The sequence below is a fragment of the Nitratireductor sp. WH36-1 genome (genome assembly GCF_058725515.1).
Genome location: NZ_CM178970.1, coordinates 3,970,438 through 4,022,473 on the forward strand (window position 1 = coordinate 3,970,438; position 52,036 = coordinate 4,022,473).

Annotated in this window: 48 protein-coding genes and 1 other RNA gene; 27 read left to right on the forward strand and 22 right to left on the reverse strand. The window is 62.4% G+C overall.

The window, feature by feature from the left end; all coding sequences use genetic code 11:
* The first annotated feature begins 157 nt into the window (after window positions 1-157).
* From AC4PTT_RS18925 to AC4PTT_RS18945, 5 genes are all read left to right on the forward strand, one after another.
* A complete protein-coding gene (locus AC4PTT_RS18925; RefSeq protein ID WP_113153878.1) occupies window positions 158-1,150 on the forward strand; it encodes a BMP family lipoprotein in 993 nt (330 codons plus the stop codon).
* Between the two features lie 128 nt (window positions 1,151-1,278).
* Window positions 1,279-2,661 carry a dipeptidase gene (locus AC4PTT_RS18930; protein WP_113153877.1) on the forward strand — a complete coding sequence of 461 codons (1,383 nt, stop codon included), beginning with the start codon at window positions 1,279-1,281 and terminating at the stop codon, window positions 2,659-2,661.
* 17 nt (window positions 2,662-2,678) lie between these two features.
* The gene (locus AC4PTT_RS18935; RefSeq protein WP_297561444.1) at window positions 2,679-3,296 is read left to right on the forward strand and encodes a ribonuclease D; all 618 of its coding nucleotides are present in this window, start codon (window positions 2,679-2,681) and stop codon (window positions 3,294-3,296) included.
* Window positions 3,297-3,407: 111 nt separating this feature from the next.
* Window positions 3,408-5,711, forward strand: coding sequence for a transglycosylase domain-containing protein (locus tag AC4PTT_RS18940; protein WP_492161869.1), 2,304 nt, complete (start codon window positions 3,408-3,410; stop codon window positions 5,709-5,711).
* Window positions 5,712-5,785: 74 nt separating this feature from the next.
* Complete coding sequence (locus tag AC4PTT_RS18945) at window positions 5,786-6,529, forward strand: SDR family NAD(P)-dependent oxidoreductase (protein WP_206544400.1); 744 nt, start codon at window positions 5,786-5,788, stop codon at window positions 6,527-6,529.
* 88 nt (window positions 6,530-6,617) lie between these two features.
* Here AC4PTT_RS18945 and AC4PTT_RS18950 read toward each other — a convergent pair whose 3' ends face one another.
* On the reverse strand, window positions 6,618-7,064 hold the full coding sequence (locus tag AC4PTT_RS18950) for a baeRF12 domain-containing protein (protein WP_206544399.1): 447 nt from the start codon (window positions 7,062-7,064) through the stop codon (window positions 6,618-6,620).
* 229 nt (window positions 7,065-7,293) lie between these two features.
* On the opposite strand from AC4PTT_RS18950, the gene cysG reads away from it, so the two are divergent.
* The 6 genes from cysG to rpsU all read left to right on the forward strand — a co-directional run bounded on the left by cysG (window position 7,294) and on the right by rpsU (window position 12,512).
* On the forward strand, window positions 7,294-8,721 hold the full coding sequence (gene cysG, locus AC4PTT_RS18955) for a siroheme synthase CysG (RefSeq protein WP_206994446.1): 1,428 nt from the start codon (window positions 7,294-7,296) through the stop codon (window positions 8,719-8,721).
* Window positions 8,721-9,029, forward strand: coding sequence for a DUF2849 domain-containing protein (locus AC4PTT_RS18960; RefSeq protein ID WP_492161870.1), 309 nt, complete (start codon window positions 8,721-8,723; stop codon window positions 9,027-9,029). Before cysG ends, AC4PTT_RS18960 begins: the two co-directional genes overlap by 1 nt.
* A 16-nt stretch (window positions 9,030-9,045) precedes the next feature.
* The gene (locus AC4PTT_RS18965; protein ID WP_492161871.1) at window positions 9,046-10,716 is read left to right on the forward strand and encodes a nitrite/sulfite reductase; all 1,671 of its coding nucleotides are present in this window, start codon (window positions 9,046-9,048) and stop codon (window positions 10,714-10,716) included.
* Window positions 10,691-11,458, forward strand: coding sequence for a phosphoadenylyl-sulfate reductase (locus tag AC4PTT_RS18970; protein ID WP_492161872.1), 768 nt, complete (start codon window positions 10,691-10,693; stop codon window positions 11,456-11,458). Before AC4PTT_RS18965 ends, AC4PTT_RS18970 begins: the two co-directional genes overlap by 26 nt.
* A gap of 9 nt (window positions 11,459-11,467) precedes the next feature.
* A complete protein-coding gene (locus AC4PTT_RS18975; protein ID WP_492161873.1) occupies window positions 11,468-11,989 on the forward strand; it encodes a DUF934 domain-containing protein in 522 nt (173 codons plus the stop codon).
* 295 nt (window positions 11,990-12,284) lie between these two features.
* Window positions 12,285-12,512 carry a 30S ribosomal protein S21 gene (gene rpsU, locus AC4PTT_RS18980; protein ID WP_113153869.1) on the forward strand — a complete coding sequence of 76 codons (228 nt, stop codon included), beginning with the start codon at window positions 12,285-12,287 and terminating at the stop codon, window positions 12,510-12,512.
* A 656-nt stretch (window positions 12,513-13,168) separates the two neighbouring features.
* Here the strand turns inward: rpsU and AC4PTT_RS18985 are convergent.
* The 7 genes from AC4PTT_RS18985 to ffs form a co-directional block, all read right to left on the reverse strand.
* A complete protein-coding gene (locus AC4PTT_RS18985; protein ID WP_492161874.1) occupies window positions 13,169-14,626 on the reverse strand; it encodes an aldehyde dehydrogenase family protein in 1,458 nt (485 codons plus the stop codon).
* Window positions 14,627-14,894: 268 nt separating this feature from the next.
* Window positions 14,895-15,293, reverse strand: coding sequence for a Kazal-type serine protease inhibitor domain-containing protein (locus AC4PTT_RS18990; RefSeq protein WP_206544393.1), 399 nt, complete (start codon window positions 15,291-15,293; stop codon window positions 14,895-14,897).
* Between the two features lie 138 nt (window positions 15,294-15,431).
* Complete coding sequence (locus AC4PTT_RS18995; protein WP_206553439.1) at window positions 15,432-16,661, reverse strand: lytic murein transglycosylase; 1,230 nt, start codon at window positions 16,659-16,661, stop codon at window positions 15,432-15,434.
* A gap of 336 nt (window positions 16,662-16,997) precedes the next feature.
* Window positions 16,998-17,603: a recombination mediator RecR gene (recR, locus tag AC4PTT_RS19000; RefSeq protein ID WP_113153865.1), complete on the reverse strand. Its 606-nt coding sequence runs from the start codon at window positions 17,601-17,603 to the stop codon at window positions 16,998-17,000.
* Between the two features lie 158 nt (window positions 17,604-17,761).
* Window positions 17,762-18,085: a YbaB/EbfC family nucleoid-associated protein gene (locus AC4PTT_RS19005; protein ID WP_113153864.1), complete on the reverse strand. Its 324-nt coding sequence runs from the start codon at window positions 18,083-18,085 to the stop codon at window positions 17,762-17,764.
* 17 nt (window positions 18,086-18,102) lie between these two features.
* On the reverse strand, window positions 18,103-19,983 hold the full coding sequence (locus AC4PTT_RS19010; protein ID WP_492161875.1) for a DNA polymerase III subunit gamma/tau: 1,881 nt from the start codon (window positions 19,981-19,983) through the stop codon (window positions 18,103-18,105).
* A 128-nt stretch (window positions 19,984-20,111) separates the two neighbouring features.
* Window positions 20,112-20,208, reverse strand: an RNA gene (ffs, locus tag AC4PTT_RS19015) — signal recognition particle sRNA small type.
* Between the two features lie 219 nt (window positions 20,209-20,427).
* On the opposite strand from ffs, the gene AC4PTT_RS19020 reads away from it, so the two are divergent.
* Entirely contained in the window at window positions 20,428-20,847 is a 420-nt protein-coding gene (locus tag AC4PTT_RS19020) for an HIT family protein (protein WP_113153862.1), read from the forward strand.
* Between the two features lie 30 nt (window positions 20,848-20,877).
* Window positions 20,878-21,828: an NAD(+) diphosphatase gene (gene nudC / locus AC4PTT_RS19025; protein WP_475085146.1), complete on the forward strand. Its 951-nt coding sequence runs from the start codon at window positions 20,878-20,880 to the stop codon at window positions 21,826-21,828.
* Between the two features lie 25 nt (window positions 21,829-21,853).
* Here the strand turns inward: nudC and AC4PTT_RS19030 are convergent, their stop codons facing one another.
* The gene (locus AC4PTT_RS19030; protein ID WP_206548763.1) at window positions 21,854-22,723 is read right to left on the reverse strand and encodes a prephenate dehydratase; all 870 of its coding nucleotides are present in this window, start codon (window positions 22,721-22,723) and stop codon (window positions 21,854-21,856) included.
* Between the two features lie 2 nt (window positions 22,724-22,725).
* The gene (locus tag AC4PTT_RS19035; protein ID WP_206553437.1) at window positions 22,726-23,472 is read right to left on the reverse strand and encodes a 3-deoxy-manno-octulosonate cytidylyltransferase; all 747 of its coding nucleotides are present in this window, start codon (window positions 23,470-23,472) and stop codon (window positions 22,726-22,728) included.
* A gap of 197 nt (window positions 23,473-23,669) precedes the next feature.
* Here AC4PTT_RS19035 and AC4PTT_RS19040 point away from each other — a divergent pair, with 197 nt between their 5' ends.
* From AC4PTT_RS19040 to AC4PTT_RS19070, 7 genes are all read left to right on the forward strand, one after another.
* Window positions 23,670-24,386, forward strand: coding sequence for a c-type cytochrome (locus AC4PTT_RS19040; RefSeq protein WP_492161876.1), 717 nt, complete (start codon window positions 23,670-23,672; stop codon window positions 24,384-24,386).
* 156 nt (window positions 24,387-24,542) lie between these two features.
* A complete protein-coding gene (locus tag AC4PTT_RS19045; RefSeq protein WP_206544388.1) occupies window positions 24,543-26,423 on the forward strand; it encodes an extracellular solute-binding protein in 1,881 nt (626 codons plus the stop codon).
* The gene (locus AC4PTT_RS19050) at window positions 26,420-28,309 is read left to right on the forward strand and encodes an extracellular solute-binding protein (protein WP_492161877.1); all 1,890 of its coding nucleotides are present in this window, start codon (window positions 26,420-26,422) and stop codon (window positions 28,307-28,309) included. The genes AC4PTT_RS19045 and AC4PTT_RS19050 overlap by 4 nt, the downstream gene beginning before the upstream one ends.
* 54 nt (window positions 28,310-28,363) lie before the next feature.
* Window positions 28,364-29,476: a microcin C ABC transporter permease YejB gene (locus tag AC4PTT_RS19055; RefSeq protein ID WP_113153856.1), complete on the forward strand. Its 1,113-nt coding sequence runs from the start codon at window positions 28,364-28,366 to the stop codon at window positions 29,474-29,476.
* Window positions 29,476-30,627, forward strand: coding sequence for an ABC transporter permease (locus AC4PTT_RS19060; protein ID WP_113153855.1), 1,152 nt, complete (start codon window positions 29,476-29,478; stop codon window positions 30,625-30,627). The genes AC4PTT_RS19055 and AC4PTT_RS19060 overlap by 1 nt, the downstream gene beginning before the upstream one ends.
* A complete protein-coding gene (locus AC4PTT_RS19065; RefSeq protein WP_206544386.1) occupies window positions 30,624-32,255 on the forward strand; it encodes an ABC transporter ATP-binding protein in 1,632 nt (543 codons plus the stop codon). The genes AC4PTT_RS19060 and AC4PTT_RS19065 overlap by 4 nt, the downstream gene beginning before the upstream one ends.
* A 16-nt stretch (window positions 32,256-32,271) precedes the next feature.
* Entirely contained in the window at window positions 32,272-33,222 is a 951-nt protein-coding gene (locus AC4PTT_RS19070) for a 2-hydroxyacid dehydrogenase (protein WP_492161878.1), read from the forward strand.
* A 505-nt stretch (window positions 33,223-33,727) separates the two neighbouring features.
* Here AC4PTT_RS19070 and AC4PTT_RS19075 read toward each other — a convergent pair.
* The 3 genes from AC4PTT_RS19075 to AC4PTT_RS19085 all read right to left on the reverse strand — a co-directional run bounded on the left by AC4PTT_RS19075 (window position 33,728) and on the right by AC4PTT_RS19085 (window position 36,468).
* Window positions 33,728-34,597 (reverse strand): C40 family peptidase, encoded by an 870-nt coding sequence (locus AC4PTT_RS19075; protein WP_492161879.1) that lies wholly within the window; start codon window positions 34,595-34,597, stop codon window positions 33,728-33,730.
* Window positions 34,594-34,944, reverse strand: a complete 351-nt coding sequence (locus tag AC4PTT_RS19080) for a MarR family winged helix-turn-helix transcriptional regulator (RefSeq protein ID WP_492161880.1) — start codon at window positions 34,942-34,944, stop codon at window positions 34,594-34,596. Before AC4PTT_RS19080 ends, AC4PTT_RS19075 begins: the two co-directional genes overlap by 4 nt.
* A gap of 150 nt (window positions 34,945-35,094) precedes the next feature.
* Window positions 35,095-36,468 carry a leucyl aminopeptidase family protein gene (locus AC4PTT_RS19085; protein ID WP_492161881.1) on the reverse strand — a complete coding sequence of 458 codons (1,374 nt, stop codon included), beginning with the start codon at window positions 36,466-36,468 and terminating at the stop codon, window positions 35,095-35,097.
* Window positions 36,469-36,589: 121 nt separating this feature from the next.
* On the opposite strand from AC4PTT_RS19085, the gene AC4PTT_RS19090 reads away from it, so the two are divergent.
* Window positions 36,590-37,414: a tetratricopeptide repeat protein gene (locus AC4PTT_RS19090; RefSeq protein ID WP_206544382.1), complete on the forward strand. Its 825-nt coding sequence runs from the start codon at window positions 36,590-36,592 to the stop codon at window positions 37,412-37,414.
* Window positions 37,415-37,489: 75 nt separating this feature from the next.
* Here AC4PTT_RS19090 and AC4PTT_RS19095 read toward each other — a convergent pair whose 3' ends face one another.
* From AC4PTT_RS19095 to AC4PTT_RS19135, 9 genes are all read right to left on the reverse strand, one after another.
* A complete protein-coding gene (locus AC4PTT_RS19095; protein WP_206544381.1) occupies window positions 37,490-38,479 on the reverse strand; it encodes a type II secretion system F family protein in 990 nt (329 codons plus the stop codon).
* 3 nt (window positions 38,480-38,482) lie between these two features.
* Window positions 38,483-39,496, reverse strand: a complete 1,014-nt coding sequence (locus tag AC4PTT_RS19100) for a type II secretion system F family protein (protein ID WP_492161882.1) — start codon at window positions 39,494-39,496, stop codon at window positions 38,483-38,485.
* Between the two features lie 43 nt (window positions 39,497-39,539).
* Window positions 39,540-40,964 (reverse strand): TadA family conjugal transfer-associated ATPase, encoded by a 1,425-nt coding sequence (locus AC4PTT_RS19105; RefSeq protein ID WP_222474219.1) that lies wholly within the window; start codon window positions 40,962-40,964, stop codon window positions 39,540-39,542.
* 106 nt (window positions 40,965-41,070) lie between these two features.
* Window positions 41,071-42,348, reverse strand: coding sequence for a CpaE/TadZ family protein (locus tag AC4PTT_RS19110; protein ID WP_206553426.1), 1,278 nt, complete (start codon window positions 42,346-42,348; stop codon window positions 41,071-41,073).
* A 20-nt stretch (window positions 42,349-42,368) separates the two neighbouring features.
* A complete protein-coding gene (locus AC4PTT_RS19115) occupies window positions 42,369-43,097 on the reverse strand; it encodes a CpaD family pilus assembly protein (RefSeq protein ID WP_492161883.1) in 729 nt (242 codons plus the stop codon).
* 29 nt (window positions 43,098-43,126) lie between these two features.
* Window positions 43,127-44,656 carry a type II and III secretion system protein family protein gene (locus AC4PTT_RS19120; RefSeq protein ID WP_206994460.1) on the reverse strand — a complete coding sequence of 510 codons (1,530 nt, stop codon included), beginning with the start codon at window positions 44,654-44,656 and terminating at the stop codon, window positions 43,127-43,129.
* Window positions 44,657-44,718: 62 nt separating this feature from the next.
* A complete protein-coding gene (gene cpaB, locus AC4PTT_RS19125; RefSeq protein WP_206544375.1) occupies window positions 44,719-45,534 on the reverse strand; it encodes a Flp pilus assembly protein CpaB in 816 nt (271 codons plus the stop codon).
* Between the two features lie 201 nt (window positions 45,535-45,735).
* A complete protein-coding gene (locus AC4PTT_RS19130) occupies window positions 45,736-46,257 on the reverse strand; it encodes an A24 family peptidase (protein ID WP_492161884.1) in 522 nt (173 codons plus the stop codon).
* Window positions 46,258-46,414: 157 nt separating this feature from the next.
* Window positions 46,415-46,591: a Flp family type IVb pilin gene (locus AC4PTT_RS19135; RefSeq protein ID WP_206553421.1), complete on the reverse strand. Its 177-nt coding sequence runs from the start codon at window positions 46,589-46,591 to the stop codon at window positions 46,415-46,417.
* Between the two features lie 395 nt (window positions 46,592-46,986).
* Between AC4PTT_RS19135 and AC4PTT_RS19140 the strand changes: the two genes are divergently transcribed.
* The 6 genes from AC4PTT_RS19140 to rpsT all read left to right on the forward strand — a co-directional run bounded on the left by AC4PTT_RS19140 (window position 46,987) and on the right by rpsT (window position 51,181).
* Window positions 46,987-47,358, forward strand: a complete 372-nt coding sequence (locus AC4PTT_RS19140) for a pilus assembly protein N-terminal domain-containing protein (protein WP_224873353.1) — start codon at window positions 46,987-46,989, stop codon at window positions 47,356-47,358.
* 145 nt (window positions 47,359-47,503) lie between these two features.
* On the forward strand, window positions 47,504-48,052 hold the full coding sequence (locus AC4PTT_RS19145) for a TadE/TadG family type IV pilus assembly protein (RefSeq protein WP_492161885.1): 549 nt from the start codon (window positions 47,504-47,506) through the stop codon (window positions 48,050-48,052).
* Between the two features lie 38 nt (window positions 48,053-48,090).
* A complete protein-coding gene (locus tag AC4PTT_RS19150; RefSeq protein WP_432515789.1) occupies window positions 48,091-48,720 on the forward strand; it encodes a TadE/TadG family type IV pilus assembly protein in 630 nt (209 codons plus the stop codon).
* Between the two features lie 266 nt (window positions 48,721-48,986).
* Window positions 48,987-49,883 carry a bifunctional DNA-formamidopyrimidine glycosylase/DNA-(apurinic or apyrimidinic site) lyase gene (gene mutM / locus AC4PTT_RS19155; RefSeq protein ID WP_206544370.1) on the forward strand — a complete coding sequence of 299 codons (897 nt, stop codon included), beginning with the start codon at window positions 48,987-48,989 and terminating at the stop codon, window positions 49,881-49,883.
* A 33-nt stretch (window positions 49,884-49,916) separates the two neighbouring features.
* Window positions 49,917-50,690, forward strand: a complete 774-nt coding sequence (locus AC4PTT_RS19160) for an enoyl-CoA hydratase (protein WP_113153840.1) — start codon at window positions 49,917-49,919, stop codon at window positions 50,688-50,690.
* A gap of 224 nt (window positions 50,691-50,914) precedes the next feature.
* Window positions 50,915-51,181, forward strand: coding sequence for a 30S ribosomal protein S20 (rpsT, locus tag AC4PTT_RS19165; RefSeq protein WP_113153839.1), 267 nt, complete (start codon window positions 50,915-50,917; stop codon window positions 51,179-51,181).
* The last annotated feature ends 855 nt before the right edge of the window (window positions 51,182-52,036 follow it).

Here is a 52,036-nt window from a genome sequence, read left to right on the forward strand (position 1 = left end):
AAGAGGAGAGTAATTTGCTTTCCTCATGCCGTCCCCGCTGGTCCACGGCCGGTTACGGGATGCTCGCAAGGGCGCGGGAGCGAACGGGCCTTGGTTCCGGTATCCGCTTCTGCGGCACAGGCAAAAGAGACAGGATAACCGACAGGGTGTGGATCACATGAAGCGTATTGTCCTCGGCCTTCTGGCCGCAACCGCGATGTCCGCAAGCGCATTTGCGGATGAGATCGCTCCGGCTCTCATCTACGATCTGGGAGGCAAGTTCGACAAATCCTTCAACGAGGCAGCCTATAATGGCGCCGAGCGGTTCAAGGAAGAAACCGGCATCGAATATGTGGAGTTCGAAATCTCCAACGACGCCCAGCGCGAGCAGGCCCTGCGCCGCTTCGCCGAGAACGGCCGCAACCCGATCGTCATGGCCGGCTTCACCTGGGTGGACTACCTGAAAAAGGTCGCCGCCGAATATCCCGACACCGACTTCACCATCATCGATGATGCGGTGGATGCGCCCAATGTGCGCTCGGTGACCTTCAAGGAGCAGGAAGGCTCCTATCTGGTCGGCATGCTGGCAGCGCTCGCTTCCGAAACCGGCACGGTCGGCTTCGTCGGCGGCATGCAGGTTCCGCTGATCGGCAAGTTCGAATGCGGCTATGTGGGCGGCGCGAAGGCAGCCAACGCAGACGCCAAGGTCATTCGCAATTACACCGGCGACACGCCATCGGCGTGGAACGACCCGACAAAGGGCGGCGAGATCACCCGCACGCAGATCGACCAGGGCGCAGACGTGGTCTATCACGCCGCTGGCGGCACGGGCGTTGGCGTTCTCCAGGCTGCGGCGGATGCCGGCAAGCTCGGCATCGGCGTCGATTCCAACCAGAACGGCCTGCATCCGGGCAAGGTTCTCACCTCCATGGTCAAGCAGGTGGACGTCGCCGTCTACAATGCCTTCATGGACGCCAAGAACGGTGAGTTCAGCTACGGCCTTCAGGATCTCGGCCTTGCCGAGGACGGTGTCGGCTACGCCATGGACGACAACAACAAGGACCTCGTGACCGACGAGATGAAGGCCACCGTCGAGGCAGCCAAGCAGAAGATCATCGACGGCGAGATCGTGGTGCACAACTTCCTGAGCGACAACGCCTGCCCCTATTGAGGCAGCGCTTTCGCTCCGGCGACACATTCCAAAGGGCCGCCCGTGCGGCCCTTTTTCCTTTCCTCTCCGCGGCCGGAATGTGTTAGGCCGCTTCCATATTTTCTCCGTACAGTCTTCAGGAGCTTTCCATGTCCGATCTCGCCCCGGTTCTCGATCAGCTCGATCGTTCCATCGATCAGAGTCTGGAGCGGCTTTTCCACCTTCTGAAGATCAAGTCGATCTCGACCGATCCGGCCTTCACCGCCGACTGCCGCAAGGCTGCCGAATGGCTGGTGGACGATCTGAACTCCATCGGTTTCGACGCCAGCGTGCGCGACACTGAAGGTCACCCCATGGTGGTGGCGCATCATGATGGCGAAGGCCCGCACGTGCTGTTCTACGGCCATTACGATGTGCAGCCGGTCGATCCGCTGGAGCTGTGGGACGAAGACCCGTTCTCCCCGTCGATCAAGGAGATCGAGCCGGGCCGCAAGGCGATCCTCGGTCGCGGTTCTTCCGACGACAAGGGCCAGCTCATGACCTTCGTGGAAGCCTGCCGCGCCTATAAGGCGGTTCACGGCAAGCTGCCCTGCAAAATCACCATCCTGTTCGAGGGTGAGGAGGAATCCGGTTCCCCGTCGCTGCGCCCATTCCTGGAAGCAAACCGCGAAGAGCTTTCCGCAGAGTTTGCGCTGGTCTGCGACACCGCCATGTGGGACCGCGATACGCCGGCGGTCTGCGTTGGCCTGCGTGGCCTGGTCGGTGAGGAGATCACCATCAAGGCCGCCGACCGCGATCTGCATTCGGGCTTCTTCGGCGGCGCCGCCGCCAACCCGATCACGGTTCTGGCGCGCATCCTCGGCGACCTGCACGACGAGAATGGCCGCGTCACCGTGCCCGGTTTCTATGAAGGCGTGGAAGAAACGCCGGCAGAGATCCTGAAAACCTGGGAAGGTCTCGGCGAGACCACCGAGGATTTCCTCGGCCCCATCGGCCTTTCCAAACTGTTCGGCGAGAAGGACCGTTCCGCGCTGGAGCTGGTCTGGGCGCGCCCGACGGCAGAGGTGAACGGCATCACCGGCGGCTACACCGGCGAAGGCTTCAAGACGGTCATCCCGGCGGAAGCCTCGACGAAGGTTTCCTTCCGTCTCGTGCACAAGCAGGATCCTGAAAAGATCCGCGCCGCCTTCCGCGCCTTTGTCGAAGAGCGGCTGCCCGACGACTGCCGGGTGGAGTTCCATCCGCATGGCGGCTCGCCCGCCTTCCAGCTCGACTATGACATGCCGCTTGTCACCAGGGCGCAGGCCGCGCTGACCGACGAGTGGTCCAAGCCGGCGGTGGCCATCGCCATGGGCGGCTCCATTCCGATTGCCGGCGAATTCCGCCGCATGCTCGACATGGAGACGCTGCTTGTGGGCTTTGGCCTGCAGGATGACCGCATCCACTCGCCCAACGAGAAATACGACCTCAACTCGTTCCACCGCGGCCAGCGCTCCTGGGCCCGCATTCTTGATGCCCTGAGCAAGCAGTAAGCCGGGAAGAAGAAGACATGACCATCCGCTTTCACAAGAACGATCTGCCGGATCTCAGCAATTACGATGTCGACGCCGTGGCCATCGACACCGAGACGCTGGGCCTGAAACCGCATCGCGACCGGCTTTGCGTCGTCCAGCTTTCGCCGGGCGACGGCACCGCCGATGTGGTGCAGATCGATGCCGGGCAGAAGAAGGCGCCGAACCTCGTCGCCCTTCTGAAGAACCGCAAGATCACCAAGCTGTTCCACTATGCGCGCTTCGATCTGGCCGTGCTCTATCACAGCTTCGGCGTCATGCCGGAGCCGGTGTTCTGCTCCAAGATCGCCTCGCGCCTCACCCGCACCTATACCGACCGTCACGGCCTGAAGGATTTGTGCAACGAGCTGCTCGGCGTCAGCCTGTCCAAGGCGCAGCAATCGTCCGACTGGGCCGCCGAGACGCTTTCGCCCGAACAGCTCGAATATGCGGCATCCGACGTGCTCTACCTGCACCAGCTGCGCGAAAAGCTGATCGTGCGTCTGGAGCGCGAGAAGCGCACACGCGAGGCCGAGGCCTGCTTCCGCTTCCTGCCCACCCGCGCCAAGCTGGACCTGATGGGCTGGGAAGAAGCCGACATTTTTGCCCACAGCTGAGCGCAACCCGGTCGATTTCGTTTAATTTGACTTAACTGCGCCTTAAACCGCTGCCCTTTACTGTGCCCGCACTTGGCAATGCGGGCACAGGATCACGGGGCAACAGGCTGTATGGCGCGTAAGACGAAAAACCGAAGGATCGAACCGACATTCGACGCGCCCGCCGCGCGCCGTGGCGGCGATGATCTCAAGCTCGGTGACGCCGATCGCGTCGTGCCCTCGCGCCAGCGGCGCAAGCCCGCAAAGGGCAAGAGCACCAAAGGCGGGAAAAGCGCCCGCCGCGCAAGCCCGCGCCGCAAGAGCGGTGCCGGTGGCAGCGGTGGCGGTGGTAGTGGTGGCGGTGGTTTCTTCGGCTTCCTGCGCACCGCCGTCTACTGGTCATTCGTGCTGGCGCTGTGGGGCGGCATCGCCGCCGTGGGCATCACCGCCTATTACGGCGCCAAGATGCCCTCCGCCACCACCTGGGAAATCCCCGACCGGCCACCCAATGTGAAGATCGTCTCCGCCGATGGCGGGCTGATCGCCAATCGCGGCATGACCGGCGGCGAGGCCGTTGGCCTGCACGAAATGTCGCCCTTCATCCCGCAGGCCGTGATCGCCATCGAGGACCGCCGTTTCTATTCGCATTTCGGCGTCGACCCCATCGGCCTTGCGCGCGCCATGTCGGAAAACCTTCTGGCCGGGCGGCTGACCCAGGGCGGCTCCACGCTCACCCAGCAGCTTGCCAAGAACCTGTTCCTGAAGCCCGACCGCACCATTGAGCGCAAGGTGCAGGAAGTGCTGCTCGCCTTATGGCTGGAGCAGAAGCACTCCAAGGATCAGATCCTCGAAATGTATCTGAACCGGGTCTATTTCGGCTCCGGCTCCTATGGCGTCGAGGCAGCCTCGCGGCGCTATTTCAACAAGTCCGCGCGCGACGTCACCCTGTCGGAAGCCGCCCTCCTCGCGGGCCTTCTGAAAGCGCCCTCGCGCCTTTCGCCGGCGCGCGATCCGCAGGCCGCCGAAACCCGCGCGCAGGTGGTGCTGACCGCCATGCGCGACCAGGGCATGATCGGCGACAGCGAGATGACCACCGCCATGAGCCGGCCCGCCACCCGCGCCGCCGCCTACTGGACCGGGTCCGAACACTATTTCGCCGACCGTGTGATGGAAGAACTCCCCGGCCTCATCGGCGATGTGAAGAACGACATCATCGTCGAGGCGACGGTGGACTTCCGGCTTCAGAAACAGGCCGAAAAGACCATCCGCAGCCTGATCGACGAGAAGGGCGGCAAGCTGGCGGTCAGCCAGGGCGCGCTCGTCTCCATCGACACCACAGGCGCAGTGCGTGCCATGGTCGGCGGTTACGACTACGCCAACAGCCAGTTCGACCGCGCCTCCGAGGCACGCCGGCAGCCGGGCTCCGCCTTCAAGCCCTTCGTCTACATGGCCGCGCTGGAACAGGGCCGCCGCCCCGACAGCGTGCGCAATGACGCGCCGATCAGGATCGGCAAATGGAAGCCGGAAAACTACAAGGGCAAGTATTACGGCCCCGTCACCCTGTCGGAAGCGCTGGCCCGCTCGCTCAACTCCGTTGCAGCGCAGCTTGCCATGGAAGCCGGTCCCAAATCCGTGGTGGAGCTGGCGCAACGCATGGGCATCGAATCCGACCTCAAGGCCAACGCCTCCATCGCGCTCGGCACCTCCGAGGTCACGCCGCTGGAATTGACGGCGGCCTACCTTCCCTTCGCCACCGGCGGACTGCGCCCGGAGGTCCATTTCGTCACCCGCGTGACCACCTCCTCCGGCAAGGTGCTCTATCAGCATGACCGGCCACGCATGACGCGCGTGGCAAGCGCGGAAGTGATCGGCATGATGAATTCGATGATGCAGGGCGTGGTGGAAAACGGCAGCGCCCGCGCAGCCGCCATCGGTCGCCCCGCCGCTGGCAAGACCGGCACCACGCAGCAGTCGCGCGATGCGTGGTTCGTGGGTTACACCGCCGATCTGGTGACCGGCGTGTGGTTCGGCAACGACACGTCCAAATCCACCAGGGCGACGGGCAGCTCCCTGCCCGTTCCGGCATGGAAGGCTTTCATGGAAGAGGCCGAAAAGGGCCGCCCCGTAAAGCGCCTGCCCGGCTCCTGGTCGCCCGGCGCATCCTTCGGCGGCGGCGTCGCCGCGCAGCCTCAGGAGCGCCCCGTCCCGCAAGCCGCTGTTGGCTCTGGCGGCAATGGCGGCGGCAACACACAAGCGTCGCAGGCCTCTGAGGCCCGGCCTACACCGCCCGCCCCGGTGCCAGCCCCAGTGCCCGCACCCGGCGGCGGAAACCCCGACCACACGGCCTCCGTGCGCCGCCCCGTGCCACCGGCGGATGTCGGCGGTGCGCCGCAGCGCAGCCAGACCTCCATCCTCGACATCATTCTGGGAAATTAGAGTGCCGCCATCCGCTTTGCCTATCGCTTTCCCCTGCGCTGTCGCCTACATAGGAACGGAACAGGGAGAAGGGCATGGCGGACGAGCGGAAGACACTGGTTTTAACCGGCGCAAGCCGGGGCATTGGCCACGCGACGGTGAAGCGTTTTTCCCGCGAGGGCTGGCGCGTCATCACCTGCTCGCGGCAGGCGTTCGCCGATGACTGTCCATGGCCAGCCGGCCCGGAAGATCACATCAAGGTAGACCTTTCCGACCAGGAAGACGTGGGCATCGCGGTCGCCGAGATCCGGCATCGTCTGGAGGCCAATGGCGGCCGGCTCGACGCGCTGGTGAACAATGCGGCCATCTCGCCCAAGCTTGAGGGCGGCAAGCGCATGAACTCCATCGACACGCCCATGCATGTGTGGCGCGATGTGTTTCAGGTGAATTTCTTCGCCCCCATCATGCTGGCGCGCGGCCTCTTCCGCGAGCTTGGCAATGCGAAGGGCTCCATCGTGAATGTCACGTCCATCGTCGGCAGCCGCGTCCACCCCTTTGCCGGAACCGCCTACGCCACGTCCAAGGCCGCTCTCGTGGCGCTGACCCGCGAAATGGCAGCCGATTTCGGCCCCCATGGCGTCCGCGTCAACGCCATTGCGCCGGGCGAGATCGAAACCTCGATCCTTTCTCCCGGCACCGACAAGATTGTTGAAGGCATTCCGCTGCGCCGCCTCGGCCAGACCTCGGAAGTCGCCGACACGATCTTCTTCCTGTGCTCGGATCAGTCGTCCTACGTGTCCGGCTCGGAAATCCACATCAATGGCGGCCAGCACGTCTAAAACATCCCACGCGGCGTGAGGTGTAACAAACGTTGCAGCGTTTCCGGGAAACGCTGCAACGGCGCACGCCTGTCCGGCGCACAAGCTGCTATTGAAGCAGCACTTTCTCGATGTCGCTCACCGTGTGATTGGTCAGCGTCTTGGCGATCTCGCCGATGACCTTGTCTTCCACTTCCTTGTGCATTTCCTTGCGCAGCTCGCCCAGCACCAATGGCGGGGCGACCAGCACGAGCTTGCTGTACTTGCCCTTGTGCGCAAGCTTGTAGAGGCGCTCGGCGACATCGCCGGCAAAGCGCTCTTTCTCGATGCGGTGCCAGTCGGTCTCGTCCACGGCGCTGCGGTGCCCGCCATTGCCGTCATTGAGACGTCCCGGCCTGTCGGTGCCCTGCTCCCGGCTTGGCGGGTTCTCTTCCTGCATCAAACGCACGACCTGAAGGTTGGGATAGGTGGCGTCGCCTTCATTGCGAAGGAACAGCGCCTTCTCACCATCAGCGACCACAACCCATGTATCGTGTACAAGCCGGAACTCAGCCATTTCGATCTCCATTGCTCAAGTCGGTCTCCGGGAAACGCGGGCTGGCGCTTCCCGTTCCCACAAAACTGATATGGGTATCGCAGCGAAGCCGGGGAAGGATTTCCTGCGGAAAAGCGACGCTGCGGAAAAGCAATCTTGTCGCACCCCTGTGCCACGGTGAGTGTATTTCTTCTCAGGAACCCATGCAAACCGCCATTATTCCGGGCATCTTTCAACAAGGCTCGCGATCATGGCGACAGACACTCAAAAGCTTGCGGCTTTTCCCGTGTTCATGCGGGTGGAGAACCGCGCCGTCGTCATCGTCGGCAATGGAGAAGAGGCGCTTGCCAAGGCCCGCCTTCTTGGCCAGTCGCGCGCAGCACTCACGCTTGTCGCCGATGCGCCCGAAGACGCCCTCGTTTCCTGGGCGAAGGCCAACGGAGCGCATCTCATTCGCGCGCCCTACGCGCCGCGTTATCTCGACAATGCAGCACTGGTGTTCGCCGCCACCGATGATGAGGCGCAGGACCGCGCCATCATTGCCGATGCACGGGCGCGCTCCATCCCCGCCAATGCGGTGGACCGGCCCGAACTTTGCGATTTCTACACACCGGCTCTGGTGAACCGTGCGCCGCTCGCCGTCGCCATCGGCACAGAGGGAGCCGGCCCCGTGTTGGCGCAGATGGTGCGGGCGCGCGTGGATCAGATGCTCTCCCCGTCGCTGGGCGCGCTCGCCCATCTCGCCACGCAATACCGCGACGCCGTCGACCGGCTGGTGCCGCGCGGGCTCGCCCGCCGCCGCTTCTGGAAAGCGTTCTTCACCGGCGACACGGCGCATGCCATGGCCCGGGGCGACACGGCGGCAGCCCGCCGCAGCGCCTCCAGCCTGCTGGCCGCCGGCAGCGACATACCCGGCCACATCGCGCTTGTGGGCGCAGGCCCCGGCGCGGAAGATCTGCTGACGCTGCGCGCCCAGCGCCTGCTCATGGAAGCAGATGTCATTGTCTACGACGCGCTCGTGCCCGAGGCCGTGGTTGCCATGGGCCGCCGCGATGCGGAACGCATTTCCGTCGGCAAGCGAAAGGGCTGCCACTCCAAGAGCCAGGAACAGATCAACGATCTTCTGGTCACGCTTGGCCGCGAGGGCAAGCGCGTGGTCCGGTTGAAGTCCGGCGACCCGCTGATCTTCGGTCGTGCGGGCGAGGAAATGGCGGCACTGCGTGAAGCAGGCGTGTCCTACGAGGTCGTGCCCGGCGTCACCGCCGCCTTTGCGGCCGCCGCCGATTTCGAGCTGCCGCTGACGCTTCGCGGCATCGCCTCCTCCATCGTGTTCACCACCGGCCACGACCTGAAGGGCCGCACCCTGCCGGACTGGGCGAGCCTTGCCGTCTCCGGTGCGACCATCGCCGTCTATATGGGGCGCTCCGTGGCTGCCGATGTGGCTGGGCGTCTCGTCGAGGCCGGCCTCTCGCCGGACACCGCCGTGGCCGTGATCGAGAACGCCAGCCGCGACGACAAACGCCTGCTGCATGGAACGCTGAGCGACCTGCCTTCGCTTGCCGACCGCAGCGAACTGACCGGCCCCGTGATGACGCTGATCGGCGATGCCGTGGCTGGCGCAAATTTCGAGCGCTCCGAAGCGCTCGCAACCTATAAGCACCAGCTGGAGCGCGCGTGATGAAGATAGTAGCCGCCAATCGCCTGACCGATGGCGAAACCGTATGGCTGGGCGCAGGCGACCGCTGGGTCGATATGATCGACGCCGCCCATGTGGCGCGCGACGCCGAAGACGAAGCGCGCATCGCCGCTGCCGGCAGCGCCGCGCTCGCCGCCAACATCGTGATCGACGTCACACTGGTCGACGTGGACATCGCCGAAGGCCGCATCCTCCCCAAGCGCCTGCGCGAACGCATCCGCGCCGGCGGGCCTTCCATTCACCCCGAGATCGGCAAGCAGGCGCGCAACGCCGCGCAGCACGCCGCCTAACGTCAGGCCACGTCCCATGTACCGTTACGACGAATTCGATCATGCCTTCGTGCAGGCCCGCGTTGCAGAGTTTCGCGACCAGGTGGAGCGCCGCCTTTCCGGCGAGCTGACGGAAGACCAGTTCAAGCCGTTAAGGCTTATGAACGGAGTCTATCTTCAGCTTCATGCCTACATGCTGCGCATCGCCATTCCCTATGGCTCGCTGACCGCGCGCCAGATGCGCAGGCTGGCCCATATCGCGCGCACCTATGACAAGGGCTACGGCCATTTCACCACGCGCCAGAACCTGCAGTTCCACTGGCCGAAGCTGACCGACATTCCGCGTGTGCTTGAAGAGCTGGCGGAGGTGGAAATGCACGCCATCCAGACCTCCGGCAACTGCATTCGCAATGTGACGGCAGACCATTTTGCAGGCGCCGCCGCAGACGAGGTGGCGGACCCGCGCCCCTATGCGGAGATCCTGCGGCAATGGTCGTCGCTCCATCCGGAGTTCTCCTATCTGCCGCGCAAGTTCAAGATTGCCGTTACGGGCGCAGAGCGCGACCGCGCCGCCATCGAGGTGCACGACATCGGCCTGCACCTGAAAAAGAACGAGGAAGGCGCGCTGGGCTTTGCCGTGTTCGTCGGCGGTGGCCTTGGCCGCACGCCCATGGTCGCCAAGAAGATCCGCGACTTCCTGCCAGAGCAGGACCTGCTCTCCTATGTGACGGCGATCCTGCGCGTCTACAATCTGAACGGACGCCGCGACAACAAGTACAAGGCGCGCATCAAGATTCTGGTCCACGAGACCGGCACCGGGGAACTGACAGCGCAGGTGGAAAAGGAATTCGCCGCGCTGAAGGAAAGCGAGCTGAAGCTCCCTGATGCAGACATTCGCGCCATCGAAACCTATTTCGCGCCCCCGAAGCTCAAACCCCGCCCGGAAGGCGACGCAGCAGTGAGCAAGGTGGTCAAGGCCGATCCCGGCTTTGCCGACTGGCTGCGCCGCAATGCGCACACGCACCGCAACCCCGACTATGCCTCCGTGACCGTGTCGCTCAAGGGCATTGGCGAGGTGCCGGGCGACGCCACCGATGTACAGATGGACGCCATTGCGGATCTGGCGGAGCGGTACGGCAATGACGAAATCCGCGTGAGCCATGAGCAGAACCTGATCCTGCCCCATGTGGCGCGCGCCGATCTTCCTGCGGTTCATGCGAGGCTTGTCGAGATCGGTCTTGCGACCTCCAATGCCGGTCTCATCACCGACATCATCGCCTGCCCCGGTCTCGATTACTGCGCGCTCGCCAATGCCCGCTCCATTCCGGTGGCGCAGGAGATTTCGCAGCGTTTCGCAACCCAGGCCCGGCAGGACGAGATCGGCGATCTGCAAATCAAGATTTCCGGCTGCATCAATGCCTGCGGCCATCACCATGTCGGCCATATCGGCATTCTGGGCGTCGAGAAGAAGGGCACGGAGCTCTATCAGGTGACGCTTGGCGGCTCCGCGCGCGAGGGTTCGACCATCGGCGAGATCATCGGGCGCGGCTTTGCGCCGGAGGAAATCACCGACGCGGTGGAAACCATTGTCGAGACCTATCTCGCAAAGCGCGAAAACCGCGACGAGACCTTCCTCGAAGCCTATCGCCGGCTCGGACCGGCACCGTTCAAGGAGGCGCTTTATGGCCACGAAGCCAAGGCAGCTTGACCGCGACTTTGCCGCCAGTGGCGACACGGGCGACCTCGCGGCTGCGCTGAACCTGCGCTACGGACACCTGCCCGCCGAGGAGATCATTGCCGTGGCAATCGATCTCTTCGCGGATGCGGGCGGCATTGCCGCCACATCCTCCTTCGGTGCCGATTCCGCAGCGCTGCTTCACCTGATCGCAGAGGCAGAACCTGGCCTGCCGATCACCTTCCTCGACACCGGCCAGCACTTTGGCGAAACGCTTGAATACCGCGATCAGCTCGCGGACGATCTGGGCCTGACCAATATCGAGATCATCAGGCCGCTTGAGGATGCTCTTGCCGCTGACGACCCCGATGGCATCCTGCACCAGAGTGACACCGACCGCTGCTGCGCGATCCGCAAGGTGGAGCCCCTGGCCCGCGCCATCGCGCCCTATCGCGCCTGGTTCACCGGCCGCAAGCGCGGTCAGGCGTCGACCCGCGCCGAAATGCCGGTGTTCGAGGCCGTTGGTCCGCGCATCCGCGTCAACCCGCTGGCGCGCTGGTCGACCGAAGATCAGGCCGCCTATATGCGCCGGCACGGACTGCGCCAGAACCCGCTGGTGGCGTTCGGCTATCTGTCGATCGGCTGCTTTCCCTGCACGAGCCCCGTGAAGCCCGGCGAAGACCCGCGTTCGGGCCGCTGGGCAGCTCAGCCCAAGACCGAATGCGGCATCCATCTGCCCGGCCTCGAAGACACGCTCTCGACGGCATCGGGATAGGAGTTTTTAATGAACACGACCGATATTCGCCTCTGGACCGCAGACGGCTTTCAGGACGACCGCTGGCAGAAGGCCGAAGACAGTTCGGCACTTGATGCCAGCGCGCATGTGATCCTGCCGCTTGCAGCCTTTCTCGATCTTGACGACGAGACACGCACAAAGGCGGCCGACCGCATCGGCGTTGAGCTTCAACCCGGCGATGCGCTGGATGCGCTCCTGCCGCATCTTGCGCGTCTGCCGCTGGTGGCGCTCGCCTTTCCCGCTTTCAATGACGGGCGCAGCTATTCCAAGGCCGAACTCCTGCGCACGCGCCATGGCTATCGCGGTGAAATCCGCGCCACGGGCGATGTGTTGATTGATCAGGTCGCGCATATGCTTCGGGTCGGCTTCTCCAGCCTCGAAATCGCCAATCCGCGCACGCTGGAGCAGCTCCAGTCCGGCCGGGAAGCGGGCATTCCGCTTTACTACCAGCCGGCGGCGAAAGCGGCCGCAGCACCCGGCTCCTATGCATGGCGGCGGGTTTCGGCCTGAATCACCCGGAATCAGGGCTGCAAATCACGGTTATCGCGCTGTTTTGCGGGATTTCGGCTCGCTTTTCAGGGGATTATCCCTATATTAAGACCTCAGGGGTGCATTCGGCAGAACTTCTGTTATGGTGCGCCCCATCTTGAGTCGCCCCTTTGATGGGCGCTTTTGCATCTCTGCGCCGGCTGATGCCAGGCTCCCGCACCGATGTGGAATAAGATTGAACGTGAGTTGCCCTTCGCGCTTTCGAGCGCCCTGGCCAGGCTCAATCACTGAAACGCCAACTGAAGAAGGAAGTCCATTGCAGGTTATCGTTCGCGACAACAATGTCGATCAGGCCCTCAAAGTGCTCAAGAAAAAGCTCCAGCGCGAGGGTGTTTTCCGGGAAATGAAAGCCCGTCGTTCTTATGAAAAGCCGTCGGAGAAGCGCGCACGCCAGCGTGCCGAAGCTGTCCGCCGCGCTCGCAAGCTGGCCCGCAAGCAGGCTCAGCGCGAAGGCCTTCTGCCGAAGAAGCGCCGCGCAGCCTAAGGGCTGATGCCAGGCAAGCCTGGTTTTTGTGAATTTACGAGACAGGGACGGTGCGGCTTTGGCCCCGTCCCTGTTTTGTTTTTTGGATTATGGGATTGCCCTGCGACCACCCGGATGCATTGCAATCGGTCCAAGCCATTGATGGCGCATCGAAATAATCGGATTACACGTTTCGTCCCGATGCCCGGGCCGGCGGTTCAGCCTGCGCGGCTTTCGGCTTCGTCCAGCTTTCCCAAAAGATCCTGAAATTCGTCCGGAATTTCCGAATCCAGCGAAAAATGCGGCAATTTGTTCAGAAACCGCGTGTTTTCGGGCTGCCCAAGACGCTGTCTGACACTGCGCGCAGTGTCAGCGCGATATGCGTCGCTCCGGCGCTCCTGTCGTTTGTCCTGTTGCGTCATTGTCCTTGCTCGATGTTGCAAATCGCACTCGTGAGATAAAATCCCGAGTTGTGGATTTGTTCCGAGAAATGAGGCGCTTCAGCCACATTCAGGCAACAGGGTAAACTTTTCCTAAAATTGTAAATATCGCCCGAAACACCGGGAATCCGGCATCTTTGGGACGTGACAGCATGATGGATAAAGCGATACGGACGCCGCGCCGGGGATGCCGCCACCAAAGATGGCGACATCGGTATTCTGTCAGCGTCCTGGCGATCAGGGCTGCGTGTAGGCGGTCTTCACCGTGGTGTAGAACTCGACAGCGTAACGCCCCTGCTCACGCGAGCCGAAGCTCGAGCCCTTGGTGCCGCCGAACGGCGCATTGTAGTCGACGCCGGCGGTCGGCAGATTGACCATGACCATGCCGGCCTGGGACTTCTGCTTGAAGTCGCTCGCATATTTCAGCGAGGTCGTGCAGATGCCCGAGGAAAGGCCGAAGCTGGTGTCATTGGCGACATGCAGCGCTTCCTCGTAATCCTTCACGCGGACGACGCTGGCGACCGGGCCGAAGACCTCTTCACGGTTGATGCGCATATCGTTGCGGGTTTCGGTGAAGAGCGCCGGCGCCATGTAGAAGCCGGGCTTGTCGAGCGTCAGGCGCTCGCCGCCAAAGGCAAGCCTGCCGCCTTCCTGGCCGGCGATCTCCACATAGGAAAGATCCTGCTCAAGCTGCTTCTCATCGACCACCGGCCCCATCTGGGTCCTGGGGTCGAGCGCATCACCAACCACAAGCGCCTTGAGCTTGTCGGTGAGCGCGGAGACGAACCGGTCGTGAATGCCATCGGCCACGACAAGGCGGCTGGAAGCGGTACAGCGCTGGCCGGTGGAGAAGAACGCGCCGTTGAGCGCGGCCGCGACCGCCACATCCAGATCGGCATCGTCGAGAACCACCAGCGGGTTCTTGCCGCCCATTTCGAGCTGCACCTTCTTGAGATGCTGTCCGCAGGCAGCGGCGATGCCACGGCCGGTGGGCACGGAGCCGGTGAAGGAGATGGCGCGAACCTTGGGGTTCTCGATCATGCGCGGGCCAAGCTCGGAACCGCGACCGGCAACCATGTTGAACACGCCTTCCGGCAGACCGGCGCGGGACAGGATCTCCGCCAGCGCCCATGCCGAACCCGGCACCAGCTCGGCCGGCTTGAGCACGATCGTGTTGCCATAGGCAAGCGCGGGCGCGATCTTCCAGGCGGGAATGGCGATGGGGAAGTTCCACGGGGTGATGAGACCGATCACGCCCATCGGCTCGCGGCGCATGTCCACCTCAACGCCCGGACGGATGGAATCGAGGCGTTCACCCGGCAGTCGAAGGGCTTCGCCGGCAAAGAACTTGAACACCTGACCGGCGCGCACAACCTCGCCAACGCCTTCCGGCAGGATCTTGCCTTCCTCACGCGAAAGCAGGTGGCCGAGCTCGTCCTTGCGGGCGATGATCTCATTGCCGACAGCGTCGAGAATGTCGAAGCGCTGCTGCGGCGTGGAACGCCCCCAGCCTGGCGCGGCATCATGTGCGGCATCGATGGCGCGGTCGAGATCCGCAGCGCCGGAGCGCGCCGCCAGGCCCACCACATCGCGCGTGTCCGACGGATTGATGTTCTCGACCTGGCTGTCGCCGTCAATCCATTCGCCGGCAATGTAGTTTTTGAAATCCATGCTGCCCGTTTCGGTTAGCGCCATTGGTGGAATACCCCCGCTTATCTCAGTTTGGTTGGCCCGGAGCCTAACCCAGGCGGGGCAGGCCAGTCATGCGATGCTTCGTTATGCCAGCCTGCCATTTGCGCATGAAACCTGAGCGGAAATGCCGGAAGCACCGAATGCGGTCCAAGGCCCGCACAAAAGAAAACGCGGGTGAAGCTGCCCGCCTCACCCGCGCCTGCATTTTCAGTGCTGTTTTGAGTGCCGGCAGCCCCTCTGGAAAGGCGGCGCAGCTGAACTTCCCGTCAGATCAGCACTGGCCGGGGCGAACGATCCGGTAGCCGGCGGCCTGTGCCGAGCAGGCATTGCCGAAGGTGCGACGCTGGCCGTTCTTGCGTGCGCATACCGGGCGGTATTCGCGGGTGCAGATCTGCGGACGCTCGGGCCGGTTGGACTGTGCCCGGCATTCGCCCGGCCGAACGATGCGATAGCCGGCGGCGCGCGCCGTGCAGGCATTGGCAAAGGTGCGCTGACGATCACCCCGCCGCGCACAGACCGGCTGGAATTCCATCGTGCAGACCTGCGGGCGATCCGGACGCGGTGGACGCGGACGGTTCGGCCCCTCTTCAACAACCACCGTACAGCTCGCCAGAATGACGGCTGCGCCCGCAAGCGCGCCGACACGGGACAGAATTTTTGCAACAGACACCGCGAGACCCTCTCTCTTTCAAATATTGACGCCGGCTCCCGGCGCAATCCCCGTGCGCAGATTAGACGATTTTGAAGAAGTCACCAGTGTATCGAGAGGTGCTATGCTTCCGGCCCGCAGCCGAAGACGGTTCTACTGCTATTGCAGGCGGCGCACGGTCTGGCTTTCCGGGAAACAGGTCGGAGAGACCCCGTTTTTCTGCTGCCACTCGCCGATGGAGCGGCGCGTCTTGAAGCCGACCAGACCATCGGCCCCGCCGACATCGTAGCCAAGCCTTTCAAGCCCGCGCTGCATGCCCGCCACATCGCTGCGATTGAAGCCGCCGACACGGCCCCACGAGGTGGCGAATTCATTGTTGCCATACATGATGCGGTCGCCCGCATGGCCCACGAAAAGCGCGTAGAGGTCGCTCTCGTTGTAGTCCTTGAGGCGGTAGAAATTGGGCGTGACGATGAAGGCCGGACCAAAGCGGCCGGCAGGCATCATCAGATAGCCCTCGCCGCGCAGCTCATGCTCGGGAAACGCCTTGCCACCAACCCGGCGGATGCCGAGCGCCTGCCAGTCTGCAATGCTCTTGCCGCGATCCGGGCCCTCGAGCGCGCAGGAAACGCCCTGCGGAACGGTCACTTCAAAGCCCCAGTCGCGCCCGCGCACCCAGCCATGCTGCGCCAGGTAATTGGCGATGGAGGCAAGCGTGTCGGCCTGCGAATTCCAGATGTCGGCGCTGCCATTGCCATCGCCATCGACGGCATATTTCAGGTAGGAGGTGGGCATGAACTGCGGCTGGCCCATGGCGCCGGCCCAGGATGAGCGCATGGCGCGGGGCGAGACGCCGCGACGCTCCACCATTTCGAGCGCTGCCAGAACCTCTTCACGGAACATCGCCTTGCGGGTGGCGAGAAAGGCCTTGGTGCCGAGAACCTCGAACGCGTCATAGGGAATTTTTGCCCCGCCAAAACCGGATTCCCGCCCCCAGACGGCGAGCACGACGCCGCGCGGAACACCATAGCGCTTTTCGATGGCCGACAGCACGCCATTGAGCTTTCCAGCCCGCGCGCGCCCGCCGGAGACGACGCCCCCGATATGCTTGAAATAGGCCGATGGCGCACGGAACTCCGCCTGATGCTGCCTGTCGCTGCGCGGTTTGCTCTCGCCCGGCAGAACGAGGTCCGGCAGTTTCAGATTGGGCGACACATTTGCGAAGGCGGCGTTGAAAGTGGTGGCCGAAATGCCCCGGCGCTGCGCCTCCGGCCACAGATCGCTGGCGAGCCAGTTGCGGAACTGCGCCTCAACGGACTGCGCCGCAGCCGCGCCCGCGGCAAGCGAAACGCTCAGAATGACAAGAAGGCGGATCATGCGCTGGAACATCAAGGCGTCTCTCCCGTCGCCGCAATGGGCGTTTGATCGTCTGATAGCATGGTAGCGGCACAACCGCCGCGCTGGCTAGATCGCGTCCACTTCTCGTTGAATCGTGCAAACGCTCTCATTCATTGGTCTTGTGCAATTCCGGGCGCCGACTTCGAGGCCCCCTTCTGCCCGCACGCAGAGAGAAGGTGAGGATGAGGGCAAGCGCAAAGTTCTGCGAACCCACAATGCGGCTAGATTTTCACGCACGGCGTCAGCCCCTCATCCCCCCTGCCGGGACCTTCTCCCCGCTCGCGGGGAGAAGGAAGCCGTCATCCGGCCAGAGCGCTTCCGCTTTTCCTAGAAACTGGTACGCGATTTGAGCGCCGCCGACAGCGTTCCCTCGTCCAGATAGTCGAGTTCGCCACCCACCGGCACGCCGTGCGCAAGGCGCGTGACCTTGATTTCCATCCCGGCCACCTGATCGGTGATGTAATGGGCGGTGGTCTGCCCCTCGACCGTCGCATTGACGGCAAGGATGAGCTCGGACACCCCGCCTTCGGAAACCCGGCTGACGAGCCCCGCAATATTGAGATCGCCCGGCCCGACGCCATCAAGCGGCGACAGCGTGCCGCCAAGCACGTGATAGCGTGCGCTCATCGCGCCGGCGCGCTCAAGCGCCCAGAGATCCGACACATCCTCGACAACGATGATGGTGCTGCCATCGCGGCGCGGATCGGTGCAGATGGTGCAGGGATCGTGCGTATCGACATTGCCGCAGGTGGAGCAGATGCGGACTTTGTCCAGCGCATCCGACATGGCGGCAGTGAGCGGCGCGAAGAGCTGATCCTTTTTCTTGATCAGATGCAGCGCCGCACGCCGGGCCGAGCGCGGCCCGAGCCCCGGCACACGCGCCAGAAGCTGGATAAGACGCTCGATTTCAGGCCCGGCGATGGATTTTGACATGCAAGGATACCATTGAGGGGCTGATCCGATTGCGGATCAACGCCCGTTCTCCTGTCCTGGAGCGCCGTGCGTCCATTCGGACGCACAAAGGACGCTCCAACCTATTGAATCCACGCATCGTGCTTTCCGAAAATCAATCCCGATTTTCGGGGCGATGCCTAGAAAGGCAGCTTCATGCCCGGAGGAATGGGCAGGCCAGCCGTCATTTCCTGGGTCTTTTCCTGCATGGTGGCTTCGAGCTTGGTCTTCGCATCGTTGTGCGCCGCCAGAATCAGGTCCTCGAGGATCTCCACATCGTCTTCCTTGAAGAGCGACGGGTCGATCTTGAGCGCCTTCATCTCGGACTTGCCGCTAAGCGTTACCGTGACGGAGCCGCCGGCAGCCTGGCCCTGGACTTCCATCTGGGCCATTTCTTCCTGCATGGCCTGAAACTTGGCCTGCATCTCCTTGGCCTTGCCCATAAGGCCCATCAGATCGCGCATTTTGGTCTCCAATTCATTCAGAAATCGTCGTCGTCATCATCATCCAGATCGACCGCCTCGACGGGACCGGATGCATCGTCGATCGCATCCGGGTCGGTCGCGTCGGGGATGCGGATATCGATGATCTTAGAGCCGGGAAACTTGTCCAGTATGGCTGCGACGGCGGGGTCCGCCTTCGCGTCGGCCATGGCGCTTTCGCGCCGCCCCTCTTCCACCTCGGAAAGCGTGGGGCCGCCGGCCTCGCTGGAAAGCATGACGATCCAGCGCCGCCCGGTCCACTCCTTGAGCCGGTTGGTCAGGTCGCCCATCAGCGTTTTGGGCGCATCGGCGGCGAGATTGACCTCAAGCCGGCCGGGCTCGATCGAGACGAGGCGCACATAGCTCTTGAAGCGAACCTTGAACGCCATGTCGCGATTGGCGTCGGCAAGCTTTGCGATGTCTTCAAGCGAGCGCAGCGGCACGGCGTCCGCCTCGGCCTCTTCATGCACGGCCTGCTGCTGCATGGGCGCAGGCGCGCTTTCGGGCGCGGACTGGACGAGGCGCATGGTCTGGCCGCCGCCACCGCCACCGCCAGACACGGAAACATGCTGCGTGGCGACCGCCGAACCCATTGCGCCGCCGCCGCCAGCGCCCCCACCAGCGCCCCCACCAGCACCATTGCCCGAAGGCGCAGGCGCGCCATGGCCGGAGGGCTGGCCCTGACCATTGCCGGCAGGCATGTCGTCGAGCCGCTTCATTGCCTCATCGAGCGTCGGCAGATTGGCTGCATGGGCGATGCGGATCAGCACCATCTCGCCGGCGGCCACTGGCCGGCCGGAAGACTGCACTTCCTGAATGCCCTTGAGCAGCATCTGCCAGGCGCGCGAGAGAACACGCACGGAAAGCGTTTTGGAAAATTCGAGGCCGCGGGCGCGCTCGTCTTCCGACAATGAGGCGTCTTCAGCCGCCTCGGGCACGAAGCGCAGCCGCGTGACCAGATGATTGAATTCGGCGAGATCGTTCAGCACGGTCGCCGGGTCTGCGCCGACATCGTATTGCGCGCGGAACTCGGCCAGCGCGGCGGCGACATCGCCCTTCATCAGGTTTTCGAACAGGCCGATGATGCGGCTGCGATCCGCCAGTCCCAGCATGTCACGCACGGTTTCCGCCGTGACCTGGCCGGAGGAATGGGCAATCGCCTGATCGAAGATCGACTGGGCGTCACGCATCGAGCCTTCGGACGCGCGCGCGATCATCGCCAGCGCCTCGTCTTCCGCCTCCACGCCCTCCAGCCCGCCGATGCGGGCGAGGTCTGCCTTGATCATGGCTGCATCGATGCGGCGCAGATCAAAGCGCTGGCAGCGCGACAGGATGGTGATCGGAACCTTGCGGATTTCCGTCGTCGCGAAGATGAACTTCACATGCGGCGGCGGCTCTTCAAGCGTCTTCAACAGGCCGTTGAAGGCCTGATTGGAGAGCATGTGGACCTCATCGATGATGAAGACCTTGTAGCGCGCGGAGACCGGCGCGTAGCGCACCTGATCGATGATGTCGCGAATATCGTCGATGCCGGTGTGCGAGGCCGCGTCCATCTCCACCACGTCGACGTGGCGGCCTTCGAGAATGGCGCGGCAATGCTCGCCCTCAACGGTCAGATCGACCGTTGGCGCATCGATGGTGTCTGTCTTGTAGTTGAGCGCACGCGCCAGAATGCGCGCCGTCGTGGTCTTGCCCACACCGCGCACGCCGGTCAGCATCCACGCCTGCGCGATGCGCCCCGCGCCAAATGCATTGGTGAGCGTGCGGACCATCGGCTCCTGGCCGATCAGTCCCGTGAAATCGCTTGGACGGTACTTGCGGGCCAGAACCCTGTAGGCGCTGCCGGCCTTGTCGCTTGCGTTCGTGCCGGCGTCGGTCATTGCCCTGTCGCGCTCCGTGTTTTGCCCTGACGCTTCCAGTGTCCCCTTGGACGAGGTTGTGCGTCAATGGACAATCTGGACGGCAAGGCTGGATTCCGGTGAATGCGGCTTAGAAAAGCAAGAAGAAGGTGGGAGGCTGGCACGGCGACCCGTGCCTGGCTCGTTAGGGCTGCTTCCTTCCGGACCTGACCCGGTTGGCGAGTGGCTCGTCCACCACCAACCTCCCGGCCCCCATATCGGAAATTGTGAAGCCAAATGCAAGGGAGGAGTTTCGCTTTCCTGTCGATGACCGGCCGATTGCCTGCAACCGCCGCGCCCGCATCCGGGCCGGCCTACGGGTTAACCGAAACGGCGAACTGCCTGATATGCGCAATTATGCGGTATGAGGTGATTTCGCCCGGCCACAAAATAATCTAGCCTTGATTGTCATCATGAGGAAAAGCGATGCTGCCGGACGCCAAGCAGGGTTTCGAGCTCAATCCACGGCTGGAGGCTGAAAGCCTTCACGTTACATGGCTCGGCCTTTGCGAGCTGCGCCTTTGCGACGACCGTCGCTGGCCCTGGCTCATGCTGATTCCGCAGCGCCCCGGCGCGGAAGAGATTCACGAGCTGACCCCGCTCGATCAGGCCATGGTGAGCTTCGAGACCAATCTCGTCGCCCAGGCGCTCAAGGACATGACGGGCTGCACCAAGATCAACACCGCCGCCCTCGGCAATGTCGTCCGGCAACTGCACATCCATGTGGTTGCCCGCAATGAAGGCGACCCCGGCTGGCCCGGCCCCATCTGGGGCCATGGTGTGCGTGAGCCCTATCGCCGCGAAGACCTGCATCAGCTCGCCGAAACGATTCGCGGCAAACTCTGACCTTTTCCTGAAAACGGACTTCCCTCTTCCATGACCTTCCCATTTTTCGACGAACGGCGCGACGAAGCCAGCCAGCGCGTCGCCTTTTCCGGAAACAGCATCGACCGGCAATCCGAGGCGCGCACCGACGATGATGCGCTGAAGGCGCTCAGGGACGAACGGGCGCGAGTGATGCTTTTCGGCGAGGGACGGCTTTTCCTGCGGGTCGCGGGGGAAGACGCATTCGACCCTTATCTATCGCCGGCGGATCGTGCGGCCTGCGCACCCGATCTGGAGCGCGCGGTGCTTCTGGGGCATCAGGAAAGCGTGCCGGTTCTGGCCGTGCCAGCGACGGCGGACCCCGAGACATTGCCCGACCACCTCAAGGCCATCGACTATCGCTCGATTTACATGCAGGGACTGCTGGACGCCGATGCGCTCGGCGCTATGGCGCAGGGCGCATCGCTTTTGGCGTGGCACGCCAATCATCGTTTTTGCGGGCGCTGCGGCAGCGAGAGCGAAATGCGCGACGGCGGCTACAAGCGGCACTGCCCGGCCTGCGGACGCGACCACTTTCCGCGCACCGACCCGGTGGTGATCATGCTGGCGGTCCGCGGCGAGCGCTGCCTCATGGGCCGCAGCCCCCATTTCGCTCCGGGGGTCGTGTCGTGCCTTGCCGGCTTCGTGGAGCCGGGCGAGACCATAGAAGCCGCAGTGCGCCGCGAAACACGCGAAGAATCAAACATCGAAGTCGGCACGGTCGCCTATCATGCGAGCCAGCCCTGGCCGTTTCCCTATTCGCTGATGATCGGCTGCTACGGCGAGGCCATGAGCGAGGAGATCGCCATGGACGAGAACGAGCTGGAGGAATGCCGCTGGTTTTCGCGCGCCGAAGTGCGCCAGATGCTCGAAGGCGCGCATCCCGGGGGCTACCGTGTGCCCCCGAAAGGCGCCATCGCCAACACGCTCATCCGCGACTGGGCGCTTGCGACGGGGAGCTAGAGCGCTTCCGCTTTTCCTGGAATTGCTAGTCCTCGTCTTCGCTCTGCATGGCGCGGAACGGGTGCCCTTCATAGACGCCCAGAATGCGCACTTCGCGTGAGAAGAAGCCAAGCTCTTCCAGCGCCAGCGCCACATTGCGGTCGTCCGGATGGCCCTGAACGTCTGCGTAAAACAGCGTCGAGAAGAACTTGCCGCCGAGCTGATAGCTCTCCAGCTTGGTCATGTTGACGCCATTGGTGGCGAAACCGCCCATCGCCTTGTAGAGCGCTGCTGGCACGTTGCGCACGCGGAACACAAACGTGGTGACCATGGTCTGGTCGGGCGAGGAACGCGCGGCCCATTTCTGCTCCTTGGAGAGCACGACGAAACGGGTGACGTTGTTGTCCGTGTCCTCGACATTCTCCATGGCGATGTCGAGACCGTAGAGATCGGCCGCCAGAAGCGGTGCGAGCGCAGCGTTGGAACGCTCGCCCATCTCGGCCACAAGGCGCGCGGCGCCCGCCGTATCGCCGGCAACCATGCCCTTCCAGCGCTTCTGGCGAATGATCTCGCGGCACTGCCCCAGCGCGTGGATATGGCTGTAGACCGTCTTGATCTCCTCCGTTTTCACGCCCGGAAGAACCATGAGCTGAAAATGGATCGGCAGGAAATATTCGCCGACAATGTGCAGCTTGGAGCGCGGCAGGAGGTGGTGAATATCGGCAACGCGGCCGGCAATCGTGTTCTCGATCGGGATCATCGCCAGATCGGCAGCGCCCGTTTCGACCGCGTTGAAGCAGTCCTCGAATGTGGGACAGGGCAGCGGCTCCATGTCCGGAAACATGTTGCGGCAGGCCGTGTCTGAATTTGCACCGGGTTCGCCCTGGAAGGCGATCTTGTTGGTCTTGGCTGCCATCTTCACATGTCCGTTTCTGCTAAAAGTCTGGTCCTGGCTTTTTCCAGGTCTTCGGGCGTGTCCACGCCCAGCGGCACCGAGGCCACGATCTGCGCATCGATGCGCATGCCGGCCTCAAGTGCGCGCAACTGCTCAAGGCGTTCGCGCCGCTCCAGCACCGAAGGCGGAAGCGAAACGAAGCGCTCGAGTGCGGCGCGACGATACGCATAAATGCCCACATGATGGTAGAGCGGCCCTTCGCCCCATGGCGCGGTGGCGCGCGTAAAATAGAGTGCGCGAAGCCGGCTGGCGTCTGCCGGGAGCGGCGCGCCAACGATCTTCACAACATTCGGATTGGTCTTTTCCGCCTCATCGGTGATCTCGACGCCAAGCGTCGCGATGTCGATCCCGGGATCATCCAGCGGACCGGCAACAGCGCGGATATCTTCCGGCGCGATGGTCGGCAGATCACCCTGCAGGTTGATGACGCGTTCGCACGTGCCCTGCGGATCGAGCTTGCCCAGCGCCTCAAAAATGCGGTCAGAGCCGGATTCATGGTCGGAACGGGTCATCACCGCCTCGAAACCGGCCTTCTCCACCGCATCGGCCACTTCCTGCGTGTCGGTGGCGACCGCCACCCGGCCAATGCCGCTTTCACGCGCCCGTTCGGCCACGTGCACGATCATCGGACGCCCCGCAATATCGGCCAGAGGCTTGCCCGGAAGACGGGTAGACGCCATGCGCGCGGGGATTATGATGAGGCTGGACATTGGGGCGCGAACTCTTTTGAAATGATAAAGTGGCAAAAAGTCTCACAGGGAAGTGCCTTATATGTGTTGCATGCGCGGAGCAAAAGCCCTAGTTTCCGCGCGATTTTACCGGCATCGGTCGAACGCGGGGGACACCGGCGCGGAAGTTTGGATCTTCACGCCGCCGCGAGCGTCCGGAATAGGGAGCCTCAGGGCGTATGAACTCTTTCGAACTCAACAAAATCCTCGGCGCGCTGCTTGCCGCCGTTTTCGTGGTCTTCTCGGTCAGCCTTCTCTCGGATGCGATCTTCGCTTCGCCGCCGCCTGCCACACCGGGCTACGCGATCGAGGTTGCTGAGGACGACGGATCGGGCGCGCCTGCAGAACCGGCAGCACCGGAATCCATCGCGCCGCTGCTCGCCTCTGCCGATGTCGCCAAGGGCGAGAACATCTTCAAGCGCTGCCAGGCCTGTCACACCGTTGATGACGGTGGCGCCAACAAGGTCGGCCCGAACCTCTGGGAAATCGTTGACCGCCCGATCGCCAGCCACGAAGGCTTTGGCTACTCGGCGGCCATGGAAGAATTCTCTCAGGGCGGCACCGTGACCTGGACCTACGAGAATCTTGACCACTTCCTGACCAACCCGAAGGGTTTCGTCTCCGGCACGGCGATGGCTTTCGCCGGTCTGAAGAAGATCGAGGACCGCGCCAACCTGATCGCCTATCTGCGTGAGAACGCTGCGACCCCGGTTGCCCTGCCCGATCCGGAGCCCGAGGACGAGGCTTCTTTCGAAGAGCCGCTTTCGCCGGATGAGCGCACGGACCTGACCGTGGAAGACGAAGATGCTTCGCTTCCCGCAGGCGTCAGCGACGACCCGGCCACGGGCGAGGAAGCTTCGGCCGACGAGACCGAAGGCGAAGCAACCGCCAACTAACGAAAATTTAATTTCGTGGAACTTGAAAAAGCCGGTTTCGACCGGCTTTTTTGTTGTCCGAACATATAGTTTCCGGAAAACCACATGGCCCTTGCCATGTGCGGGCGATGGTCTACCTTTCGGCTGGGAACGAAAAACAATTATGAGGAGAATGCCATGCGGGTAATCGGTGCAACAGCAACAAGGGCGGCCTGCATGGCCGTGGCACTCTTGTTCGCCGGCACACCCGCAAGCGCCGAAGACGAATGGCTCACCAGTTCGTCCCTGATCGAGCCCGAAGGCCAGACAGGTGACTTTGAGCGATACGACTATGTGAACCCGGACGCCCCCAAGGGCGGCACGCTCAATTCCGTGGCGCTGGGCACGTTTGACAGTTTCAACCCGTTCATCGTGCGCGGCACGCAGGCTGCCGGACTGAACTATTTCGGCGGGCTGCTCTGGGACACGCTCATGCAGCAGTCGCTGACCGAGCCGAGCACCAGCTATCCGCTGATCGCCGAGGCGTTCAAGCATCCCGAAGACAATTCATCCGCGACCTACCGCATCGATCCGCGCGCACGCTGGCATGACGGCAAGCCGATCACCGCCGAAGATGTGGTCTGGACGCTGAACATGCTCAAAAAGCACAGCCCGCAGCACACCCGCTATTTCTCCAGCGTGGTGGAGGCCGTGGCCCTTTCCGAGCGCGAGGTGGAGTTCCGCTTCGACCAGAAGGGCAACAAGGAGCTGCCACACATCATGGGCGACCTGCCGGTTCTGCCCAAGCACTGGTGGGAAGGTACGGACGCCGACGGCAAGAAGCGCAATTTCACCCAGCCGACCCTGGAAAAGCCGCTGGGCAGCGGGCCATACCAGATCGAGAGCTTCAAGCCGGGCTCGGAAGTCGTCTGGAAACGCGTGGAAGATTACTGGGCCGCCGACCTGCCGGTGAATGTCGGGCGCTACAATATGGATCGCCGCCGATACACCTATATTCAGGACGAGAACGCCGCCTGGCTGGCCTTCACCAAGGGCGGGCTTCAGGACATCCGCATAGAAAACCGCTCCCGGCGGTGGGCGACCGAATACAATTTCCCGGCCTTCAAGGATGGCGATGTCATCAAGCGCGAATTCCCGACGGGCGGTGCGGAACCGATGCAGGGCTTCGTGCTCAACACCCGGCGTCCTAAATTCCAGGATCGGCGCATTCGCGAGGCGCTGACGCTCGCCTTCAACTTCGAAGACATGAACCGCACGCTGTTCTTCGACAGCTACACCCGAACCGACAGCTATTTCGAAGGTTCGGAACTGGCGGCGACCGGCCTGCCGGAAGGGCGCGAACTGGAAATCCTCGAAGAGTTCAAGGACAAGCTGCCGGCAGAACTCTTCACCGAGGAATTCAGGCTCCCGGTCTACGACAATCCGCAGGCCGAGCGCACTTATCTGCGTGAAGCCATCAAACTCTTCTCCGAGGCTGGCTGGAGCATCAAGGGCGGCAAGATGACGAACAATGGCACCGGCCAGCAGTTCACCATCGAGTTCCTCGGCAACAGCCCCACCGACGAGATCACCACCGGTCCCTACATGGCCGCGCTGCGCAAGATCGGCATCGACGTGTCGCTGCGCATCATCGATCCCTCGCAATATGTGAACCGCATCCGCAATTTCGACTTCGACGCCGTGGCGAGCATTTTCGTCAACTCGCTTTCGCCGGGCAATGAACAACGCGAATACTGGGGCGCCAAGGCGGCCGACATTCCCGGTTCGCGTAATCTGGCGGGTGTGAAGGATCCGACCGTTGATGCGCTGGTCGAGAAGATCATCTACGCGCAGGACCGCGAGGAGCTGGTTGCGGCCAGCCGCGCGCTCGACCGCGTGCTCCTGTGGAACTACTACTGGGTGCCGCAGTGGCATGCGCCCTATATTCGCATCGCCTACTGGAACAAGTTCGGCATTCCGGAGAAACAGCCGGAATATACCGGTGTGGATCTGGAATCCTGGTGGATCGATCCCAAGCTTGAAGAGGCGCTGGCCGCCAAGTATCGGAGCCAGAATTGAGCCGCCCTGCGGCCCGACAGTGCGGCGCATCGCGCCGCACTTTTCTGGCCCTTGCCGGGGCAGCGGCGGCGGCCCCCCTCCTGCCGCGCGAAGTGTTCGCCACCGTCGAGACCGGCAAACCGCTTCATGGCCTGTCGGCCTTCGGCGATCTCAAATACGCTCCCGGTTTCAGCCATTTCGACTATGCCAGTCCGGATGCCCCGAAGGGCGGAACGTTCAATTTCCAGCCCGGCTACTGGTACTACAATCAGAACGTTTTGACCTTCAACACGCTGAACGCTTTCGTGCGCACGGGCGACGCCCCGCCGCGCATGGAGATGTGCTTCGCCTCGCTGATGACGCGCGCCTATGACGAGCCGGACGCGATCTACGGCTTTCTCGCCGAAAGCGTGACGCTTTCCGAAGACCGGAATGGCTTCACTTTCGCGCTGCGGCCGGAAGCGCGGTTTCATGACGGTTCGCCGATCACCGCCGAGGACGTCGCGTTCACCTACACGCTGCTCAAGGAGAAGGGGCACCCCCAGCTTCTGCTGCCGCTCGCCGAGTTGACCGAAGCGCGGGCGGATGGGCCGCACAGCGTGCACCTGCGGTTTTCCGGCCAGCAGTCGCGCCGCAACATCCTGACCGTCGCCACCTTCCCCATTTTCTCAAAGGCCTTTGTCGGGGAGAATGGCTTCGACAGTTCCCGCATCGTGCCGCTGCTCGGCTCGGGGCCCTACAGGGTGGGGAATTTCTCCGCCGGGCGTTTTGTTGAATACAAGCGGGTGGAGGACTACTGGGCGCGTGATCTGGGGCCGCTCAAGGGTTTCAACCATTTCGACACGGTCCGCATCGATTTCTATCGCGACCGCAATGCCGGTTTCGAAGCCTTCAAGAAGGGCGACGTCAACTGGCGACAGGAATTCACCTCCCGCATCTGGGCGACGGGCTATGATTTTCCGGCCATGCGCGAAGGGCGCGTTCTGAAGACGGAGATTCCCGGCGAGAAGCGCGGGCAGCTTTATGGCCTGGTGCTGAACCAGCGGCGTGAGCAGTTTCGCGATGTGCGGGTGCGCGAGGCCATCAGCCTGTGTTTCGACTTCGAATGGACCAACCGCAACCTCTTCTACGACGCCTATACGCGTTCGCATTCCTTCTTCGAGCGAGCGCCCTTCATGGCCGAGGGCGCACCTTCACCGGAAGAAGAGGCGCTTCTTGCCCGCTTCCGTGGCGAAGCGCCGGAGGCGGCCTTTGGCGAAGCGGTGATGCAGCCCGTTTCGGACGGATCGGGCCGCGACCGCAACAATCTGCGGCGCGCCCGGCAGCTTTTGACAGAGGCCGGCTGGACGCCGCGCGATGGCGTTCTCCACAACGAAAGAGGCACCCGTCTCACGCTTGAATATCTGGTGCGGGACGAGATCTTTCTGCGGCAGGATGCGAGCTTCGGCGAGAATCTGCGCGCCATCGGCATTGACGCTTCGACGCGGCTTGTCGACGCATCGCAATATCAAAGCCGGCAGAGCGCCTTCGATTTCGACATGATCTCCGCGGCGATCGGCATGGACGCCACCCCCGACGAGGAAGGGCTGGAACAGCTTTTCCATTCGCGAACGGCGGCTCTGGAAGGCTCCTACAACTTTGCGGGCATCACCGACCCGGTGGTCGACGAACTGATCGAGATCGCCGGCAAGGCCGAGAACCGTGACGACCTGAACGTAACGCTAAAGGTGCTGGACAGGGTCTTGCGCGCGCGGCGCGACTGGATTCCAAATTGGCACCTGACGAATCACCGTGTGGCCCACTGGGACATGTTCGGCTACAGCGACAACAAGCCGGACTACTTCTTCCCTGCGGAGGCTCTGTGGTGGTTCGATAAAGAAAAGGCGAAAGCGATTGGCAAGGCGTAAGGACGGCGTGGCAAAACTCCCAGCACTCCTGAACACGAAGAAAGCAGCAGACTGATGGGCGCGTATATTCTCCGTCGCCTGTTGCTGATGATCCCGACCCTGCTCGGCATCATGGCCATCTCCTTCATTGTCGTGCAGTTCGCGCCCGGCGGCCCGGTGGAACAGGTCATCGCGCAGATCACCGGTCAGGCCGGGGGCGCCGATGCGCGCATCTCCGGCGGTGGCGGCGATTTCGGCAATCAGGGCTTTGACGGCAGCTCGGTCGAAAGCAGCGGCGCGACCTCGAAATATCGCGGCGCACAGGGCCTCGACCCGGAATTCATCGCCTCGCTCGAAAAGCAGTTCGGCTTCGACAAGCCGCCGCTCGAACGCTTTGGCCTGATGATCTGGAACTATGCCCGCTTCGACTTCGGCGAGAGCTATTTCCGCGACATCTCCGTGATCGACCTTATCCTTGAAAAGATGCCCGTCTCCATCTCGCTGGGGCTATGGATCACGCTGATCTCCTACGGCATTTCCATTCCGCTCGGCATCCGCAAGGCGGTGAAGGACGGCTCGCCCTTCGACGTGTGGACCAGCGGCGTGGTGATTGTCGCCTACGCCATTCCCGGCTTTCTGTTCGCCATCCTGCTGATGGTGCTGTTTGCCGGTGGCTCCTTCTTCGACTGGTTCCCGCTGCGCGGCCTGACCTCCGACAATTGGGAAAGCCTTTCCTGGCCGGCGCGCATTCTCGACTATTTCTGGCACCTTGCCCTGCCACTCACGGCCATGGTGCTGTCGGCCTTCGCCACGACGACGCTTCTCACCAAGAACTCGTTCCTTGACGAAATCCGGAAGCAATACGTGACCACCGCGCGCTCCAAGGGGCTTTCGGAACGGCAGGTGCTTTACGGGCATGTGTTCCGCAACGCCATGCTGATCATCATCGCCGGTTTTCCGGGCGCGTTCATCTCGGCCTTCTTCACCGGCTCGCTTCTGATCGAGAGCATCTTCTCGCTGGACGGGCTTGGCCTGCTCGGTTTCCGCTCGGTCATTGACCGCGATTACCCCGTGGTGTTCGCCAACCTCTACATCTTCTCGCTCATGGGCCTTCTCATCAGCCTGATTTCCGACGTGACCTACACGCTGATCGATCCGCGCATCGACTTCGAGCGGAGGGATGTGTGATGTCGGACGTGCAGGTGCAAAGCGAGGTGGCGACGGCGCGCCGCCCGCAGTCGCGGCCATGGCTTTCGCCGATCAACAAGCGCCGCTGGCAGAATTTCTGCGCCAACCGGCGTGGCTACTGGTCGCTGTGGATCTTCCTGATCCTCTTCGTGCTGTCGCTGTTTGCGGAATTTCTCGCCAACGACAAGCCGATCCTCGCCTATTACAAGGGCGAGGTGCTCTACCCGGTTCTGGTCGATTATCCCGAGGAGAAGTTCGGCGGTTTCCTCGCCGTGACGGACTATCGTGATCCGATCATCTCCGAGGAGATCGATGCGAATGGCTGGATGGTCTGGCCGCCGATCCGCTACTCCTATCGCACGGTGAACAACGAGATTCCCGAGGCGGCTCCGGCCAAACCCTCCTGGATGTACACGAAGGAAGTGCGCTGCGAGCGGTATCCGCTGGGCGTGGATGACCCCGCCTGCACACCCGGAAACTGGAACTGGCTCGGCACCGACGATCAGGCGCGCGACGTGCTTGCGCGGGTGATCTACGGTTTCCGCATCTCGGTTCTGTTCGGTCTCATCCTGACCGCCGCCTCGGCGCTCATCGGCGTCAGCGCCGGTGCGATCCAGGGCTATTTCGGCGGCTGGACGGACCTTCTGTTCCAGCGCTTCATCGAGATCTGGTCGTCCATTCCGGTTCTCTACCTGATCCTGATCATCGCCGCCGTGCTGCCGCCGGGATTCTTCATCCTGCTCGGCATCATGCTTCTGTTTTCCTGGGTGGCCTTCGTCGGCGTGGTGCGTGCCGAGTTCCTGCGCGCGCGCAATTTCGAATATGTCAGCGCGGCCCGCGCGCTCGGCGTTTCCAACCGGACGATCATCTTCCGGCATCTTCTGCCGAACGCCATGGTCGCCACGCTCACATTCCTGCCCTTCATCCTGAACGGTTCAATCACAACCTTGACTTCGCTCGACTTCCTCGGCTTCGGCCTGCCGCCGGGCTCTCCCTCGCTGGGTGAGCTTCTGCGTCAGGGCCAGCGCAATCTGAACGCCCCGTGGCTCGGCATTGCCGGCTTCCTGAGCCTCTCCATCATGCTGTCGCTGCTGATCTTCATCGGCGAAGCGGTGCGCGACGCCTTCGACCCGCGGAAGACGTTCAAATGAGCGAGCAGCCTCTTCTTTCGATCCGCGATCTCTCCGTTTCCTTCACGCAAGGGGCGCAGGAGACGCTTGCCGTCGACCATATCTCGTTCGATATCGGCCGCGGCGAGACCGTTGCGCTGGTGGGCGAATCCGGCTCGGGCAAATCGGTCTCGGCGCTGTCGGTTCTGCGGCTTCTGCCCTACCCGGCTGCCAGCCACCCTTCCGGCCAGATTTTCTACAATGGCGTCGACATTCTGGCCGCCGACGAGGCGACACAGCGCAAGGTGCGCGGCAACGAGATCTCCATGATCTTTCAGGAGCCGATGACCTCGCTCAACCCGCTGCACACGATCGAGCGGCAGATCGGCGAGACGCTGAAGCTCCATCGCGGCATGGGCGACAAGGCCGCGCGCGACCGCACGCTTGAGCTTCTCACCCAGGTCGGCATCCGCGATCCTGAAAAGCGGCTCGATTCCTTCCCGCATCAGCTTTCCGGCGGCCAGCGCCAGCGCGTGATGATCGCCATGGCGCTCGCCAACGAGCCCGACCTCCTGATCGCCGACGAACCGACCACCGCGCTCGACGTGACGGTGCAGGCGCAGATCCTCGAGCTTCTGGCCGACCTGCGGCGCAAGAAGTCCATGTCGATGCTGTTCATCACCCATGATCTCGGCATCGTGCGGAAGGTGGCCGACCGCGTCTGCGTGATGACCGACGGCAAGATCGTGGAAAGCGGGCCGACGGAGCAGATCTTCACCAACCCGCAGCACGAATACACGCGCCATCTCATCGCCGCCGAGCCCAAGGGCCGCCCGCCAAAGGCCGATCCGAACGCGGAAACGGTGATGCAGGGCGACGACATCAAGGTCTGGTTCCCCGTGAAAAAGGGGCTCATGCGCCGCACGGTCGATTACATCAAGGGCGTCGACGGGGTCGACGTCACGGTGCGCGCCGGCCAGACGCTTGGCGTGGTGGGCGAGTCCGGTTCCGGCAAGACGACGCTCGGTCTGGCGCTTGCCCGCATGATCGCCTCGAAGGGCGAAATCCGCTTTGACGGACAGGAAATCGACAGGCTGAGCTTCCGCCAGATGCGCCCGCACCGGCATGCGCTGCAGGTGGTTTTCCAGGACCCGTATGGCTCGCTCAGCCCGCGCATGTCTGTCGCTGAAATCATTCAGGAAGGCCTGCGCATCCACCAGCCCGGCCTTTCGGCGGAAGAGCGCGACGCGATGGTCGTCGACGTCTTGAAGGAAGTGGACCTCGATCCCGAATCCCGCTTCCGTTATCCGCATGAATTCTCCGGTGGCCAGCGCCAGCGCATCGCCATCGCCCGCGCCATGGTTCTGAAGCCGCGCTTCGTGATGCTGGACGAGCCCACCTCCGCGCTCGACATGAGCGTTCAGGCGCAGGTGGTCGATCTCCTGCGCGATTTGCAGAAGCGGCACAATCTGGCCTATCTCTTTATCAGTCACGACCTGAAAGTGGTGCGCGCGCTCGCCAATGAGGTGATCGTCATGCGCGCCGGCAAGGTGGTGGAGGCCGGTCCGGCGGAGCAGATTTTTGATGCCCCGCAGACCGACTACACACGCGCGCTGATCGCAGCCGCGTTCAACATCGAAGCCACGCCCGGAGGCGTGGTCAGCGAATAAATCCAAGGGGCACGCCATGAGCACACCGCAGCGCGGTCGCGTCTTACTGTCTGTTACCGGCTTCAATCCGCAGCGCTGGTATGATCTTCTTTCGCAGGAGCGGGACGTCGTTCTCGAACCCGACGGCGCGGAGGATCCGTCCATCGACTATGCGGTGGTCTGGAAACAGCAGCCCGGCGTGCTCGCCAAACTGCCGAACCTGAAGGTGATCTTCTCCATCGGCGCAGGCGTGGACCACATTTTCAATGACGATCAGGTGCCGGATGTGCCGATCGTTCGCGTGGTGGCGGAAAACCTCACCCAGTATATGTGCGAATATGTGAACTGGCGGGTGCTCGATCATCACCGCCAGGGCGCGCTCTATCGCACGCAGCAGACGAAGAAGGTCTGGCACGAGCCGCGCCAGCCGCCCGCCAACGAAGTTTCGGTGGGCATTATGGGGCTTGGCCAACTTGGCACGCGCGCCGCCGAGGCGCTTCTGGCGCTCGGCTTCTCGGTGAATGGCTGGAGCCGCACGCCCAAGGAGATCGACGGCATCGCCTCCTATCATGGCGAGGATGGCCTCACGCCTTTCCTGAACGCCACCGACATTCTGGTCGTGCTTCTGCCGCTCACGCCTGCGACCGATGGCATCGTGAATTACGGGCTGCTGTCACGCCTGCGCCAGGATGGGCCGCTCGGCGGCCCCTGCCTTATCAACGCCGGCCGCGGCAAACTCCAGCGTGAAGCCGACATTCTGCGCGCGCTGGAAGACGGTGTACTGAAGGAAGCAAGCCTCGACGTGTTCGAGAGCGAGCCCCTCGCATCCGAAAGCCCTCTCTGGGAGCATCCGCGCGTCTTTGTGACACCGCATGCTGCGGCCACATCCGACCCGGCCCATCTAGCACCGCCAATGCTGCGTCAGATGGATGCGTTCGAACGCGGCGAGCCGCTTAAAAACCTCGTCGACCGCAAGGCCGGTTACTGAGGCGCTTCCGCTTTTCGTTGAATAGCAGAAACGCTTCAATTCGTTCTTTTGCGTAAATCCGGGTGCCGACTTCGAAGCCCACTTCTCCCCGCAAGCGGGGAGAAGGTGAGGATGAGGGGCGAGCGCCAACGTCTCCGATTCCACAATACGGCGGATTTTCATGCGCCGCATCAGCCCCTCATCCCCCTGCCGGGACCTTCTCCCCGCTTGCGGGGAGAAGGAAGCCGTCATCCGGCCAGAGCGCTTCCGCTTTTCGTTGAAGCGCGAAAACGCTCCAGTTCATTCTTTTGCGGAATTCCGGGCGCCGACTTCGAAGCCCCCTTCTCCCCGCAAGCGGGGAGAAGGTGAGGATGAGGGGCGAGCGCCAGGTTCGGCGAACCACACAACACGGCGAGATTTTCATGCGCCGCGTCAGCCCCTCATCCCCCTGCCGGGACCTTCTCCCCGCTTGCGGGGAGAAGGAAGCCGTCATCCGGCCAGAGCGCTTCGGCTTTTCCTGGAATTGCTAATCGTCTGAGACGCCCGGCCGGCGGTAATGCGTCGGCCGGCCATACAGCCGCTCGATCCGCTCGATGGCGTCTTTCAGCGGTTCACGCGCGACGGTCATGGTGTTGCCATTGGCGTGCAGCATCATCTCGTGATCCAGCATGATCGCCACATGCCCTTTCCAGAACACAAGATCGCCGCGCCGAAGGCCATTCTCGCCGGGCTCGATCAGAACGCCGATGCTCTCGGCCTGCATGTCGGTATCGCGCAGCACCGTCTGCCCGGTCATGCGCATGGATGTCTGCACCAGCCCCGAACAGTCAATGCCGAAGCCGCTCGTGCCGCCCCAGAGATAGGGCGTGTGCAGGAAGCTCTCCGCGACCGTGACGTAATCGTCCTGATGATCGTCGATCACCCGCAGATGGCCCGCGAACATCGCCCCGCCCGTGGAAAGGACCGCATAGCGCGTGCCGCGGTTCTCGACCATCCCGGCAACTTTCACTCCCGCGCCAAGGCTATGGGCGGCGACAGCCGGTTTTTTCAGTTCAGGCTCGGGATAGACGAAACTGCGCTGCGCGGTCACGCGGTGCGTGGGCGCTGCCACATCCGTGGCAAGCGACGTGGCGTCCACATAGCCCACATAGCCGTCATGGTCGGCCTGCACCCAGGCCCAGCCTTCGCGCTGCTCGAAAACACGCACCGTGTCTCCGTAGAGGAACTGGGTGTCGATGCCGGCATCGGTATGCGGTGCGCTGTGCACGTCGATGACAGGCGCGCTGACACGCGCAGGCGTGCCGGCGGTGAAACGCTCCGCTTCCACCGTGCCCTCAAGGCGGGCATCGGCAAGGTCCGCCCGGTGGGCGTGAAGACGGCGGTCGAGTGTCGTCATAGGGGTAGCTCCGCAGCTTTGGCCACCACCACATCGCCGAACCGCTCCACGAAAAGCGCGCCTTCGACGGTGCGCTTGATCAGGACATTGCGGCGGTCGCTCGGGTCGCGGTGGCGTGAAACGAGTTTCAGTGCGCCCATCGTATCGATGGCGCGGGTGATGACCGGTTTCGAGACATCCAGTTTTTCGGCCAGCCCCCGCACGGTGTGCGGCGGTGGGTCCAGATAGATCGTCAGCAGGATCGCAAGCTGGCGCTCTGTGAGGTCAGGCTCCTTGCCCTGCACCTCGGTGAGGCTGACCTGCTGCCACAGACGCAGCGCCTGGCTTGGCCTCAGCTGAACGGACATATCAGGACCTGCCTTCATGACGGCTTCCGGGCCGGCCACCGGGCCAGCGCGCTTTCGCGATGAAACAAAACCGTTTCGGTTCCGTTTCATTCATGCCGTGAAAGGCGCGCCGAGGCAAGCGCTCCATGCGCTCGCCCCGCTGAACCTGACCTACTTGCCGTAACGGTCTGCCAGAACGCGTTCGATGGCGCGAATGCCCTGCGCCTCGCCGCCGATGGCCGAATAGGGCTTGTCGGACGGGTTCCAGCCGTAAATGTCGAAATGCGCCCAGCTCTTCGCCTTCTCCACGAAGCGCCCCAGAAACAGGCCGGCAATGGGCGAGCCCGCAAAACCGTCGAGCGAGACATTGTTCATGTCTGCGATTTTGGAATCGAGACGCGGCATGTATGGCTTCCACAGCGGCATGCGCCAGAGCGGATCAGACACCGCTTCGGAGGCTTCGGCCAGCGCACCGGCCAGCGCCTCGTCATCGGTGTAGAACGGCGGCACATCCGGCCCGAGCGCCACGCGCGCGGCGCCCGTCAGCGTTGCCATGTCGATCAGGAGTTCCGGCTCTTCCTCATCGGCCAGCGTCAGCGCATCGGCCAGCACCAGCCGGCCCTCGGCATCGGTGTTGCCGACTTCGATGGTGAGGCCCTTGCGGCTCGTCAGCACATCACCGGGGCGAAAGGCATTGCCCGCCACGGCGTTTTCCACCGCCGGGATGAGCACGCGCAGGCGGATGTCGAGTTTCGACGCCATGATCATCGAGGCGAGCCCCAGAACATTGGCCGCGCCGCCCATGTCTTTCTTCATGAGCAGCATGCCGGCGGCGGGCTTGAGGTCGAGACCACCCGTATCAAAGCACACGCCCTTGCCAACGAGCGTGACCTTCGGCGCATCGTCCCGCCCCCAGCGCATGTCGAGCAGGCGCGGCGCGGCTTCGGCAGCGCGACCAACCGCATGGATCATCGGCAGGTTTTCCTTGAGGAGATCGTCGCCGGCGATGACGGTCATCGCCGCGCCGTGCTGGTCGGCCAGCGTGCGCATTGCCGCTTCCAGCGCGTCGGGGTCCATGTCGCCTGCCGGCGTGTTGATCAGATCGCGCGCGAGGAAGCTGCCGTCGGCAAGACGCTGGACGCGCTCGGCATCCACGCCTTCCGGCAGCGCGAAACGAAGCGCGTTGCGCGGCTTCTTGCCATAGCGCGTGAAGGTGTAGGAGCCGAGCATCAGGCCAAGTGCCGCGAGCTCGGGCTCGCCCGGTTTGCCCGCGAAATGCCAGTCGCCTTCCGGCAGATGACGCGCCAGCGCACCGGCAGCAAGCGGGTTTGCGGCGTCAAGCTTGCCAAGGCCGAAGAACGCGCCGGCCAGCGCGCCGTTCTCACCCGGGATCGACAAAACCTTGCCCGCAGCGCCTGTGAAACCGTTCGATCTGGCCCAGGCGATTGCCGCTTCGGGCGCGCCGGACCTGTCGAGGCCATCCGTCTCAACCGCATAGACCGGCAGCGATGTAGCCTCTTTCGAACTCAGGAGCGTGACGGGCATTTCTTGTCTCCACGTTTACGTTTCATGAAGCGTTTTAACGCTCCGTTAGGGTTAACAGAATATTGCTCTCTGATGAGAGTTGGCCGGAGGGCGGCCGAAGCCAATCGGAGGGCGCGCGCAGATGTTTACCGAACAGCGCACGAATGCAACCGCAAACAGGATAACCATGACGGCCCTGGCGCTCGTTATGGCAACGGCGATCGCCGGCTGCGCCAGCAAGGACCGGATGACCACCGGGTCTGTCAGCCGAAGCACGCCAGGTGCTGCGACCAATGTGGCCAGCATGACCGAACCGCAGTTGCGCAGCGCCGCAGACTCGCTGGGCCGCGCCTACACCAAGAACACCAAGGACAAAGCGACCGCCCTGCGCTACGCGTCGGTTCTGCAGATGACCGGCCGCGCCGATCAGTCGCTTGCCGTGATGCGCAAGCTCGCCATCGACCATCCGCAGGATCGCCAGGTGCTGGCAGCCTATGGCAAGGCGCTGGCTGCCGCCGGCGAATTACAGCCGGCGCTCGACGCCGTGCGCCGCGCCCAGACGCCGGAATATCCGGACTGGCGTCTCCAGTCTGCCGAGGGTGCGATTCTCGACCAGCTCGGCCAGAAGGACGCCGCACGCGCCCTCTACACCCGGGCGCTTAACCTGCAGCCGAACGAGCCGTCCATCCTTTCCAATATGGGCATGTCCTATCTCTTGGAAGGCAATCTCAAATCCGCCGAGCACTACATGCGTCAGGCGGCGCAGAGCCCCGGCGCAGACAGCCGCGTGCGCCAGAATCTGGCGCTGGTGGTCGGCCTTCAGGGCCGGTTCGGCGAGGCCGAGCAGCTTGCCCGGCAGGAGCTTTCGCCCGATCAGGCAGAGGCCAATGTGGCCTATCTGCGCGCCATGCTTTCGCAGCAGAATGCCTGGAGCCAGCTTTCCGACAAGAAGAAAAAGCGCAACTGACCCAGCCGCGCACCGCACACGAAAAAAGGCCGCTTGATGCGGCCTTTATTTTTGAGCGCTTTGAAGGCAGGCGCCCTAGAACAGCCCCTGCTGTTTGATCTGGATGCCTGCCGGTCCGAGAATGACGGCGAACAGCACGGGGATGAAGAAGAGGATCATCGGCACGGTGAGCTTCGGCGGCAGCGCAGCCGCTTTCTTCTCCGCCTCGTTCATGCGCATTTCGCGGCTCTCATCCGCCAGAACCCGGAGCGCATGGCTGACGGGCGTACCGTAGCGCTCGGCCTGGATCAGGGCCTGTGTGACGCTCTTGACGGTTTCGAGCCCGGTGCGCGCAGCGAAATTCTCATAGGCCTGCCGGCGCTCCTGCAGGAACGACAGTTCGGCAGTGGTGAGCACCAGCTCCTCGGCCAGCGCGACCGACTGCGCGCCGATCTCGTCCGAAACCCTGCGGAACGCAGCCTCGGTGGACATGCCAGACTCAACGCAGATCAGCATCAGGTCCAGCGCGTCGGGCCATGCGAGCTGGATCGACTTTTTGCGCTTGGTCGCCAGATTGCTGACATAGAGCACGGGTGCATAGAAGCCGGCATAGGCGGCGATGAGGCAGACGAACAGTTTCACGAAGAAGGGCTGTTCCGGAAGCGCTCCCATGCCGAAAACGTAGATGCCTGCCAGCGCCAGCGTGGCGAAAGGCAGCGTAGCACGGAAAAACAGGAACTTGGTAAGCGGGTTCTGTCCGCGGAAACCGGCCGTGCGAAGCTTGGCCATGGTGGTCTCGTCGGCAAGCGCGCGGCGCAGATCGAGCTTGTCGACGATGGCCCGCATGCCCACGGACTGCTTTTCGCGCAGGCCCCGGCGGCGCTGGTCAGCTTCAGCCGCGAGACGGGCGCGCTGGCGGGCGCGCAGTTCCTCGCGCTCCAGCGCCACATTCTTCATGCGCGATTTGAGCGGGTCCCCGCCAAAGGCAGGCAAAAGGGTGAACACGGTCGCAAAAACCGCGACCGCAACCAGTATCGCGATCAGGAAGCTTGGATCGATAATACTTCCAATGGCGTCTGCGGGCATTGCCTAAACCTCGAAGTTGATCATGTTCCGCATCACGATAATGCCGATTGTCATCCAGAGCCCCGAGAAGCCGAGGATCAGGTGGCCGGTGCTCGTCGTGAAGAGCGGGGTGATGTAGGTCGGGCTTGTGAGATAGACCAGGAACGCAACGACAAACGGCAGGGCGCCGATGATCACTGCGGATGCCTTGGCTTCCATGGAAAGCGCCTGCACCTTTGCTTTCATCTTCTTTCGATTGCGCAACACCCGCGAAAGGTTGGCCAGCGCTTCGGAAAGATTGCCGCCCGCCTGAGCCTGAATCTGGATCACGATGCCGAAGAAATTCGCTTCAGGGCAGGGCATGGTCTCCCCCATGCGCAGGCAGGCTTCCGGCGTTGAGATGCCCATCTGCTGGGCCTCAACGATGCGCCGGAACTCCGTGCGGACCGGCTCCTGCGATTCACTGGCGATCAGGCGAATACCGTCATTGATGGGCAGACCGGATTTGACCGCACGCACGATCACATCGAGCGCGTTCGGGAACTCGTTGAGGAAGGCTTTCACGCGGCTGCGCCGCTTGAAGGCGACGAACCAGCGTGGAAGCCCGAGCACACCGACGATCAGAATGCCGGGCAGGACCAGAAGCGGAACGCCGACGATGAAGGCAATGAGCGTGAGAACCACGCCACTGATGCCCGAGACGACATGAAAGCGCTCCGGCGTGATCTCCATGCCGGCCTGTTTCAGCTGCATTTTCAGCGGCGGCTTGCGAACCTTGCTGTCGCGCTTTTTCTGCCGGTCGTCGAGTTCCTTCAGCGAATCCTGAATGGATTTGCGCCGCTTCGCCACTTCGGCGACGCGATCCCGCGATGCCTTGATCGCGGACTGGTCAGTCTGCGCCTTCTTGACCGTTTCAAGCCGGCGGTCGACCTTCTTTTCGCTGGCGATGTTGTTGAACATCAGCGCATAGGCCACCGCCCCGGCGCTGCCTCCGGCCAGCAGAATGAAGGCGATCATGGTCATGTCCAGGCCGAACATCGCCTACCCCCTGCCGCCTGAGAAATCGGAAGCTGTGATCATGTCAGCCAGTCTTCCTTTCCATGCCCTCCAGGGCCGTCGCGAGACGCTGCTCCTCGCCGTAATAGCGGGCGCGGTCCCAGAAATGCGGGCGGGCGATGCCGGTCGAGACATGATCGCCGATGATCTTGCCGTTCGCGTCCTCGCCCTTCATGTCGTAGAGCATCAGATCCTGCGTGATGATCACATCGCCTTCCATGCCAATCACCTCGGTGATGTGCGTGATGCGGCGCGAACCATCGCGCAGGCGGCTCGCCTGAATGATCACGTCCACCGAACCGACGACGATCTCGCGCACGGTGCGCTGCGGCAGCGTGAATCCGCCCATGGCCACCATGGATTCGATACGGTTCAGGCATTCACGTGGGTTGTTGGCGTGGATGGTTCCCATGGAACCGTCGTGACCGGTGTTCATGGCCTGCAAAAGGTCGAAAACCTCGGAGCCACGGACCTCGCCGACGATGATGCGTTCGGGACGCATGCGCAGACAGTTGCGCACCAGATCGCGCATCGTCACCTCGCCCTCCCCTTCCAGATTGGGCGGGCGGGTTTCAAGCCGGACCACATGCGGCTGCTGAAGCTGAAGCTCGGCGGAGTCCTCACAGGTGATGATGCGCTCATCGGCGTCGATGAAATTCGTCAGACAGTTGAGCAGCGTCGTCTTGCCTGAACCCGTGCCGCCGGAGATCAGGATGTTGCAGCGGACGCGGCCGATGATCTTGAGGAGTTCGGCGCCTTCCGGCGAAATCGCGCCGAAACGGACCAGCTGATCGAGCGTCAGCTTGTCCTTCTTGAACTTGCGGATGGTGAGCGATGCGCCATCAATGGCCAGCGGCGGCGCGATGACGTTGACACGCGAACCGTCCGGCAGACGCGCATCACAGATCGGGCTCGACTCGTCCACACGGCGGCCGACCTGGCTCACGATGCGCTGACAGATGTTGAGAAGCTGCTGGTTGTCGCGGAAGCGCACGCCGGTCTGCTCGACCTTGCCGTTCACTTCGATATAGACGCTCTCCGCGCCATTCACCATGATGTCGGCGATGTCGTCGCGCGCGAGAAGCGGCTCAAGCGGGCCATAACCGAGCACATCGTTACAGATATCCTCAAGCAGCTCTTCCTGCTCGGAGATCGACATCGCGAAATTCTTGATCGCAATGATGTCGTTGACGATGTCGCGGATTTCCTCACGCGCACTGTCCGGATCGAGATTGGCGAGCTGCGAGAGGTCAATGGTCTCGATCAGCGCCGAGAAAACCTGGCTCTTCGTGTCGTAATAGGCTTCGCTGCGCGTGCGTGTCGACGAGGCCGGCTTTGCCGATGAAGGTTTCTCGGTCCGGGCAGGCTCCTGACGCGGCCTGGCCGTGGCGGCGGATGGCGGAAGATCGGGTTTGGAGGCCCGTGGTGCTTCCGGGCGCTCCGGCGTCATGACAGCCGCATCACCCGAAACGGGTTTCGGGATCTCAATATGCGGCGTTGCAGAATGCGGGACGCCGGCCCCTCTCTTTCCGAACATCTGACGCTACCAATCCGTATCAGCTTTTGCGTTTCAGCCGTTCCAGAATGCTGGACAGGCCGCTCTTCTTCTGCGGCTTCACCTCGCGACGGCCGGTCAGCACATGGGCCAGCTCGTTGATCGTTTCCACGATCGGGTTCTTGGCGTCCATCTCGCCGAGCATGCGCCCGTTGTTTGCCGCGTTGCCGAACAGCTGCGGCTCGAACATGATCGTCGCCGCCGGGGTCACGCCGAGCGGCTCGGCGAAATCTTCCAGCGAGATTTCAGGACGTTTGGGAATACCCGCCTGATTGAGCAGAAGCACCGGCGGCTTGTCGTTCGGGCGCAACTGCTTCAGCGTGTCGATCAGGTTTTTCGTGTTGCGCAGATTGGCCAGATCCGGCGTCGCCGTGATGACCACCTCATCGGCCTGCGCGAGTGTCGTTCTCGTCCAGCCATTCCACACATGAGGCACATCCAGGATCAGAACCGGCGCGGTGCGCTGCGTGGTGTCGATGATCTGGGCAAATGCCTCCGGATCGAAATCATAGACCCGGTCGAGTGTCGACGGCGCCGCCAGAAGCGAGAGACGCTCGGCGCACTGCGACAGAAGGCGGTCGAGATAGACCTCGTCAATCCGTTCTGGCGAGAACACGGCTTCGGCGATGCCCTGCGGCGGGTCCTGATCGAAATTGATGTTGGCCGTGCCGAAAGGCAGATCCATGTCGGCCACCACAACCTCGTTCTCGAACAGGTTGGAAATGGCCCAGGCCACATTGTGCGCGATGGTGGACGAGCCGACGCCACCCTTGGCTCCCACAAACGCAATGGAATGCCCAAGCGGCTCCGCCGTCGGATCGACAAAGATATTGGCGATGACGCTCACAATGTCCGCCATCGAGATCGGCGCGACCACATATTCCGAGATGCCGGCGCGCATCAGCTCACGATAGAGCCACACATCATTGTAGTGCCCGACAATGATGACCTTGGTGCTCGGGTCGCAGACTTCGGCAAGCTGCTCCAGCGAGGCGAGCATTTCGCGCGGCTCGGCGGAAGATTCCACGATCACCAGGTTCGGCGTTGCCGCCGTCTGGTAGAACTCCACCGCAGTCGCAACGCCCCCCATGTGGACCTTGAGATGTGTTTTCGCCATGCGGCGATCCTCACCGGCCCGTTCGATCGGATTGGACACGCTCTCGGTGTCGCAGAACGCCTGGATCGAGATCCTCGGGATCGGGCGAAGAGACTGCAAATTGGGATCGGGCGCATCCACAGTGTATGCGTCGTGATCCGTTTCATAGGCCAGATTGCTCATTTTATGCCTCTTGCCCCCGCCTAGTACTGGACTTCTCGGTTGCCGCGGAATTCCTTGGAAACCTTGCCGGCTTCGTAATTGCTCTCCGAACCACGATACTTGTCGATCACACCCATCCGGTTTTCCGCATCAATCGGCGTCTGCTGACGTGGACCGAGGAAATCGTTGGGATTGGCCACCTGCGCGGCGAGATTGTTCTGATAGGAACAGCCGAAATTTGCGTAATGCTTGTTATCCGTGGTGTCGAGAATGTCCTCTGGCCACCGGCCGCACTGGTTGGTGGAAGCCCTGATCGCGGGATAGGACACGCGGATCGGCGGCGCAGTATCTGCCGATGGCGCCCGGTAGGAAACGACCGCAATGTTCTCGGGCGGCACGCCATGCTTCTGCAGCTGCCGCGTAATCTGGGAAGCGATGTTGGACGCCCCGCGCTCATTGACGGAGCCGGTCGGAACCAGCACCGTGACCGTGCCGCCGGACCGCCGGTCATAACCGCTCATGAAGCCGGCGAGCGTGCCGGCCTGGCCACGCGTCATGCTTTTGGCCGAGACAGCGACCGGCAAATCGATCTTCTGATCCTTCTCGGAGATCACGATCGGGTGGTTGGTGCGGTAGTCATCCGGAATGGAGCCCACAATCACCGAGTCCCGCTTCGCGGCACAGCCAGCCAGCAGGGCGGCAGCGCCGATGAGGAGGACAGCACCGGTCGTTTTAAGCCGTGCGGTATTTCCAGTCTCACGTTTCATCATGACCACCCCCGACATGGCCTTCTCCCCGCTCACTTGTAGATGTAGCCGACAACGCCGTGGTAGCGGCCATTGGGCAGATCGGTTTTCATGGTTCCGTAGACGCGGTTCACCCGCCCCAGGAACATGCCCGCGCCATCGCTGGCCGGCGTGAAATTGTCATCCGGCTTGGCAAGCGCGGTGCGCGCCGTGGGCTTCGACAGATAAGGCGTGACGATGATCACCAGTTCGGTCTCGTTGCGCACGAAGTCGCGACTGCGGAACAGCGCGCCAAGCACCGGCACTTTTGAGAGGCCTGGCACACCGGTGAACGCCTGACGCACATCGTCCTGCACCAGGCCGGCAATCATCATCGAACCGCCCGACGGTAACTCGACAGTGGTGTCGGCCAGTCGCTTGCGGATGGAAATGATGTTCGTTCCCTTCGACCGGATGCCCTGAGAAAGCGCAACCGAGCCCTGTGTGGTGGGTTCGGAAACCTGTGTCCTGATTTTCAGGCTGATCCGGCCGGCAGAGAGAACCGTCGGCAGGAACTCAAGGCCGATACCGTATTCGACTTTCTGAATGTCATACGTCGTCTCGCCTGTCTTGTTCTCATCTGAAACTGCGGAACTCACACCCTTGACGAGATTGAACTCGCCGCCGACCCGGAACGTCGCCTTCTCGCCGGACACGGCCGTCAGCGCCGGTTCGGCCAGTGTCTTCATGACACCTGCCTGTTCCATCGCGTTGACATAAGCGTCAATCAGCGAGCCGCCGACAGAGAAGCCACTGTGCGACAGCGACTTGCCCAGACCGGCGAAATTGTCACTGATCGCTCCCCATGTGATGCCGTCGACATTGCCGGAGCCGATCATGTTCACGCCGAGCTGCTTCATGACGGAGCGGCTGACCTCGGCGACCGTCACCTTGAGCGTGACCTGGTCCTCGCCGATGATCTGCAGCATGTTGACGATGCGGCTTTGTTGACGCTGTTTGTCCGGGTTGTTGATGGCGACACCGCCACCATCGGTCGGCGCGGCGGCGCTCTGTGAATACTGCCCCGTTGTCGCTTCACCGCCGGTCACGAAGATCTGCGCCAGCTGTGCGGCGCGCGATGCATCGAGTGGCGTCTCGACCGTTCCGGTCAGCACCACATTGTCGTTGATGAGTTCGACATCGATGTCGGAGTTCGGGATGAAGCGTTTCAGATAGTCTTCCAGACCCGCGACATCGCGCTCGACCGCAACGTCGAGGCTGGCGATCTGCTCGCCATTCGCTCCGAAGACGAAGATGTTCGTTTCGCCCACCTGTTTGCCGAACAGATAGATCCGGCGCGCGGTACGCGTGACGGCGTCTGCAACGGACGGATTGGCGACGAGAATGTCATAGGCGTCGCTTGGCAGGTCCAGCACCAGCGACTTGTTGAGGCCGAGCTTAATGCGCTGGGTGGCGCTGCTGCTCCTCGTCTTGACCGTGTTCTGCGCCGCATATGCCTCGCTCGCGGGCATGGCGATCTGCAGGGACAGCGCTGCGGCGCAGCCCAGAAGAACACGTGCGGTCAGTCGTGATTTTGTGCCCATAATCCGCCCCGTTTTTTTAACGCCCGTATTTTTCACGGAAGTTCCCCTGCTGGCGCGCCTGATCATTTCCGGGTCCCCACTTCGGTCACTTCACCCGACTTGATCAGGCGGACACTGTTGCCACGGCCCCGACCGGACACGAGGTAAGCGCCGCTGGCGTCCGCCTCTTCGCCGGTGTCGGTAATTGCCCTCAGCGAAAGCGTAAGGCGGTCGGCCATCTGCTGCGCCACGGTGATGATTTCTGCCTGCTCCGGCGTGAGCTCCAGCGTGGCGGTCTCACCGACCTTCACGCGGCGGCCTTCCTCATCTTCCTGAATGGTCTGGTCGATGGCGAGGATCTTGATGTTCTTGAGGATGGTCTCGGTGATGAAGCCATTGGCCGAATCCTTGTCCTCGGCCCTCCGGGTCATGATCACGTCAACGAAATCATTGGGCAGAATGAAACCACCAGCCGACGTGTCGGCCGCGATCTGCGTGGCGACGGCGCGCTTTCCCGATGGCAGAATTGCCGACATGAAGCTCATGCCTTCGCCGATCAGCTTGGAACGCCGCAGCGGCTCACCCGTGTAGAGGTTTACGCGGGCGATGGAGTTGCGCAGTTCGTCCAGAGCCTCGGGGCTCTGGTCACGAACGATCATGTTGGCGTTGATGTTCTCTCTGGGCCAGGACTGCCAGTTCAGCCCGCTGCCCAGTTCCGAGCCCATGGGAACGTCCTGGCCAATGACCAGCACATCGACGAGATCCACCGTCGGTTCCGGCACGCTGGCCTGCACGGCCGGCTGCTGCGGTTGCGGCGCTGTCAGGTTTTTGGCCACATATCCGGCGCCGAGAGCAGCCAGTACGGCCACACCCAAAATGACGATCCGGGATTTGCTCATGACTTCCGCCCCTCGTGCTCGGACTTACCTTGCGTGAAGCGGAGAATGGGCTTCCAATCGTCAAATTATGGTTAACGTGAAGCTTACAGACGTTATTAATTTAGTGTTGACCGGTCGTCGGATGCCGCTTCGCTCCCCAAAAAAATACCCCGGTGAAACACCAGGGTATCTGCATATCCGTCAAAGCCGTGAGGCGAAGGACTAACCGCCTGCGAGACGGGCAAGAGCCCACTGCATGATCGGTGTTTCCGGATAGGAGACCAGCCCCGCAATCCCAAGCGCGATGCCATAGGGAATGCCGGCCTTGCCATTGGCCAGATGCTGCAGAAGCGCATTGCCTCCGGCATAGTGAGCCAGGGGCGAATTCCTGAAATAGACAAGCGCCAGCGTCAGGACGCCGCCGAAGATCGCCGCGAAGACAAGATACTGGACGAGCGCCACACTCAGCCCAAACCATACGGCGGTGGCCGCCATCAGCTTCGCATCCCCGCCCCCCATGCCGCCAACCGCGAACAGAACGAATGTGACGCTCAGCACCAGCGCACCAGCGGCCATGTGGAGACCGAACTGCGCCCAGTCCATGCCCGTGAAAGGCGCAATAACAGCAAAGGCCGCCAGAAGGATCAGCGAAACACGATTGGCGATGGTCATGGAGAGAATGTCCGAGACCGCCGCAAACACCATGCAGAATGGAAATATGACGAAAATTGCCGCTTCAAGCATATGACCTTGCCCCGATTTTTGAGCATTCTGCGCGAGCGGGCTTAAGACTTGGTGAAATGCGCACGCGCCTGTGGCGCGGTTCCAGAAACAAAAAAACCGCCTCCCTTGCGAGAGGCGGTTTTCTTTTTGGGAGACTATCTCCCGAAAGTATCAGCCATTACTGGTTGGCTGCGGTCAGGTCGTCACCGATGGTCGTGAAGGTCGCGCCGATCTGCGAACCGATCGTGGTTGCGCCAGCGATGATGCCGAGAGCGATGAGCGCTGCCAGCAGACCGTATTCGATTGCGGTTGCGCCGGACTCGTCCTTCAGGAAACGTGCAAACAGATTAGCCATTTTGTAAAACTCCTCTTCCGCGTTTTTGTTCAGCAAGACCGTCAACGTTTTTTCGTGTGTTGATCGGATGTGCAGAACATACGAAGGAGCTCTTTCAACCAGCTTAAGAAACAGCCTTACCAAAACCTTGCTGCCCCAAAGCACCCTCAATGGTTAACAGTTGTATAATCACACATACGCAACCCAGGGCCGTTTTGTGACATTATATATATACCCGCACGGGACGGCCTTCTGCGACCGGTTCTGCAACCACGGGGCGGCGTACTTAACCCTTGGTTCACCAATATGGTTCATGGTCTCTTCAGCTTGACTTGGGGAGCAGGGCGATGCGCCACGCATTTTCGAAATCCGGAATGGCCTTGAAATCGGTCGCACTGCTTGCGGGACTGGTCGCGATGCCAGCCACAACCCTCGCAGACACATCCTCCATCGAAGTGGTGATGAACCAGGCGAAGATCGTGAAGCTGGCCCGCCCTGCCGACACGATCGTCATCGGCAACCCGGAAATTGCGGACGCCGCCGTGCAGGACGCCACCACGATCGTTCTCACCGGCAAGGGCTTCGGCGTGACCAACCTCGTCGTGCTCGACATTGACGGGCAACCCGTCGTTGACGAGCAGGTGGTGGTCAGCCGGCAGACCGTGGATTCGGTTCGCATCTATCGCCGCGCCAATGTGCAGACGCTGTCCTGCACGCCCTATTGCGAGAGCGCCTACAAGACCGAGGCCGAACGCCTTTCCGAAGCCGAGCTGAACTCCAGCCAGTAGCACCTCCCCGCTTTTCGAAAAGCGGCAGGCGCATGGTTTACAAAACCTGAAACCTTGCGCTTCAATTCGACTGGTCGTCAAAACCGGAATGCAACCTGAACGCGCTAATGTTCGTCCCGTTGGGTTTTCACCTCAGGGGCCGGAAATGGGCGAGCGGAAAAAGCAGAACGGTATCGGAGCGCGTCTGGGACGCCGCGTCTTAAGGCGCTTCATCAAGAACGATGAAGGCGCGACGGCCATCGAGTTCGCCTTTCTCGGCATACCCTTCTTCTTTCTGATCTTCGTGATCCTGGAATCCAGCATCGCCTTTGCAGCGCAGCAATTGCTGACCAACGCGACCGATGACGTGGCGCGGCTTTTCCGGACAGGACAGGAGCAGCGTGCAACGCTCGACGAGACCAAGCTCCGCCAGCTGATCTGCGATCGCATCTCCATCCTCATGTCGAACACCTGTCCCGGCCTTGAAGTCGATCTTCGCCAGTTCGACACATTCGAGGAAGCCGCCAAGGCGGCGCTCGCCCTCAATGATGACGGCTCGATCAACACAAAGGTCGATCTGGGGCCGGCACTGTCCAAAAACATGCTGCGCGTCTTCTACCACTGGCCCGTGGTGACCAACATTCTGGCCGAGCGGCTGCCGGACGGGAAGATGCTGCTCTACTCGACCAGCACCTGGCAGAACGAGCCATTCTGATGCAGTCGAAACTCTGGCAGAGGCGCGGGGAAACCGAGATGAAACACCACCAGAAGACGGACGGCGGCAGGATGGGGCTCATGATTGCAATACGCGACTTCCTGCGCGACAGACGCGGCGTGGCGGCCATCGAATTCGCGATCGTCGCGCCGATCCTGTTCGCCATGTATTTCCTGACCCTGGAATTCGGTCAGGCGATCAACGCCAACAAGAAGATAAGCCGCGCCGCCAGCATGATCGGCGATCTGGCAGCCCAGCAGCCTTCGATCACGCCGAGTGAGGCCGATGCGATCATGAAGATCGGCGGCGCGATCCTAAAACCTTACAACCGCTCCGAGCCAAACATCACCCTGACCGCGATCGAGGTGACCGATGAAGACACACCGGAGGTGAGGGTCGTCTGGTCGCGTGAGCTGAAGAACGGCTCCACCGGGCCTGGCCTGCCCAAGGGCAGCATCACCACGATCCCCCAGGAACTCATGAAAAAGGGCGCGTTCTATATATGGGCGACCACATCGCTTGGTTATAAGCCGATCATCACCTGGTCGAGCAATGGTCAGAAGTCGCTCGGCATCACCGCGATGGCGGGTCTCGACAATCTGCAGATGAGCGAGCGCTACTATCTGCGCCCACGCATGAGCAGCTCCATTCCCTGCTCGGACTGCTGAAGACGCGCCTGCCCGCTTATCATCGCCAAAGGGCGATGTTCTGTCCGATTGCAAAGCCCCGGCCACCCTTCTATGTCTTGGTGAACGGGAGCAATGAGAACCGGGCATGGCGCGCGCATTCCTTTTCATTCATGAAAGCTCCGGCTCGACCGGCGTGAACTGCCTCCTGCGGGGCGGTTCAACGCTTTACGGCGCTTGCAGGATACCGCTCCCTCAGCCGCGTGCCCGGCATCAGAGCCCATACTTCTTCAGCGAGCATTCCACACATGCCTGAATTGCCAGAGGTCGAAACGGTCCGCCGTGGGCTGCAGCCGGTCATGGAGGGGGCGCATATCGATTCCGTCGAGCTGCGCCGTCCGAACCTGCGTTTTCCGTTTCCGCCGGATTTCAACAAGCGTCTCGCCGGTCAGGAGATCATCGCTCTTGGCCGTCGCGCAAAGTACCTGCTCATCCACCTGGAAACCTCCGACGTGGTGCTTTGCCATCTCGGCATGTCCGGCTCGTTCCGCGTCGATCAGGATGAGGAAGAGGAACACCCCGCCCCCGGCAAGTTTCATCATGAACGCTCGAAGGCCGAGAAACACGATCATGCCGTTTTCCACCTGAAAGGCGTCGACGGGCGCAATATTCGCGTCGTCTACAACGACCCGCGCCGTTTCGGCTTCATGCTCTTACATGACGATGGACGGCTCGACAGTCACCCGCTTCTGGCCGGACTCGGGATCGAACCGACGGGCAATGCGCTGGACGGTGCGGAACTGGCGGAACGCCTGCGCGGAAAGAAAACGTCCCTGAAAGCGGCACTGCTCGATCAACGCATCATCGCCGGGCTGGGCAACATCTATGTGTGCGAGGCGCTGTGGCGCGCCCGGCTCTCGCCAAGGCGCACAGCCGCGTCCATTGTTTCGAAGCGCGGAACGTCTGAGCGGTGCGAGCGGCTCGCCACTGCCATTCGCGCGGTCATTGCCGAGGCGATTGCAGCCGGCGGCTCATCATTGCGCGACTATGTGAAGGCGGATGGCTCGCTTGGATATTTCCAGCACGCCTTCAAGGTCTATGACCGGGAGGGACAACCCTGCCAGCGCGAAGAATGCGGCGGCACGGTCCGGCGGATCGTTCAGGCCGGGCGCTCCACATTCTTCTGCCCGTCCTGCCAGCGCTAGCTCTTTTCACGAACACGGAGAGGAAAACAGACCATGGCCTATGAAACGATCCTGGTGGAAACGCGGGAGCGCGTGGGATTGATCACGCTGAACCGCCCCAAAGCGCTCAACGCCCTGAACTCGAAGGTGCTCGAGGAAGTCGTCGCAGCGGCTAAAGCCTTTGACGAGAACCCGCGCGTTGGCGCCATCGTGCTCACCGGTTCGGAGAAGGCCTTTGCCGCCGGCGCCGACATCAAGGAAATGGCCTCGAAGAACTATGTCGACGCCTATCTGGAAGACCTCTTTGCCGGCTGGGAAGGGCTGACGCGCGTGCGCAAGCCGGTCATTGCGGCGGTTTCGGGCTATGCGCTCGGCGGCGGTTGCGAGCTGGCCATGATGTGCGATTTCATCATCGCGGCGGACAACGCAAAGTTCGGCCAGCCCGAGATCACGCTCGGCGTCATGCCCGGCATGGGCGGCTCTCAGCGGCTCACCCGCTTTGTCGGCAAGTCCAAGGCGATGGATATGTGCCTGACCGGCCGCATGATGGACGCCGCCGAGGCGGAGCGCTCCGGCCTCGTGTCGCGCGTGGTTCCGCCGGGCGAGTTGATCGAGGAGGCGCTCAAGGCCGCCGACAAGATCGCCGATTTCTCGCTTCCGGCCGTGATGATGACCAAGGAAGCCGTCAACCGCGCCTACGAGACGACGCTTGCCGAAGGCCTGCGGTTCGAACGGCGCGTGTTCCACGCCATGTTTGCCCTGGACGACCAGAAGGAAGGCATGTCGGCGTTCACCGAAAAGCGCTCCGCGAACTTCAAGAATCGCTGAGAAGTGCGGCCATCAGGTTCCGCGGCAATGCTGCGGAACCGCACCTGAGGCGGCCGGTTGGCCGCAGACATGCAGTCCGGGGCGGTTTGAAGGGCAATAGGCGTTGACGTTGCCCGAAAGCTCTACTATAAGCCGCCACGACTGTGGTGGCCCTGCGGCTGCCCTTTTTGTTTTGCGTCCGCGAGAGACTTCGCGGCAAAATCTGTAGAGACGAGAGAGGAAACATGGCCAACACGACTTCGGCCAAGAAGGCGGTTCGCAAGATTGCTCGCCGTACTGCGGTTAACAAGAACCGTCGCTCGCGCGTGCGCAGCTTCGTTCGCAAGGTCGAAGAAGCGCTGGCCGCTGGCGACAAGGCTGCAGCGGAAACCGCCTTCAAGGCAGCACAGCCCGAGCTGATGCGCGCTGCCGGCAAGGGCGTCCTTCACCGCAACACGGCATCGCGGAAAGTGTCCCGCCTTGCCGCGCGCGTGAAATCGCTTAGCGCCTGATATATCGCTTAGATATTCCTGAGAAACCCGGCCATGTGCCGGGTTTTTCTTTGCCCATCAAAAGGTTGGCTCTCAGCACGTCACCGACGTTTGAGACCGGCCTTTTTCTTTTCTTGAAGGAAGACGGCCGGGAATCGTGCAAAGCCGTCACATACCGAACGCCATCCAACGGTCGTCATTCGATATTCCCCTTTTATTTCAGTGCTTTACAAACCTTTATCCACAGGTTATCCATGTCATCCCCGACGCCGGAGAGACCCTGAAATGTCAAGTTATTTTTTGAGATTTTTTTCCGCCCCGACTCGGTCACGCGGCAAATGAAAAAGGCTCTTGAATCCAAACAGCTTATCGCCACACCCCTTGGGCGATGCCGATTTCAGCGCGGGAAACAAGAGCAGATTCGACAAAAAAGCGGCAGTCTCGCCCTTGCCCTTTCCACAAGGATTTCGGTAATGTCAGGCCATCGAGAGGGCGGACAGAGCCCAACGAATTTAAGCCCAAATCGGCACCTACTGAAACGCGGAATCCCGATTCTGCGCAGGGGCTTCGTGCGCTCTCGAAACAGCCCTGCCCGCTTGTCTGTCGGGGACCGATCGAGGCGCATCCGCGCCACTTGCTCAAGCGAGCGCAAGGCTATGCTGCCGCCGGCGATTTTATCATCCGGTGGCTGCGCACATTAATTGGAACTGCAGTTTACGTCTGTAGAAAGCAAAAGGAGCGTTTGGGGCCGAAAGTCAGACGAGCAACACTGACTGGAACAAACACCCAATCAAAAAGATACGGAATGAGCAGGGGCAATTAACTCAGGTGGGCTCTTCCGTAAAAACACCACTCAAAGCGACAGGGACACAAGGA

Excerpts from the sequence above, each read along its gene's own strand:
- AC4PTT_RS19130 (WP_492161884.1), bottom strand. The coding sequence starts at position 46,257 with ATGCTTGAAGCGGCAATTTTCGTCATATTTCCATTCTGCATGGTGTTT.
- cysG (WP_206994446.1), top strand. The coding sequence starts at position 7,294 with ATGGCGACAGACACTCAAAAGCTTGCGGCTTTTCCCGTGTTCATGCGG.
- AC4PTT_RS19110 (WP_206553426.1), bottom strand. The coding sequence starts at position 42,348 with ATGAGCAATCTGGCCTATGAAACGGATCACGACGCATACACTGTGGAT.
- AC4PTT_RS19005 (WP_113153864.1), bottom strand. The coding sequence starts at position 18,085 with ATGCGCGATCTGATGGGCCTTATGGGCAAGGCCAAGGAGATGCAGGCC.
- AC4PTT_RS18925 (WP_113153878.1), top strand. The coding sequence starts at position 158 with ATGAAGCGTATTGTCCTCGGCCTTCTGGCCGCAACCGCGATGTCCGCA.
- AC4PTT_RS19150 (WP_432515789.1), top strand. The coding sequence starts at position 48,091 with ATGAAACACCACCAGAAGACGGACGGCGGCAGGATGGGGCTCATGATT.
- AC4PTT_RS18940 (WP_492161869.1), top strand. The coding sequence starts at position 3,408 with ATGGCGCGTAAGACGAAAAACCGAAGGATCGAACCGACATTCGACGCG.
- AC4PTT_RS19040 (WP_492161876.1), top strand. The coding sequence starts at position 23,670 with ATGAACTCTTTCGAACTCAACAAAATCCTCGGCGCGCTGCTTGCCGCC.
- AC4PTT_RS19090 (WP_206544382.1), top strand. The coding sequence starts at position 36,590 with ATGTTTACCGAACAGCGCACGAATGCAACCGCAAACAGGATAACCATG.
- AC4PTT_RS19160 (WP_113153840.1), top strand. The coding sequence starts at position 49,917 with ATGGCCTATGAAACGATCCTGGTGGAAACGCGGGAGCGCGTGGGATTG.
- AC4PTT_RS19095 (WP_206544381.1), bottom strand. The coding sequence starts at position 38,479 with ATGCCCGCAGACGCCATTGGAAGTATTATCGATCCAAGCTTCCTGATC.
- AC4PTT_RS18985 (WP_492161874.1), bottom strand. The coding sequence starts at position 14,626 with ATGGCGCTAACCGAAACGGGCAGCATGGATTTCAAAAACTACATTGCC.
- AC4PTT_RS19120 (WP_206994460.1), bottom strand. The coding sequence starts at position 44,656 with ATGGGCACAAAATCACGACTGACCGCACGTGTTCTTCTGGGCTGCGCC.
- AC4PTT_RS19080 (WP_492161880.1), bottom strand. The coding sequence starts at position 34,944 with ATGTCCGTTCAGCTGAGGCCAAGCCAGGCGCTGCGTCTGTGGCAGCAG.
- AC4PTT_RS19140 (WP_224873353.1), top strand. The coding sequence starts at position 46,987 with ATGCCAGCCACAACCCTCGCAGACACATCCTCCATCGAAGTGGTGATG.
- AC4PTT_RS18995 (WP_206553439.1), bottom strand. The coding sequence starts at position 16,661 with ATGTTCCAGCGCATGATCCGCCTTCTTGTCATTCTGAGCGTTTCGCTT.
- nudC (WP_475085146.1), top strand. The coding sequence starts at position 20,878 with ATGACCTTCCCATTTTTCGACGAACGGCGCGACGAAGCCAGCCAGCGC.
- AC4PTT_RS19065 (WP_206544386.1), top strand. The coding sequence starts at position 30,624 with ATGAGCGAGCAGCCTCTTCTTTCGATCCGCGATCTCTCCGTTTCCTTC.
- AC4PTT_RS19145 (WP_492161885.1), top strand. The coding sequence starts at position 47,504 with ATGGGCGAGCGGAAAAAGCAGAACGGTATCGGAGCGCGTCTGGGACGC.
- AC4PTT_RS18935 (WP_297561444.1), top strand. The coding sequence starts at position 2,679 with ATGACCATCCGCTTTCACAAGAACGATCTGCCGGATCTCAGCAATTAC.
- AC4PTT_RS19060 (WP_113153855.1), top strand. The coding sequence starts at position 29,476 with ATGTCGGACGTGCAGGTGCAAAGCGAGGTGGCGACGGCGCGCCGCCCG.
- AC4PTT_RS19030 (WP_206548763.1), bottom strand. The coding sequence starts at position 22,723 with ATGGCAGCCAAGACCAACAAGATCGCCTTCCAGGGCGAACCCGGTGCA.
- AC4PTT_RS19020 (WP_113153862.1), top strand. The coding sequence starts at position 20,428 with ATGCTGCCGGACGCCAAGCAGGGTTTCGAGCTCAATCCACGGCTGGAG.
- AC4PTT_RS19075 (WP_492161879.1), bottom strand. The coding sequence starts at position 34,597 with ATGACGACACTCGACCGCCGTCTTCACGCCCACCGGGCGGACCTTGCC.
- AC4PTT_RS19035 (WP_206553437.1), bottom strand. The coding sequence starts at position 23,472 with ATGTCCAGCCTCATCATAATCCCCGCGCGCATGGCGTCTACCCGTCTT.
- AC4PTT_RS18975 (WP_492161873.1), top strand. The coding sequence starts at position 11,468 with ATGAACACGACCGATATTCGCCTCTGGACCGCAGACGGCTTTCAGGAC.
- AC4PTT_RS18965 (WP_492161871.1), top strand. The coding sequence starts at position 9,046 with ATGTACCGTTACGACGAATTCGATCATGCCTTCGTGCAGGCCCGCGTT.
- AC4PTT_RS19085 (WP_492161881.1), bottom strand. The coding sequence starts at position 36,468 with ATGCCCGTCACGCTCCTGAGTTCGAAAGAGGCTACATCGCTGCCGGTC.
- AC4PTT_RS19115 (WP_492161883.1), bottom strand. The coding sequence starts at position 43,097 with ATGATGAAACGTGAGACTGGAAATACCGCACGGCTTAAAACGACCGGT.
- cpaB (WP_206544375.1), bottom strand. The coding sequence starts at position 45,534 with ATGAGCAAATCCCGGATCGTCATTTTGGGTGTGGCCGTACTGGCTGCT.
- AC4PTT_RS19045 (WP_206544388.1), top strand. The coding sequence starts at position 24,543 with ATGCGGGTAATCGGTGCAACAGCAACAAGGGCGGCCTGCATGGCCGTG.
- mutM (WP_206544370.1), top strand. The coding sequence starts at position 48,987 with ATGCCTGAATTGCCAGAGGTCGAAACGGTCCGCCGTGGGCTGCAGCCG.
- AC4PTT_RS19010 (WP_492161875.1), bottom strand. The coding sequence starts at position 19,983 with ATGACCGACGCCGGCACGAACGCAAGCGACAAGGCCGGCAGCGCCTAC.
- AC4PTT_RS19105 (WP_222474219.1), bottom strand. The coding sequence starts at position 40,964 with ATGACGCCGGAGCGCCCGGAAGCACCACGGGCCTCCAAACCCGATCTT.
- rpsT (WP_113153839.1), top strand. The coding sequence starts at position 50,915 with ATGGCCAACACGACTTCGGCCAAGAAGGCGGTTCGCAAGATTGCTCGC.
- AC4PTT_RS18960 (WP_492161870.1), top strand. The coding sequence starts at position 8,721 with ATGAAGATAGTAGCCGCCAATCGCCTGACCGATGGCGAAACCGTATGG.
- AC4PTT_RS18945 (WP_206544400.1), top strand. The coding sequence starts at position 5,786 with ATGGCGGACGAGCGGAAGACACTGGTTTTAACCGGCGCAAGCCGGGGC.
- AC4PTT_RS18970 (WP_492161872.1), top strand. The coding sequence starts at position 10,691 with ATGGCCACGAAGCCAAGGCAGCTTGACCGCGACTTTGCCGCCAGTGGC.
- AC4PTT_RS19135 (WP_206553421.1), bottom strand. The coding sequence starts at position 46,591 with ATGGCTAATCTGTTTGCACGTTTCCTGAAGGACGAGTCCGGCGCAACC.
- AC4PTT_RS19055 (WP_113153856.1), top strand. The coding sequence starts at position 28,364 with ATGGGCGCGTATATTCTCCGTCGCCTGTTGCTGATGATCCCGACCCTG.
- AC4PTT_RS18930 (WP_113153877.1), top strand. The coding sequence starts at position 1,279 with ATGTCCGATCTCGCCCCGGTTCTCGATCAGCTCGATCGTTCCATCGAT.
- AC4PTT_RS19100 (WP_492161882.1), bottom strand. The coding sequence starts at position 39,496 with ATGTTCGGCCTGGACATGACCATGATCGCCTTCATTCTGCTGGCCGGA.
- AC4PTT_RS18950 (WP_206544399.1), bottom strand. The coding sequence starts at position 7,064 with ATGGCTGAGTTCCGGCTTGTACACGATACATGGGTTGTGGTCGCTGAT.
- AC4PTT_RS19070 (WP_492161878.1), top strand. The coding sequence starts at position 32,272 with ATGAGCACACCGCAGCGCGGTCGCGTCTTACTGTCTGTTACCGGCTTC.
- recR (WP_113153865.1), bottom strand. The coding sequence starts at position 17,603 with ATGTCAAAATCCATCGCCGGGCCTGAAATCGAGCGTCTTATCCAGCTT.